Here is a 56,119-nt window from a genome sequence, read left to right as displayed (position 1 = left end):
GACCCCGCGTCGAGCTCCTCGCCCATCGCCTCGCGCTCCGCGGGCAGCTTGCGCGCGTCGACGGGCGACTCGGCGCGCGGCAGCCCGAGCTTGGCGGCGACCGCGCCGACGGACACCGCGTTGTCGCCGGAGATGACCTTCGCGGCGACCTTCTGCTCGTCGAAGTAGCGCAGGGTGTCGGCCGCGTCGGGCCGCAGCCGCTGTTCGAGGACGACGAGCGCCGTCGGACTGACGTCCTCGGCGACGCGCGGGTCGTCCAGGCCGCGGTCGCGGGCGGCCCGGGCGAGCAGCAGGACGCGCAGGCCCTGGGAGTTGAGCTCCTCGACCTCGTCGAGCGCCCGGTCGCCCTCCCGGAGGAGCACGTCGGGCGCGCCGAGCAGCCAGGTGCCGGAATCGCCGTCGGGGGAGCGGAGTTCGGCGCCGCTGTACTTGCGGGCCGAGGAGAAGGGCAGCGCCTCGGCGCAGCGCCAGCCCTCGCCGTCGGGGTAGGCGTCGACGATCGCCTGGAGGCTGGCGTTGGGGCGCGGGTCGGACTCGCCGAGGGCGCCGAGCACCTGCCGGACGTACGCCTCCTCGGCTCCCCCGGAGGGGGTGCCCCCAGAGAGGAGCCGCAGGTCGGAGACGTCCATGCCGCCCTCGGTGAGGGTGCCGGTCTTGTCGAGGCAGACGACGTCCACGCGGGCCAGGCCCTCGATCGCGGGCAGCTCCTGGACCAGGCACTGCTTGTTGCCGAGCCGGATGACGCCGATCGCGAAGGCGACGGACGTCAGCAGCACCAGCCCCTCGGGCACCATGGGCACGATCCCGGCGATCATCCGCCGGACCGCCTCCCGCCAGTCGTGGTCCTGCACCACGAGCTGGCTGATGACCAGGCCGACGGCGGTGGGGACCATCATCCACGTCACGTACTTGAGGATCCGGCTGATGCCGGTACGGAGCTCGGAGTGGACGAGGGTGAAGCGGGACGCCTCCTCGGCCAACTGCGCCGCGTACGCCTCACGGCCCACCTTGGTGGCGGCGAACGCGCCGCCGCCCGCGACCACGAACGAACCCGACATGATCGCGTCCCCGGGTTTCTTCAGCACCGGGTCGGCCTCGCCGGTCAGCAGCGACTCGTCGATCTCCAGGCCGTCGCTCTCCAGCACCTCGCCGTCCACGACGCACTTGTCGCCGGACCCGAGCTCGATCACGTCGCCGAGGACGATCTCACCCGTGGCGAGGGCGACGGGAGAGCCGTCGCGGCGGACGGTGGGCTTGGACTCGCCGATGACGGCGAGCGAGTCGAGGGTCTTCTTGGCGCGCAGCTCCTGGAGGATGCCGATCGCGGTGTTGGCGACGATGACGAAGCCGAAGAGGCCGTCCTGGACCGGGCCGACGGCCAGGATGATCAGGAAGAGCACGCCGATGATGGCGTTGAACCGGGTGAAGACGTTGGCGCGGACGATCTCCCCCACGGAGCGGGAGGAACGCACCGGGACGTCGTTGACCTCGCCCCGGGAGACGCGCTCGGCGACTTCCGCGGCGGTCAGGCCCGGGTGCCGGGGCTCGGAGTGCCGGGACTCGGCCTGCTGGGACTCGGCCTGCCGGGGCTCAGGGCGCCGGGGCGACGACCGGGCCGCGTCCCGCGGTGTGTCCGCGGCCCGCGTCCCGTCCGCGGGCTGCGTACCGTCCGCGGCCTGCGCTTCACCCGAGGTCTGCGCCGGATCGCTCATGCATCCGACGGTACGGGCGTTCAGCCCGTTTCACCTTCCGAAGGAACGCTTTCGGCCGTCTTGTGCTCGTTCTCCTTCGCCGCCGCGTGTCGCTTGATCGCGGCGTCCCGCCTGCGCACATACCAGACGCCGACGAGGCCGAGCCCGGCGCCCGCCAGGCAGGTCCAGAGCCACCACAGGTGGCCGCCGTCGGAGAGCCGGCCGTAGAAGGGCAACTGGACGAGGAAGAGGACGAACCAGACGATCGTGCCGCCGGTGATGGTGGCGACGACATTGCCCTCCAGGGGCTCCGGCGCCTCGTGCCTGGGTGTCCACTTCGTCATGGCGGCCAGCCTAGTCCGTCGAGGGGCGACGATCTTGGCCGGATCCCTGTCCCTATAGGGGTCTACGCGCGGAGATAGCAATTCGAGGCTTGTTTATTCATACTGAAACGAGTCGGATCTGATCGGTTCCGTTTGTATGAACATCCATTGCGTATCCGATCCGGCCCCCTTCCCACCAGCCGCCCCGTGGGCCTCGGCCCCGGTCCCGTACGTCTGAGGTCCCGCATGTCCTCCTCGGCCACCGCACCGGTCGACGCCCGGCAACCGTCCCCGACGCCGTCCGGCGGTCCGCTCGACCGCTGGTTCCGGATCAGCGAACGGGGTTCGTCCGTCGCCCGCGAACTGCGCGGCGGTCTCGCCACGTTCTTCGCGATGGCGTACATCATCATCCTGAACCCGATCATCCTCGGGGCCGGCCAGGACAAGTTCGGGCACCAGCTCGACAACGCCCAACTGGTCACGGCCACCGCCCTGATGGCCGGACTCAGCACCGTCCTCATGGGTGCCATCGGCAACGTCCCCATCGCCTGCGCCGCCGGTCTCGGCATCAACGCCGTGGTCTCGCTCCAGCTCGCCCCCAAGATGAGCTGGCCGGACGCGATGGGCATGGTGGTGCTCGCGGGACTGGTGCTGATGCTGCTGGTCGCCTCCGGCCTGCGGCAGCGGGTCATGGACGCCATCCCCAACGGCCTCCGGCGGGCCATCGCCATCGGCATCGGCCTGTTCATCTCGCTGATCGGCCTCGTCGACTCCGGCTTCGTCACCCGCAACCCGGACGCCGCCCACACCACCGTCCCGATGGGCCTCGGCCAGGGCGGCCAACTGCACGGCTGGCCGGTGCTGGTCTTCGCCGCGGGGCTGGCGCTCACCTTCATCCTGGTCGTCCGCAAGGCGCCCGGGGCGATCCTGATCGGCATCGTCGTGATGACCTTCGTGGCGATCCTGATCAACGAACTGGCCGTGATCCCGGACGTCAACTGGGGCCTCAGCGTCCCCCGCATCCCCGACAGCGTCGTCGCCACCCCCGACTTCGGCCTCGTCGGCAACATCAGCCTCTTCGGCGGCTTCCACGAGGTGGGCCTGCTCACCGGCTGCCTGTTCGTCTTCACCGTGCTGCTGTCCGGGTTCTTCGACGCGATGGGCACGATCATCGGCGTCGGCGAGGAGGCCGGGCTCACCGACGAGAACGGTCAGCTCCCCAACATGGGCAGGATCCTGATGGTGGACGGCGTCGCCGTCGCCGCCGGCGGCCTCGGTTCCGCCTCCGCCAACACCTGCTTCGTCGAGTCCACCGCCGGCGTCGGCGAGGGCGCCCGCACCGGCCTCGCCAACCTCATGACGGGCGGCCTCTTCCTGCTGGCCCTGATCTTCACCCCTCTGGCGACCGTCGTCCCCTCCCAGGCCGCCACGCCCGCCCTGCTCGTCGTCGGCTTCCTGATCATGGCGGCCAACGTCAAGGAGATCGACTGGAGCGACTTCACGATCGCGATCCCCGCGTTCCTGACGATCGTCTCCATGCCGTTCACCTACTCCATCACCAACGGCATCGGCATCGGCGTCCTCGCCTTCATCCTCCTCCGCGTCGCCGACCGCCGCGCCCGCGAGATCCCCTGGCTCCTCAACGTGGTGGGCGCCTGCTTCCTCGTCTACTTCATGCTCGACCCGATCGAGCGGGCGCTCGGCGTGAAGTAATCGCCCGCCCCCAGCACGGCCACGACGGCCGGGACAGCCGGACACCGGCCGTCCCGGCCGTCGCGCCGTCCGGGGCGGACCGTTGCCAGGGCGCGTGCCCCGCGCCGTGCTCCCCCCTCCGGGTCGTCCCTGGGCCCCCGCTGCTCCCGTGCGCCCGTCCGTGCACACTTTCCTTAGGTGAAATAATGAGTTAATCTAATGAACATGCCGGACCTGTCCCGCACCTCTTCCCCTGAGGTCCCCGATCCCGCGAGAACCCCCTCGGACACCGCTGCCGCCAGTACCGGCACCGACCCCGACACGGACGCCGTCAACGCGTTGCGTTCGGGCGTCATGCGGCTGTCCCGGAGGCTCAAGCACCAGCGGGTCGACGAATCGCTGAGCCCGGCCGAGATGTCCGTCCTGGGCACCCTGGCCCGGTGCGGTTCGGCCACCCCGGGGGAGCTGGCCCGCAAGGAGCACGTCCAGCCGCCGTCGATGACCCGCATCGTCGCGCTGCTGGAGAGCAAGGAACTGGTCAGGCTGGAACCGCACCCCGAAGACCGCCGGCAGAAGGTGGTCACACAGACCGAACGGGCCGAGGCCATGCTCGAAGAGAGCCGGCGCAAGCGCAACGCCTGGCTGGCCGAGCTGGCCGGGCGACTGGACGAGGACGAGTGGGCGACGCTGCGCGCCGCCGCACCGGTACTGGAGAAACTCGCGCACTTGTAGCCCGAGCAAAGGAGGCGAACCCACTTTGAGTACGGGACCCGGAGCAGACTCCGCACCCGCACCGAACCGCCACGACGACGCACGCACCACCCCCCTGACCCGCAAGGGGGGCATGTTCAGCTCACTCAGGATCCGCAACTACCGGCTCTTCGCCGCCGGCCAGGTCGTGTCGAACACCGGCACCTGGATGCAGCGAATAGCCCAGGACTGGCTGGTCCTCGGCCTCACGGGTTCCTCCGCCGCGGTGGGCATCACCACCGCCCTGCAGTTCCTGCCGATGCTGTTCCTCGGCCTGTACGGCGGCGTCATCGCCGACCGGTGCCCCAAGCGCCTCCTGCTCCTCGTCACCCAGGCGGCGAGCGGACTGACGGGCCTCGCGCTCGCGGTCCTCACCCTCTCCGGCCACGTCCAGGTGTGGCACGTGTACCTGACCGCCCTGGCCCTCGGTCTCGTCACCGTCGTCGACAACCCCGCCCGGCAGGCGTTCGTCCACGAGATGGTCGGCCCCGCCGACCTCGGCAACGCCGTCAGTCTCAACTCGGCCAACTTCCAGACCGCGCGGCTCGTCGGCCCCGCCGTGGCCGGTGTGCTGATCACCGCCGTCGGCAGCGGCGCCGCCTTCCTCTTCAACGGGCTCTCCTACGTGGCCCCCATCGCGAGCCTGCTGCTGATGCGCACCGGGGAGCTGCACAAGGCCGAGACCGCCCCGCGCGGCAAGGGCCAGCTCCGGGAGGGGCTGCGGCACGTCCGGGAGCAGCCCGACCTGCTCTGGCCGATCATCCTCATCGGCTTCGTCGGCACCTTCGGCTACAACTTCCCCATCTGGCTCACGGCGTTCGTCAACGACGTCCACCACGCCGGCGCCGGCACCTACGGCCTGCTCAACACCCTGATGGCGGCCGGCTCGCTGGCCGGCGCCCTGCTCTCGGCCCGGCGCGGCAGCTCGCGGCGGCGGGTCATGGTCGGCGCGGCCCTCGTCTTCGGGCTGCTGGAGGTCGCCGCCGCGCTGTCGCCCACGTTCTGGCTGTTCGCCGTGCTCCTGGTGCCCATCGGGATGTTCGGCCTGACGATCAACGTCACCGCCAACTCCAGCGTGCAGCTCGCCGTGGCCCCGGCCATGCGCGGCCGGGTCCTCAGCCTCTACATGATGGTGTTCATGGGCGGCACCCCGATCGGCGCGCCCCTCGTCGGCTGGATCACCGACGCCTACGGCGCCCGCGTCGGCTTCGCCGCCGGCGGTGTCATCTCCGTCCTCGCCGCGGCCGGCATCGGCCTCGGCCTGGCGCGCGCCGCCGGACTGCGGCTCCAGGTCGACCTGCGGCAGGGCCGGCGGCCGGTGCGCTTCGTACCGCGCCGGCCGGCGGAGCAGCGGCAGGAGGCGAAAGCCCTCACGACGGCGGCCTGAGGCGGGGCGACGGGGTTCCCGGGGGCTCGCCCCCGGAGCCCCTCGCCCTCACCCCACCCGTCGCTCCAGCACCTGCCCCGGCCAGTCCCCGACGGTGAACGTCTCCGTCGGTACGAACCCCTGGCCGCGGTAGTAAGCGACCAGCGCCCCGTCGCCGCCCGCGTAACAGTCCACCCGGAGCAGGTCCACGCCCTGCCGCCGGGTCTCGCGCACCGCGTGCGCGAGCAGCGCCGCGCCGACGCCCCGGACCGCGTGCCGGCGGTCGGTGACGAGCAGGCGGACGAAGACCTCCGGCTCCCCGGCCGGCTCGATGTACGGGGAGGGGCGCGGCGCCAGGGTCAGCGTGCCGACGGGTATCCCCTCGTACTCGGCGATCCAGGCCGCGGACGACGCCAGGTTCTCCCGGACCTTGTCGACGGACGCCGGCTGCGTCGAGAACGGTTCGGTGCCCCACTGGCCCGTACGGCCGTGGTCCGTCAGCCACTCGACGGCGCTGTCGAGCATCGCGAGGACCACGGCGAGGTCCTCGACCCCGCCCTTCCTGATGACGAGCCGGTCGGCTTCCCGCTGCGTGATCTCCATCCGCGCGACACTAATCGGCATGCGCCTCTTTGTCGCCGTCATTCCTCCGCCGCCCGCGCTGGACGAACTCGGCCGCGCGGTGGCGGAGTTGCACACCCTCCCCGACAGCGCACGGCTGCGCTGGTCCGCCCCCGTGAGCTGGCACTTCACCCTCGCCTTCCTGGGCGAGACGGACGAGGCGGTGCTGCCGGACCTCACCGAGCGCCTGGGCCGGGCGGCCCACCGCCACCCCGCGCACGAGCTCCGGCTCGCGGGCGGCGGCCGGTTCGGCGACCGCGTCCTGTGGGCCGGCGCGGAAGGCGACGTCGCGACCCTCCGCGCGCTCGCCCGCTCCGCCGGCGCGGCGGCCCGCCGCGCGGGCGTGTCCGTGGACGAGTCCCGCCCGTTCCACGCCCACCTCACGCTGGCGCGGGCCCCCGGGCGTGTCGCCCTCAGGCCGTACACGGAGGCGCTCGCCGGCTTCCGGGGCTCGCCCTGGCGCGCCGAGCGGCTGGAGCTCGTCCGCAGCCGGCTGCCCGGCTCGGGGGTGCCGGGGGAGCGGCCGCGGTACGAGACGGTGCGGTCCTGGGGGCTGGGGTGAGGAGGGGTCGCTTACGGGGTTCGTTACCCTTCCAAGGTGGACCCGAAGACCAGGAACCGGATCATGACCGGGGCGCTTGCCCTGGTGCTCGTCATTGTGGCCGTGGTGGCGGCCGTGCGCTGAATCCCCGCACCCCCGAAACCGCGCTTCGCGCGGTTGTCCTCAAGCGCCGGACGGGCTGATTTCAGCCCGTCCGGCGCTTGAGGACATGGGGGTCTGGGGCGCAGCCCCAGGAAACGGTGAATGGGGGTGCCCCCTCTGGGGGAGGGACCGGGGCAACGCCCGCCGTAGGCGCCCCTGCCTACCAGGCGAACGCCTCCGGCGCCGCCCCCGGCCCGGGAAAGATCTCGTCGAGCGAGACCAGGAGCTCGTCCGGCAGCTCCGACTCCACAGCCTTCAGGGCGGAGCCCAACTGCTCCACCGTCCGCGGCCCGACGATCGGCCCGGTCACCCCCGGCCGGCTCAGCAGCCACGCGAGGGCCACCTCGCCGGGAACGAGCCCGTGCGCGTCCACGACGTCCTCGTACGCCTGGATCCGCTCCCGCACCGCCGTGTTCGCGAGCGCCTCCGCCGACCGGCCCGTCTCGGCCGCGCGGCGGATCGCGCCGCCCAGCAGCCCGCCGCCCAGGGGTGACCAGGGGATGACGCCCAGCCCGTAGGCCCGGGCGGCCGGGATGACCTCCATCTCGGCCCGCCGCTCGACCAGGTTGTACAGGCACTGCTCGCTGACCAGCCCGTACGAGCCGATCCTGCGCGCGGTCTCGTTGGCCTGGGCGATGTGCCAGCCGGCGTGGTTGGACGAACCGGCGTAGAGGATCTTGCCCTGGTGGACGAGGACGTCGACCGCCTGCCAGATCTCCTCCCAGGGCGTCTCCCGGTCCACGTGGTGGAACTGGTAGAGGTCGATGTGGTCGGTGCGGAGCCGCCGGAGGCTCGCCTCCACCGACCGCCGGATGTTCAGCGCCGACAGTCGGGACCGGTTGGGCCACTCGCCCTCCGCCCCCGGTTCGGTCGCGCCGTACCCCTTGGTGGCCAGCACCACCTTGTCCCGCCGGCCACCGCCCTTGGCGAACCAGTCGCCGATGATGATCTCCGTCCGGCCCCGGTCCTCGCGGGAGCCGTAGGTGTTGGCCGTGTCGAAGAAGTTGACGCCCGCGGTGAGGGCGGCGTCCATGATCGCGTGACTGTCGGCCTCGTCGGTCCGCGGTCCGAAGTTCATCGTGCCGAGAACGATCCGGCTGACACTGAGTCCCGTGCGCCCGAGCTGCGTGTACTCCATGCGCCCAGCCAACGCCTTGCGGCGGCCCGGAATCAAGGGTGACCCTTTCGAGGGCGCGGCGGTCCCCCGTGGCGGCACGGGAGGGGTGCGCGCCATGGCGTCCGCGTCTCAGGGGGGGGCCGACGCCGGGGAAACGGACGCTTCGGCGTCCGCCGAACCGTGCTCGCGCGATGATGACGGTATGTCACCCCTCGCCGAGACCGCCGCGCTGCTCGCCGACCGCACCCGGGCCGCGTTCTGCCAGGCCCTGCTCGACGGCCGCGCGTGGACGGCGGGCGAACTCGCCCGCCACGCGGGAGTGCGGCCCTCCACCGCCAGCGAACAGCTCTCCCGCCTCGTCGAGGGCGGCCTGCTCGCTGAGGAGCGACAGGGACGGCACCGCTACGTCCGGCTCGCGGGCCCGGAGGCGGCCGGGCTGATCGAGGTCCTCGCCTCGTACGCTCCCGGCCCGCCCCGCCCGGAGAACCTGCGCGCGTCCGTACGGCTCGGCGCCGAGGCCCGGGCCCGTACCTGCTACGACCACCTCGCGGGACGGCTCGGCGTGACCCTGGCCGACGCGATGACCGCCCGGGGCCTGGTGGCCGCCGACGCCGGACTGGCCGTCACCCCGGCGGGCCGCGCCTGGCTCGCCGACGCCCTCGGCTTCGCGCCCGCGCCGGGCACCCGTCGCCCGCTGGTCAGGAGCTGTCTCGACTGGACGGAACGCCGCCCCCACCTGGCCGGTGCGCTGGGCGCCGCCCTCTGCGCCACGGCGCTCGACCGCGCCTGGGTGCGTCGCGTCGGGTCCGGGCGCGCGGTGAAGGTGACGCCGGACGGGACGGAGGCGTTCCGGGAACTGCTGGGGGTGGAGCTCGGGACGGAGGCGGGGGCGTAGGCGACGAGAGGAGCTCGGGCGTCCGCGTCTTCACGCCGGCGTGGCCGCCTGTACGTCCGACCGCGCCGCCCGTACGCCGGCCTGCCCCCTCGTCGGCCTGGCTACTCCCGTTCCTCCCGCGGCCGGCCGTCCCAGCGCCACCGCGTGAGCCGGTCCCGGCCCGGCAGTTCGCCGCGGCCGGTGGCCCACAGCAGGGTGGCCCAGGGGTCGGTGTCCGTCGGCGCGTCCGGGAACAGCCGGGTGCGGACGCGGGCGCAGACATCGGCGGGCGGATCCCAGACCAGGCCCAGGCCGGCCGCGAGGTCGTGGGTGTGGAGGAGCGCCTCGACGGTGCCCATGGCGGCGAAGCCGGCCGGGTCGGAGGCGCCGAACACGTGGTGTGCCCGCACGTCGGGCGGGGCCGTCCTGGCCATGGCGACGAGCAGGGCGCCGCACGCCTCCAGCACTTGGAGGAGCCCGTCGGGGCCCGCGGTACGGTCCGCGTGCACGACGTTCGCGGGGCCGCCCGGACGCCGGCTCGTCCATACGAACGGGACATCGCCGGCCTGAGGGGGCCGCCGGGGGCCCAACTGGGCGGCGTAGGCGAAGAAGTCGTCGCTCAGGTGCTCGACGGTTTCCCAGCAGGACCAGGCCAGGTCGCCCGCGGGGCGGTCCCAGGCGGCGGGGTCGGCCTGCCGGAGGGTGTCCGAGGAGAGGCGTACGACGAGGGCCAGGTCGTCCGCGGCCGAGGTTCCCGTCGGTGTGGGCGGTGCCGTCGAGGACGCGTCCGAGGACGTTCCGGACGAGGTCTTCGCGGACGGGGTGCTCGCGGACTGGGTGTTCGCGGACTGGGCGTTCGCGGACGAGGCCGGTGCTGCGGTCGGGTGGAGGTCGGGTGTGCGCGCCATGCGGTGAACGTACTTGGCCGTGGGGCCTCTCCGACAGAGGTTCGAGCGGGAGTGGGGGTGAGACGGGAGTGAGAGAGGTCCCGCGGGGCACCCGAGGAAGCGGAGGGCGCCGTCCCGCCCCCACGCGGGACGGTGCCCTTCCGTTCGTCCGGGCGTGCCCCCCGGCGAGCCCTGTCGTCCCCCCTCGGAAACGTCGACAGGACCGCCCGGACCGCGCCGCGATGGCGGCGTGCGGGCCGATGTGGAGGCGGCCCGCCCGGGGAGTGTGAGGCAACCGGAACCGCGCCCGCAAAGCCGTTCGGCCCTGGCCGAATACCCGGCCGGCCGGGGGTCGGGGCGCGCTTACCATAAGTGGGACAACGAGCCCCTTCGCCCGGTACGCACCCATGCGTTCCGCTATGGGGTGTGCCCATGCCCGTGTTACCCGCGCGGCGACCGGAGGGAGGTCGGCCGGCCATGACCCTGCGTCTGCACTTCGAGGCGGAGGACCTCGCCCGGGTCCGCGTCACACCCGTACCCGATCCGCTCGCCGAGGCCACGTTCAGCCTGCCGCTGCTACAGAGCCCCGGCCTGGGCGCGACCGCCTTCGACGGCTGGCGGGAACGGTCCCTGCGACACCTGACCCCCGCCGTCCGGCCCCTGCTGGAACTGGCGCCCGCCGGGCTCGACGAGTATGTGCCCGAGGCGTTCATCCGGGTCCGGGGATCGGCCTCACTGGACGACAGCCTGCGGGCCACCTGGAGCATGCCGCGCCGGATCTGGACGGCCGACCTGTCCGTCACCGAGGAATGGCGCCCCACCGTCCCCCGCTGGATCGGCGACCTGCACACCGGCGACCGCGAGGCCGCCCGGCTCGTCGACCACGGGTTCCGCGCCTACTACGCCGCCGCCGTCGCCCCCTACTGGTCCCAGCTCGCCGCCGCCGTCCACGCCGACCGAACACACCGCGCCCGGCTCCTCGCCGACCACGGCGTCGAACGGTTGCTCGCCGGCCTGCACCCCACCCTGCGCTGGGAGTCCCCGGTCCTGCACGCGCCCTGCACCCTCGACATCGACCTCCGCCTCGGCGGCCGGGGCGTGCTGCTCACCCCCACCTTCTTCCTCACGGCACCCGTACTCCGCCTGGACAGCGCCGACCCCGACGCGCCCCTGGAGATCCGCTACCCGGTCGCCCGCGAACCGGCCGACCACCTCGCCGTCCTCACACCGACCACCGGCCCGCGGCGCCACGGCGAACTCGCCCACCTGGAAGCCCTCATGGGCCGCACCCGCGCCCGCGTCCTCGCCGCCGCCGCGACCGGCGCCAGCACCGCCGACCTCGCCCACGCCGCCGGCGTCTCCCCGCCCTCCGCCAGCGAACACGCCACCGTCCTCCGCACAGCCGGCCTCCTCACCACCCGCCGCACGGGCCCGTCGGTGCACCACACACTGACCCCACTGGGCCGCGCCCTCCTGGAGAACGGGCCGGGCTGACTCGTCAAGGCGACGCCGAGGACGTGATGGACACTCAGGAGCGCTCAGCCGCGACGGCGATGCGGCGCGTTTCCTCCGCGTCGCAGGTACGGACCCACAGAATGATCCTGGCGCCGCCTGCCGCCGTCGTGCGGCACGCCACGAAGCGCTCGTTCAATACGGCTCGCTTGACCGTCTCTTGCGGGTTCTCGTCGACCGGCTCTCCCTCGAGGTCGCCCACGGAGACGACGCGCTCGATGCCGGACAGCCTTTTTCGGATGTCGGCGGTCGAGTGTTCGACTCCGCGCAGCGTGTGACTCTCCTCCGGAGTTTTCTTGAGCGCGACGTCATCGAGTCCGGAATATCGACCGGGCTTGTGCAGCAGCCAGTCGCGACGGCGTGACGGCATGAAGAGGACGGCGTCACCGGGGAGCGTGAACCGGCTGACGGCGCCGGACACCGCCATGGCGTCGTCCTTGCGGGCTCCGGGCGTGCGCATTCCCGCGGACCACGGTGCCAGAAACGCCGCGAGTCCTGCGGCGGCAGTGAGAAGAGCGGTCAGTTTACGGGCGCGGTACCGGCCCGGGTGGCCGACACTGCGAGGGCCGAGAACCCGCTCGAGAGCACTTCCGATCAACAGGGCGAGCCCGGACAGGCAATAGACGACGTAGCGGTCGACGTAATAGGGCTTGATCATGGAGGTGATCAGCAGCAGCGCGGGCGGGGCCGTGAGCAACGGGAAAGCCAGGTGGGACAGTTTGAACGGGCCACGGGACGAAGGGCCGGCAATGACCATCAGCAGGCAACCGGCGGTCGCCACCAGGAGAAACCGACTCCATTCCGAGAGCCCAGGCTCGGAGAGCCATGCGAGCTGGCCGTCCGCTTGCCCCGAGGCCGTCAGCGCGAGAGGAGCGATCCCGGCCGCCACGGCCGCGCATGAGAGGAAAAACGAGCGGAACGCGGGTCGAGGCGCCTTGGCCGCGAGGAGTGTCAACCCGTGGGCGAGCAGCGCGAGAACGGCCATCAAGTTGAACCAGCAGCCCAGTGTGATGACACAGGTGTACCGAATCCACGACGTGGCGGTTCGCTGTTCGGCCGCGCGAATGAGAAACCACGTGGCCCATACAACACATGCCGATACGAGTGCGTACGACCGCCCTTCCTGTGCGTAATGCTGCACCGCGGGGATCACGGCGTAAGCCGTCCCGGCGAAAATGCCCGCGCGAGGGGATACGAGATGGCGTCCGATGGCCGCGACGCCCGCAGCGGCAAGCGATGTCGCGAGTGCGGACGGCAGTCGGAGGGCGGTCAGCCCGCCGTCCCACAGACTGAACCACCCATGCATGAGAAGGTAATAGACCGCATGGACGGCATCGATATTCCGGCTCAGGTCCCATATCTGTGACCAGGGCCGACCCGCTACCGCCACGGTGACGGCTTCGTCCCGCCACAAGGAGCCCTCGCGCTCTATGCCCCAGACTCCGAGCAGCAAGGCGGTCGAAGCGGAAATCAACGGACCAAAAGAACGCCTCCTGGGCGTGCGGTGCGGGGTTCTTCCGTGATGGGACTCATGTTTGGTCGAGGGGCTGACGTAGCGCCCGTCTGTTGTAGGGATGACAGCTCCCGCCCGTGACTTATGGGACGCGTGGAGAGTATGGCGAAATGCGACAACCGAGCCTGGGATACGTATGGTTCGAGACGGGGCCGCCCGCGCAGGGAGCTACCCCGATCGCATGGTTGGGCGGAATTTGTGCTCTTGACGTAGGGGCACGGGATTTTGCCGGTAGCGGCAGCGATGCCGCCACCTGCGCGGTCAGGGACGCTCGGCCCGACGTCGGAGATCAAACATGGTGGCCGGGGAATGGCTGAAGTGAGTGGCTCCATCCGGTGCCAATGACGGCGGTACCGGCCGGTGGCGTTGCCGGGGGCGTCCACATCAGGACAGTTGGGAACGTGTGGCGTGGTGTCCGTGATGTCGGGCCCGCCCCGCCGCCCCTCCCCCCGGAGCGGTTGCCGTGGAGGGAGTGAGCGGAGGACAGCCGGGCTCGTCCGGCGTTTCATGCCTTCCGGGCCGGCAGCCGATCGGCGACGCACACCGGGTGGGGCGCGGCCGGGGCGGCGGGGACGGTCAGGCGCCGCGGCCCGGGCGGGTGCCGATGACGACCGTGGCGTCGCGCTCGTCGCAGGTCGCCAGGCGCGGCACGAGGCCGCCCGCGGCGAAGTGGGCCATGGAGCGCGTCGCCTGGCGCCGGCTCGTCTCCGTCAGCAGCCGGCCGCCCGGGGCCAGCCAGTGGGCGGCCTCGGCGACCACGCGGCGCTGTACGTCGAGCCCGTCGGACCCGCCGTCGAGCGTGACCAGGGGCTCGTGGTCGCGCGCTTCCGGCGGCAGCAGGGGGATTTCGTCGGTGGGGACGTACGGGACGTTGGCCACCAGGATGTCCACCCGGCCCCGGAGGTGGGCGGGGAGTGGGGTGTAGAGGTCGCCCTCGTACACCCGCGCCGCCGGGCCCAGGTTGCGCCGGGCGTAGCGGACGGCGGCCGGTTCGACGTCGGCGGCGTGCAGTTCGAGGGTGCCCAGGGCCGCCGTCAGCGCCGCGCCCACCGCGCCGGAGCCGCAGCACAGGTCGAGGACGACCGCGCCGGGGCGGGCCGCCGTGACGGCCAGTTCGACCAGGAACTCGGTGCGGCGGCGGGGGACGAACACCCCCGGGCCGACGGCGACGCGAAGGCCGGCGAACTCGGCCCAGCCGACGACGTGTTCCAGGGGAACGCCGGAAACGCGCTGGTCCACCAGGGCGTCGAGGGCGGCCGGGCCGTCCGCCGCGGAGTGCAGCAACTCGGCCTCCTCCTCGGCGAAGACGCAGCCCGCGGCACGCAACCGGGAAACGACGGAGGCGAGAGGTGCGGAGGAGAGAGAAGGGGAAAGAGAGGATGTCGCTGACATGAGGGCCTTCCGGGGAATCAGAAGGGCACTCTCCGACGGCGCGACGCCTACGCGGCGTCCGCGGTCCTCCGAGGGGAGAGCACCCGAAAACCTGCCACTGCGGTGATCGGTCCCACCTCCTCGGGTCGTGCGCGGTCCTTGCCAGCGTCACTGTACCCGACGGACCGTCCGGCGGCCGGACGGAGCGGAGTGCCTTCCCCCGCCGCCGGAACGCCGTCGTCCGGCGGTCGGGTCAGGGCAGATCGCGGCGTACGAGCGCCCGCGCGAAGGGCTCCCCCGACCGGCGGGCGTACGTCATGTGCTCGCGGACCTCGAAGAGCGTCCGGGGCCGGTAACCGGGGCCCTCGTCGCAGCAGTCCGTATGGAAGCGGACGCCCGCGTTCAGGAGGACGGAGAGCGTGCGCCAGCCCGCCGCGTCCCTGCGGCGCGGCGGCTGGAACGCGGCCCCCGCCTCGATCAGCGGCTCACCGCAGCGCGGACAGCGCCGTTCCTGTTCGCCCGGCCCGAGCCGCGACTGCTTGTAGGAGGCCCGGCAGGGGAGGCAGACGTGCGAGGTCTTCGCGGGAGGCATGGGGGAGAGGTTAGGCGCGCCACCGGCCCGGCGGCGAACGGTTTCGCGGGGCCGGGGCCGGGGCCGGGGGCGGGCGGCGGCCGGGCCGGGGTGTTCCGGGTGTGGGCGGCGGCCGGGCCGGGGAGTTCCGGGTGTGGGCGGTGGGGCCAGGGTGCTCCGGGGGGAGGGCGGCAGGTCCGGGGCGCTCCGGGAGTGGGGGGTCAGGCCAGGGTGCTCCGCAGGGCCTCCACCGTCGCGCCCGCGCCGCTGTCGCTCTCGGCCGCCTCCTCCAGCGCGGCGGTGAGGGTGGCCTCGTACGTCGCCGTGGCCTCGGCGTGCCGTTCGCGGCCCGCGTCCGTCAGGACGGTGTAGACGCCACGCTTGTCGTCGGCGCAGACGTCGCGGTAGGTGAGGCCGGCCGCGTGCAGTCGGCCGACCAGGCGGGTCACGGAGCTCTGGTTGAGGCCCAGCCGGTCGGCCAGCTCCTGCATCCGCAGCTCGCTCCGGGGCGCGGCGGCCAGGAAGCCCAGCGCCCGGTACTCGGAGAGGCCGAGACCGTGCCGGCGCTGGAGCGCGGTGCTCAACCGGTGCTCGACGTGGGCGTGGAGGGCGAGGAAGCGGTGCCACATCCGGACGTCCGCCGACGTGGTCGGGGCATCGGACGGCGTGGAGGGGGGCGACGGCCGGGCCGGCCTGACGGCGGGTGCGGGCATGGGTGGCTCCGGATGGGTCGTGGGACGGCGTTGACACCAGATTACTTGCATGTGCATGCTTCTGCCTGCCGCAAGAAGCATGCACGTACATGCAAATAATTACCCAGTGCTCGGAGGAGCCGGAACCATGGCCTGGATCTACCTGCTCGTCGCGTCCGTCTTCGAGGTCGTCTTCGCCCTCGCCACCAACGCCACCGACGGATTCACCCGGTTGGGGCCCTCCCTCCTCACCGCCGGGGCCGCCGCGGGCGGCATCTTCTTCCTCAGTCTGGCGCTCAGGACGCTGGACGTCGGCGTCGGTTACACCGTCTGGACGGGCATCGGATCCGTCGGCACGGTCGTCTTCGGCTCGGTGATCTTCGACGAGCCGGTCGGCGCCTGGAAGGTGCTCGCCTTCGTCCTGATCATCGGCGGGGTGCTCGGCCTCAAGGTCGCCGACGGGTTCGGCGGGCGCGACGGCGCGGACGAGGACGAGGCCGGCGGAGAGGACGCGCCCACCGGCCGGCGACGGGCACCGGCCTCCGCCTGACCCGCCCGTCCGCCGCTCGCCTTCTCTCCTCACCGCAGCACCACTTCCCCAAGGAGCACCGTCATGGCCTGGGTCTTCCTCGCCGTCGCCATCGTCTTCGAGATCGCCTTCGCGCTGGGCACCAATGCCACCAAGGGCTTCACACGGCTCTGGCCGTCCGTCTTCACCCTCCTCGCCGCCGCCGGGGGGATCTTCACCCTCAGTCAGGCGCTCAAGACGCTCGACGTGGGCGTCGGTTACACGATCTGGACGGGGATCGGCTCCATCGGCACCGTCGTTCTCGGGGCCGTCCTCTACAAGGAGAAGATCACGCTGCCCAAGCTGCTCTCCTTCGCGGCGATCGTCGCCGGAGCCGTCACGCTCAAGCTGGCGGCCGGCGCCTGAGCCCCGGCGTACGGGGTGTGACCTGCGCCCCTGTGCTGTATGAAGATCTCGGAAACACTTGTCGATGGCCGAAAAGCGTCCCTAGGGTCGCGGAACCGAGCTCCGTGCCGAAGAGCGGCACGGCTCACCGGCACGGATCGAGAAGGGTTCTGTTGCATGCAGCCACCGACGACGGGCGGGACGACGCCCACCGAGCCCGTGGACGCCCGCCCCGGCCGAGGGAGCGCCGGAGGGACCGGGGCGGCCGGAACGGACGGCCCGGCCGGGCCAGGCGGAGGGGCGGCCGCTGCGGGGAGTGTCACCGCTGAGGGTGCCACCGCGGAGGGCTACAAGCGCGGGCTCGGCACCCGGCAGATCCAGATGATCGCCATCGGCGGCACCATCGGCACGGGCCTGTTCCTGGGCGCCGGAACGGCCATATCCCAGGCCGGGCCGAGCCTGATCATCTGGTACGCGGTCGCCGGCGCCGTCCTCTTCCTGGTGATGCGCGCCCTGGGCGAACTGCTCACCCACCGCCCGGTGTCCGGCAGCTTCGCCGAGTACGCGCGGGAGTTCCTCGGCCCCTTCTGGGGGTACGCCACCGCCTGGACCTACTGGATCATGTGGGTCACCACCGGCATGGCCGAGATCACCGCGGCGGGGCAGTACGTGAAGTTCTGGTTCCCCGGGGTGGCCCAGTGGCAGACGGCGCTGGTGTCGCTGGTGGTGCTGCTGGCCGTGAACATGATCTCGGTGAAGGCCTTCGGCGAGCTGGAGTTCTGGTTCGCGCTCGTCAAGGTGGTGGCCATCGTCGCGATGATCCTCGTCGGTCTCGCGGTCCTGGTGGTCGGCTTCGGCGACGTCGGTGACACCGCCTCGGTGAGCCACCTCTGGAAGGACGGCGGGATCGCGCCGCACGGCGTGCACGACTCGCTGATGACGCTCCAGATCGTCCTCTTCGCCTACCTGGGCGTCGAACTCGTCGGCGTCACCGCCGGAGAGGCGGAGGACCCGCAGAAGAACATCCCCCGGGCCATCAACAGCCTCCCGGTGCGCTTCGGCCTCTTCTACATCGGCACCCTGATCGTCATCCTGTCGGTGGTCAGTTGGGCGGAGTTCAGCCCGGGCGTCAGCCCCTTCGTCGCCGCCTTCGCGAAGATCGGCATCCCGGCCGCGGCGGGCGTCGTCAACTTCATCGTGCTCACCTCCGCGCTGTCCTCCTGCAACGCGGGCGGCCTCTACTCGACGGCCCGCATGCTGCGCACCGCCTCCGTCAACGGCCATGCCCCCAAGGCCCTCTCCCGGCTCACCGGGCGCGGTGTCCCCGCCCCCGCGCTGTGGGTGTCGGCGGTCGTCATGGGACTCGGCGTCCTCATCAACGCCCTGGACCCGGAGCACGCGTTCGCGTACATCACCTCGGTGTCCACGGGCGGCGCGATCCTCGTCTGGAGCGTCATCCTCGTCACCCACCTCCGCTACCGCCGTGCGGTCGCGCGGGGCGCCGCGGAAGCCTCCCCGTACCGCCTCCCGGGCGCGCCGTACACCAACCTGCTGGCGCTCGGCTTCTTCGCGTTCGTGACGGTCCTCATCGCCTGGAGCGCGGACACCCGGATCGCCCTGTACGTGATGGGCGTCTGGGTGGTCCTGCTGCTTCTGGGCTGGGCGTTCCTCCGGCGCGGGAGCGCGTCCCGGGCCTGACCGGGGGCGGTGTGCCCCCTGCGGGCCGGTGGTGTCCGTACGAGACGTCGGTGTCTGTACGGGCCGGCGGTGTGCGTATGAGACAACAGTGTCTTTATGAGGCAACGGTCGTCGTACGAGGCAATGGTCGCTGTACGAGGCGATGGTCGTCGTACGAGACGACGGTTGTCGTACGGCGAGGCCGCGGCGGCCGCGGGCGGCCGGGGGCGGGTGCGCCGTCGGTGGGCGTCAGCGGTCCGGGGGCGTGCCCCGCACGGCGCTCCGGTACACGCCCGGCGTGATCCCGTAGGCGCGCTTGAACCAGCGGCCGAAATGCGCCTGGTCCGAGAAACCGGCGGACTCGGCCGCGTCCGCCGCCGGTACGCCGTGGGCCAGCAGGTTCCGGGCCCGGCGGAGCCGCAGGAGGCGTTGGTAGTCACTGGGCGACATGCCGAACTCCGCGCGGAAGGCCCGGTACACGGCGTAGCGGCTGCAACCGGCCGCCTCGGCCAGGTCGCCGGCCGACAGCGGTTCGCTGAACGCCTCGTCCAGCAGCGCCCGGGCCCGGCGTGCCGCGTGACGCCGGCCGCCGTCCGAGAGGGTGCGGCCGCGGGGCGCCCGGGTGGCGCCGCGGGCGGCCATGGCCAGGACCGTCGAGGCCAGCAGCTCCTCCCGGGCCAGCCCGTCGGCCGGGCCGAACAGGGAGGCGTGCAGGCGGGTGAGCGCGCCGGTGAGCACGGGGTCGGTCAGGACCGGGCGGACGAAGAACGGCATCACCGGGCGCCCGTCGGCGGCGTCGGCGAGCACGTCGTGGACGACGGACGCACCGATGTGGACGATGCGGTACCGGTAGCCGGCCGCCGCGGCGGCGCTGCCGTCGTGCACCTCGTCGGGATTGAAGGCCATCACCATGCCGGCACCGCTGGTGTGGTGCGCCCCGCGGCAGCGGAACCGCTGGGCGCCCAGGTCGGTGATGCCGAAGGAATAGGCGTCGTGGGCGTGCGGGGCGTAGACGTGGTCGAAGAAGTGCGCGTGCATGGCCTCGAGCGGACGGGCGGGATCCGGGTCCCGCCAGTACCGCGCCCAGTTGTCTCCGGTGCCCATGGCGCCATTCTGACCGGCGCACCAGCGTTCAAGACAGGCGGACCGCCCGCCTGCCAGTGTCCGGTCCATGGCGACGAAGAGAGGGCCGAGCAACCCGTACCTGCTCCTGATGGTGACCATGACCCTGTGGGGGAGCGCTTTCTCCAGCTCCAAAGCGGTGGTCGGCGAAGTGCCGCATTCCGTCGCGGCGTTCCTGCGCTTCGGCGGTGCCGCCGTCGCCCTGCTGGCCGCCTCGGCGCTCCTCCGCGCGCGTGGGACACGCGCGGCGGGTACGGAGGAAGGCGGGGCACGCGGGGACGGCACGCGTGCGGGCGGCTCCCCCGCAAGCGGCGTTCCTGCGGATGACACCCCCGCGGACGGCGCTCCCGCAGTCGGAGCCCCTGCGGACGGTGCCCGTGCGGACGGTGCCCGCGCGGGCGGGCGTTTCGGCCGCGGGTCCCTGCGCGCCGCCGGGCTCGCGGCCGGGGCCGGCGTCCTGGGCGTCTTCGCCTACAACGGCTTCTTTTTCTGGGGTCTTTCCCTGGCCCCCTCTCTGGACGCGGGCATCCTCATACCGGTCATGAGCCCGGTGTTCACCAGCACATTCCTTCTCCTCACCGGCAAGGAGAAGGCGACCCGGGCGCGGTGGGCGGGGCTCGGCCTGGGGCTCACCGGCGCGGCGGTCTTCCTCGCCGGCGCCGCCGGCGGGGGCGCGTCCCGGCTGCCGGGCGACGGCCTCTACCTCCTCAGCGCGGTGTGCTGGGCCGCCTACACCCTGATCGGACCGCGCGTCCTGGCCGGCATCGAACCGCTCCGCGCCACCACGTACGCGACCTGCGCGGGCGCGATCCTGCTCGGCGCGCTCGCCGCGCCCGACCTGCCCGACGTGCGCTGGGACGAACTCCCGCCCGGCGTCTGGCTGAACGCCGCCTACCTGGCCGTCGGCGCGGCGGCCGTCGCCAACCTCCTCTACTACCGCGGGGTGCGCGCGGTGGGACCCGCGCGGGCGTCACTCATGATGTTCACCGTCCCGGTCGTCAACATCCTGTGTGCCACCGCCTTCCTCGGGGAGTCCGTCGGGCCGCTCCAGGGCGCCGGTGCGGTGGTCCTGCTGCTCGGGGCTGTGATCGCTCTGACGGCGGGGCGGGGCGCCCGGCGTACGCCTGAGCCCCGGCCTGGGCCCGGCCCTGAGCCCGCACCTGCGGCCGGAAACGAACGCGACGTCGCCCAACGGACGGTCGGCTATCGGACGGTCGGCTAACGGGCAGTCGCCCATCGAACGGTCACTCAACCGCCCGCCGGGCTGGGACCGGTTGCACAGCGTGTCGCCGAGTTCCATCCCACCGGGCACCGGACTGCCGAGCCCCCGTACCTCGCATCCCGTGCTCCCCGCCCGGTGACCCTAAAACCCCGTGACCCCGTCCACCGCCTCCCGCAGCAGGTCCGCGTGCCCGTTGTGCCGCGCGTACTCCTCTATGAGATGCATGAGGATCCAGCGCAGGGACACCACCTCCGAGCCCATCCCCTTCGCTTCCTCCGGCGACAGCCGGCCCACGTCGTCCAGCGACGCGTCCGCGATCAGCTCCCGGCCGAGCGCGATTTCGGCCCGCCAGGCGGCGAGGGCGTCGTCCAGCCTGTCTCCGGGGGCGAGGTCGAAACCGGCGTTCGGCGGGATCTCCGGCACCGTCCGGCCTGCGAACACCCGCTGGAACCAGTTGCGTTCGACTATCGCCATGTGCCGGACCAAGCCGAGCAGGGACATCGTGGAAGGGGATACGGAGGTGCGGCGCACCTGCTCGTCGCCGAGCCCCGCGCATTTCGTCTCGAGCGTGGCGCGGTGGAAGTCGAGCCAGCTCTCCAGTGCCTCCCGCTCACCGGCGAGCGGGGGCGGGATGGTGCGGCCGTCCGGTGTCTTCGTCATGGCGCCACCTTCCCACGCACCACTGACAGTCGCCCCCGGCCGAAAGCACGGCCGGGGGCGGATGGGGCGGGCGGGACGGGTAGAGGCCGGCAGGTGAGCTCAGGTCTCCTGCCGGCAACCCGCGAAGTCGGCCGTGGGGTACGCCGTTACATCCGCTCCACCACGTAGTCGACGCATGCCGTCAGCGCCTCGACGTCCGCCGGGTCGATCGCCGGGAACATGGCCACGCGCAGTTGGTTGCGGCCGAGCTTCCGGTACGGCTCGGTGTCGACGATGCCGTTGGCGCGGAGCACCTTCGCCACGGCGGCGGCGTCGACGTCGTCCGAGAAGTCGATGGTGCCGATGACCTGCGACCGCTTGGCCGGGTCGGTGACGAACGGGGTGGCGTGCTTGGACGCTTCGGCCCAGCCGTAGAGGGCGCGGGCGGAGGTGGCGGTCCGGCGGACGGCGAAGTCCAGGCCGCCCTGCCCGTTGAGCCACTTGAGCTGCTCGTCGAGGAGGAACAGGGTGGCGAGTGCCGGGGTGTTGTACGTCTGGTTCTTCAGCGAGTTGTCGATCGCGGTGGGCAGCGAGAAGAACTCGGGGACGTGCCGGCCGGAGGCGTGCACCCGGGCGGCGCGGTCCAGCGCGGCGGGGGAGAAGACGCCGATCCACAGCCCGCCGTCGGAGGCGAAGGACTTCTGGGGCGCGAAGTAGTAGACGTCCGTCTCGGCGATGTCCACGGGCAGGCCGCCGGCGCCGGAGGTGGCGTCCACCAGCACGAGCGCCCCTTCGTCCGCGCCCGCCACCCGTCGGATCGGCATGGCGACGCCGGTGGACGTCTCGTTGTGGGTGAGCGCGTAGACGTCGGTGCCCGCCTCGGCGTGCGCCTCCGGGTGGGTGCCGGGGTCGGCGGTGACGACGGTGGGGTCCGCGAGCCAGGGGGCGAGCTTGGCGGCCTTGGCGAACTTCGAGGAGAACTCGCCGAACGACAGGTGCTGCGACTTCGCCTCGATCAGCCCGTGCGTGGCGACGTCCCAGAACGCGGTGGACCCGCCATTGCCGAGGATCACCTCGTAACCGTCGGGGAGCGAGAAGAGGGCGCGGATGCCGTCGCGGACCGATCCGACCAGGTTCTTCACCGGCGCCTGCCGGTGGGACGTCCCGAGCAGCGAGGATCCGGTGGCCGCCAGGGCGGCGAGCGCCTCCGGGCGCACCTTGGACGGGCCGGCGCCGAAACGGCCGTCGGCGGGCTTGATGTCGGCGGGGATCTGGATATCAGCCTGGATGTCAGCCACGGAGGCAGCCTAATCCGTCGGACGGCCGCCGGTGGAGCGATGTCCAGCCGCTGAGACGTGCGTTCGGCCGCCGCGCGGGACGCGAGCGGAGAGCGGGGAGGGCGGCCGTCACCGCTCGTGACGTACTCCGGAAAGCGATCTATTCTGGTTCTCGTCATAGCCGGAACCCAACGGCCGGCCGACGACGAGACGAGGGGTTCCCTTGGCCGATCCCCGGGCGGCGTGGACGCGCGCGGTGCTGCACCTGTGCCTGCTGGGCCTCCTGGACGGCGAGGGGTCGAGCTACGGCTACGCGCTGCTCGGCCGGCTGCACGCGGCCGGCCTGGACGCGGTGAAGCCGGCCACCCTCTACCCCGCGCTCGCCCAATTGGCGGAGGAGGGCGCCGTCGAGGTGCGGTGGGCGGCGGGGGAGCAGGGCCCCGGCCGCAAGTACTACAGCCTCACCGACGCGGGGCGGCGGCGCCTCGGCGAACAGCGCGCGGCGTGGGCGGCCTTCCACGGCACGGTGACGGAACTGGCGGGAGGAGACGGGACATGACGACGACCGAGCGCATCCGGTGGGAGCGGAAGGCCGACGCCGAGTGGGCCGCCGCCTTCGAGTTCCGGCTGGTGATGCGGTACCTCCCGCCGCGCGAGGTGACCGAGCGGGCCCTGGCCGAGGTCCACGAGGCGGTCGCCGCGTCCGGCGGTACGGCCCGGGACCTGTTCGGCGACCCGGACGAGTACGCGGACGCCGTCGCGGCCGAGTCGGCGGAGGCGGCCGATCAGGCCGGGCCGGCCGGCGTGCCGCGGTCGGCCAGGGCCGGCCTGGGCGGCGCCACCGCGGGCGAACGGTTCGCCCACACCCTCCTCGTGGGCGCCCTCCTCGGCGGTGGCCTCGCCGGGGCGCACTGGATCCGGGAGGGGCTGTGGCTCGGCTTCTCCGGGGTGTCGCTGACGGCCGCCGGCACGGTCGTCACCGCCGTCCTGCTGGTCTGCGGTGCGGTCGCGTTCCGCACGGCGGGCCGCCTACGGGCCGTGTGGGCGTGCCTCTGCGCGGCCGCGGCGGTCGTCGCGGGCGGGTCGTTCGCGATGTCCGTCCTTCCCGGGGAGCGGCTGTTCACGGTGCCGGCGCCGGCGCTCGTGGCGGCCTGTGCCGCCCTGGCGGCGGGGGTCCACCGCCTGTCCGCCGACCGGGTCGACGCCTGGTTCGCCGCGCCCCGGCCGCGCACCGCCGACGCGTGGCTGCGCCGCTTGGAGGGGCTGCTGCGCGGGCGTCACGGCATGTCCCGCGAGGAGGCGCGCGGACATGTGGCCGAGGCCCGGTCCCACCTGCGCGAGGTGGCGGGACGGCTGGAGGGTTTCGGGGACGTCGAGACGTACGCGGCGGCGCTCGCCCGGGGCCCCCGCCGCCCCCACCGAGCCGCCCGCCGCAAGGCCCTGGGCGCCTGTGGCTTCGCCCTGGCCGTCGGCGTCGCGGGCTTCGACACCCTGCGGGCCGGCGACCTGACGTCGTTCTGGTTCTGGATCACCGTGGCGGCGGTCGCCTACGCGGTCGCGGAGGTCGCGGGATCGTTGCGGCGGACGGCCCGGGAGGCGGCCGGGCAGGGTGAGGAGCGGGCTTTCTCGGGCCGGTGAGGCCCGCCCGCCGTCCTTTCCGCCCGCTCTGCCCACCACCGGCCGGCGGGGAGCGGCTGTGGCCGCCGGCCGCGCCCTGCGGGGAGCGGCCGTCAGTGAGCTCGGGACGTGTCGCCACCTGCGCGTTCGCCGTCTCGCGGGCGTCGTCGCGACTGCGCGCGAACTGCCGCTGGCCGTGCCGGCGTTGTGCGTCGGAATGCCACTCAGGCGGCTGCGCCGGCCCTCGCCCGGATGTGGCCGGAAACCGGGCAAGCATGCTTGCTTGTTTCGCGGTCCGCTGTCACGCTCCCCGACGTGCTGAGGATCGGGAACGCCTCCGGCTTCTACGGTGACCGTTTCGACGCGATGGAGGAGATGCTCACCGGCGGCCCCCTGGACGTGCTCACCGGGGACTACCTCGCCGAACTGACCATGCTCGTGCTCGGCCGCGACCGGCTGAAGGACCCGGAACGGGGTTACGCCCGTACGTTCCTCCGCCAGTTGGAGACCTGCCTGGGGACCGCCGCCGACCGCCGTGTACGGATCGTCGCCAACGCGGGTGGTCTCCATCCGGCGGGACTGGCCCGACGGGTCCGGGAGTTGGCGGAACGTCTCGGCATCCCCGCCCGCGTCGCCTACGTCACCGGCGACGACCTGTTGCCCACCCGCGACTGGGGGCCCGGCGTCCTCACCGCCAACGCGTACCTCGGCGGTGCGGGCATCGCCGCCTGTCTGCGGGCCGGTGCGGACGTCGTCGTCACCGGCCGGGTGACCGACGCGGCGCTGGTCGGCGGTGCCGCGGTGGCGCACTTCGGCTGGGAGCCGGGGGAGTACGACGCCCTCGCGGGCGCCGTCGTCGCCGGACACGTGCTGGAGTGCGGGGCGCAGGCGACCGGCGGCAACTACGCCTTCTTCACCGGGCATGACGTCCACCACCCCGGCTTCCCGATCGCCGAACTTCGCGCGGACGGCGGCTCGGTGATCACCAAGCATCCGGGCACGGGCGGCGCGGTGACCGTCGGGACCGTCACCGCGCAGCTTCTCTACGAGACGCAGGGCGCCCGCTACCCGGGCCCGGACGTCACGGCCCGGCTCGACACCGTCCGGCTCACCCAGGACGGCCCCGACCGGGTGCGGGTCGACGGCGTCCGGGGGGAGCCGCCGCCGGCCACGCTCAAGGCGGGGCTGACCAGGCTGGGCGGGTGGCGCAACGAGGTCGTGTTCGTCCTCACCGGCCTCGACATCGAGGCCAAGGCGCGGCTGGTGCGCGCGCAGACGGAGGACGCCCTCGCCCGCCGCAGGCCCGCCTCCGTCCGCTGGACCCTGGCCCGTACGGACCACCCCGACGCGGACGTGCAGGAGGAGGCGAGCGCCCTGCTGCGGCTGGTGGTGCACGACCCCGACCCGGACACCGTCGGCCGGGCGGTCGGCGCTGCGGCCGTCGAACTGGCCCTCGCGAGCGTCCCCGGCCTGCACCTCACCGCACCGCCGGGACCGGGCTCCCCCTACGGGACGTTCGAGGCGGTGGCGGTGGACCCCGAGACCGTCCGGCACGTCGCCGTCCTGCCCGACGGGACGCGCGTCCCGGTGCTTCCGCCGCCCGTACGGACCGACGCCGCACCGCCTCTCCCCGAGCCCGCGCTGCCCGCACCGCTGCCCGCCGGGCCGGTGCGCCGCGCGCCCCTCGGGCGCGTCGTGGGCGCCCGCAGCGGTGACAAGGGCGGCAGCGTCAACGTCGGCGTCTGGGCGCGGGACGAGGAGGGGTGGCGGTGGCTGGCCCACGCGCTCACGGTCGACGCCCTCCGCCGGCTCCTGCCCGAGGCGGCGGGATTGCCCGTCACCCGCCACGTCCTCCCCGACCTCCGCGCCGTGAACTTCGTCATCGACGGCCTCCTGGGGCGCGGTGTCGCGGAGAACGTCCGGTTCGACCCGCAGGGCAAGGGCGTCGGCGAGTGGCTGCGCGCCCGGTACGTGGAGATACCGGAGGTACTGCTGTGACCGTCCTGGCCACCCGGCTCGACACGGCCGGGCCCGAGTACGCGGCCAACCGGGCCGCCATGCTCGACCGGCTGGCCGAGATCGAGGCCGCGCACGCGCAGGCCGTCGCGGGCGGCGGCGAGAAGTACGCGGCCCGGCACCGGGCCCGGGACAAGCTGCTGCCACGCGAACGGATCGAGCTGCTGCTCGACCCGGACACACCGTTCCTGGAACTGTCCCCGCTGGCCGCCTGGGGCACCGAGTACGCGGTGGGCGCCTCGCTCGTCACCGGCATCGGCACGGTCTCCGGCGTCACCTGCCTGATCAGCGCCAACGACCCGACCGTACGCGGCGGCGCGAGCAATCCGTGGACGCTGCGGAAGGCGCTCCGCGCCCACGAGATCGCCCGGGCCGACCGGCTGCCGGTGATCAGCCTGGTGGAGTCCGGCGGCGCGGACCTCACCGGGCAGAAGGACATCTTCGTCCCGGGCGGCGCCCTGTTCCGCGACCTCACACGGCTCTCCGCGGCCGGCATCCCCACCGTCTCCGTGGTCTTCGGCAACTCCACGGCCGGCGGCGCGTACGTCCCGGGCATGTCGGACCACGTCGTCATGGTCAAGGAACGCGCCAAGGTGTTCCTGGGCGGGCCGCCGCTGGTGCGGATGGCCACCGGGGAGGAGGCGGACGACGAGTCGCTGGGCGGCGCGGACCTGCACGCGCGCGTCTCCGGCCTCGCCGACCACTTCGCCGTCGACGAGTACGACGCCCTCCGGCAGGCCCGCCGCGTCGTCGCCCGGCTGAACCACCCGGCCGCGCCCGCCGCCCCCCGGCCGGCCGAGCCGCCCCGGTACGACCCCGAGGAGCTGCTCGGCATCGTCCCCGGCGACCTGCGGGCGCCCTTCGACCCGCGCGAGGTGATCGCCCGGGTGGTCGACGGCTCGGACTTCGACGAGTTCAAACCGCTGTACGGCGCCGGGCTGACGGTCGGCTGGGCCCGACTGTACGGACGGCCGGTCGGGATCCTCGCCAACGCGCAGGGCGTTCTGTTCAGCGCCGAGTCGCAGAAGGCCGCCCAGTTCATCCAGCTCGCCAACCAGCGGGACATCCCGCTCCTCTTCCTGCACAACACCACCGGCTACATGGTCGGCCGCGCCTACGAACGCGGTGGCATCATCAAGCACGGCGCCATGATGATCAACGCGGTGTCCAACTCCCGGGTGCCGCACCTGTCCGTGCTCGTCGGCGCCTCCTACGGGGCCGGCCACTACGGGATGTGCGGGCGCGCGTACGACCCCCGGTTCCTCTTCACCTGGCCGAGCGCCCGCGCCGCCGTCATGGGCCCCAAGCAGCTCGCCGGCGTCCTGTCGATCGTCGCCCGCGCGTCGGCGGCCGAGAAGGGCCTGCCCTACGACGAGGAGGCCGACGCCGGGCTGCGGGAGGCGGTGGAACGGCAGGTGGAGGCCGAGTCGCTGCCGATGTTCCTCTCCGGGCGGCTGTACGACGACGGGGTCATCGACCCCCGCGACACCCGGACCGTGCTCGGCCTGTGCCTCGAAGCGGTGTACGGCGCGCCGGTGCGAGGGGTCCGGGGCGGCTTCGGCGTCTTCCGGATATGACCGTTCGCAGGGTATTCGCAGGGTAGGGGTGACCGTGATCGAGACCGTGCTCGTCGCCAACCGGGGCGAGATCGCCTGCCGGATCGTCCGCACCTGCCGCGCCCTCGGCGTCGCGACGGTCGCCGTCCACTCGGACGCGGACGCCGGGGCCCGGCACGTCCGGGCGGCCGACACGGCCGTCCGCCTGCCGGGCGACGCGCCCGCCGACACGTACCTGCGGGCCGACCTGCTCGTCCGGGCCGCCCTCGCGGCCGGGGCGGACGCGGTGCATCCCGGATACGGATTCCTCTCCGAAAGCGCGGAGTTCGCGCGCGCGGTGAAGGCGGCGGGACTGGTGTGGATCGGGCCGCCGCCCGAGGCCATGGAGGCCATGGCGTCGAAGACGCGCGCCAAGGAGATCGCGGCCGGTGCCGGTGTCCCGGTGCTCGCGCCCCTCGACCCGGCCGCCGTCGGCCCCGCCGACCTGCCCGTGCTCGTCAAGGCGGCGGCGGGCGGCGGCGGGCGGGGCATGCGGGTGGTACGCGAACGGCAGGGGCTGGACGCGGCGTTGACGGCGGCGCGGGCGGAGGCGTCGGCCGCGTTCGGCGACGGCGCGGTGTTCGTCGAGCCGTACGTGGTCGGCGGGCGCCACGTCGAGGTGCAGGTCCTGGCCGACGCCCACGGCACGGTGTGGACACTGGGCACCCGCGACTGCTCCCTCCAGCGCCGCCACCAGAAGATCGTCGAGGAGGCGCCGGCGCCCGGGCTGCCCGCCGGACTGGACGACACCCTGTGCGCGTACGCGGCGGCCCTCGCCCGCGCGGTCGGGTACGAGGGGGTGGGGACGGTGGAGTTCCTGGTCGACGCCGACGGACGGCCGTGGTTCCTGGAGATGAACACCCGCTTGCAGGTCGAACACCCCGTGACGGAGGCCGTGTACGGCGTGGACCTCGTCGCCCTGCAACTGCGCGTCGCCGAGGGCAGCCCGCTGGAGGGCGCGCCTCCGGCGCCGCGCGGGCACGCGGTCGAGGCACGGCTGTACGCGGAGGACCCGGCACGGGAGTGGCGACCGTGGACGGGGGTGGTGCGGGAGGTGGCGTTCGGGGGGGACGAGCGCGGAGGGGGTGGCGGGCCGCGGGTGGGCGCGGGTGCGGGCTGCGGCAGTGGTGATGAGCTGCGGGTGGACGCGGGTGGGGGGCACGGCATCGGCGGCGGGCTGCGCGTGGACCTCGGCGTCGGTCCCGGTGACGTCGTCAGCCCGTACTACGACGGGCTGCTCGCCAAGGTGATCGCCCACGGCGCCGACCGCCCGTCGGCCCTCCGGCTGCTCGCCCGCGCTCTCGAACGCGCCCGCGTCCACGGCCCGGTCACCAACCGGGGACTGCTCGTCCGCACGCTCCGGCACCCGGAGTTCACCGCAGGGGGCGCGGCGACCGACTTCTACGACCGCCGCCTCGCGGAACTCACCGGTGCGTGCGGTGCCTTGGGCGAAGCCGACACCCGCCTCGCGGCCCTCGCCGCGGCGCTCGGCGACACGTGGGGGCGGTCGCCGTTCGGCGGCTGGCGCAACGTTCCGTCCGGGCCGCAGGTGAAACGATTCCGCTCCGAGCCGGACGGCGTGGAGTACGAGGTCCGCTACCGGGTCGGCCGGGACGGCGGGCTGGTGGAACCGTCCGGGGCGGAGGCTCCGCGACTGTGCGCGGTGGACGGGGCCGGGGCCGGCATCGGGGCGGCCCGGCCGGGGGCCGACGGACCGCGCGGCGCCCGCGTGGTCCTGGAGACGCCCGACGGCGTCCGGCGGCCGTACACCGTCGCGTTCCACGACGGCTCGGCGTACGTGGACGGCCCGGCGGGCGCATGGTCGTTCACCGTTCTGCCCCGCTTCCCCGACCCGGCACCGGCCGAGGAGCCCGGATCGCTGCACGCGCCGATGCCGGGCACGGTCGTGCGCGTGGCCGACGGCGTCGCGCCCGGGCGGGAGGTGGCGGCCGGGCAACCGCTGCTCTGGCTGGAGGCCATGAAAATGGAACACCGTGTCACGGCCCCCGCCGCCGGGACGCTCACCGCACTGCACGCGACCCCGGGCCGGCAGGTGGCCACCGGCGACCTGCTGGCCGTCGTCACACCTGCGCCGCCCCCGCCCCCTGCCACACCTACGCCACCCCCGTCCCCCGCCACACCGGAGCACCGGCCGGCCCCGGACAAGCGGCCGGCCGCACCGGACCACCACACCGGTCGGGACAGGCACGTGCCCGCAGCGCAGCCCACCACCACCCCGGGCGCTCCGGCTTCTCCGGCCCCCCAGGTCACAGGGGGCACCCGGACCGTGCCGGCGGCCCCCGCCGCACCGGACAACCAGCCACCCCCGCCGGGCGGCCGTGCCGCGCCGGACAATCCGTCCGCGCCGAACCGCCCAGCCACGCCGGATAACCCGTCGGCAGCCCCGGCCGTACCTCCCGCGGCGACGGCCCCTGCCGTAGCGGGCAACCAGCCGCCTCGGCCGGACGGCCGTGCCGCGCCGGAGAATCCGTCCGTGCCGAACCGCCCAGCCGCGCCGGATGACCCGTCGGCGGCCTCAGCCATACCTCCTGCGGCGGCAGCCCCGGCCGTACCTCCCGCGGCGACAGCCCCCGCCGTACCGGACAACCACCCACCCCAGCCAGACGACCGCGCCGTGCCGGACAACTTCCCGCCCGCATGAGCCCCATTGGCCACACCTGGCCGCCCGGCCGAACCGGGCCGCCGCCCGGCCGAACCGGGCCGCCGCCCGGCCGAACCGGGCCGCCGCCCGGCCGAACCGAGCCGCAGCCCGGCCACACCCGGCCGGCCCGCACCCGTACCGGACAAGTGCCCGGCCATGCCGGACAACCTCCCACCGTCACCGTCACCCTCACCGCCATCGGCACCCTCACCCCTCCCCGACGAGGAGGCACAGCCATGAGCACCGCATCGCAGGGCACCACCGCACCGCTCGGCACCGCCGAGCAGCAAGCCCTCCGCACGGCCGTCGCCGCGCTGGGTGCCCGCCCGCTCTCGCCGGACGAGCTTTGGGCGGAGGCCGGCAAGCTCGGCTACCTCGGGGTCAACCTGCCCGAGGAGTACGGGGGCGGCGGTGCCGGCATCGTCGAACTCGCTATCGTGCTGGAGGAGCTGGCGGCAGCGGGCAATCCGCTTCTCCTCATGGTGGTGTCCCCGGCCATCTGCGGCACGGTCATCACCCGTTTCGGCACCGGGGAGCAGAAACGGCGGTGGCTCCCGGGCCTGGCGTCCGGGGCGACGCGCATGGCCTTCGGCATCACCGAGCCCGACGCCGGTTCCAACTCCCACCGCATCACGACCACCGCCCGTCGCGACGGCGGCGACTGGGTGCTCACGGGACGCAAGGTCTTCGTCTCCGGCGTGGACATCGCCGACGCCACCCTGATCGTGGGGCGCACGGAGGACGCCAGGACCGGCCGGCTGAAGCCCTGCCTCTTCGTCGTCGACCGCGACGCGCCCGGCTTCCGGCGCACCGCCATCCCCATGGAACTCTCGGGTGACATCCGTCAGTTCGAGCTCGTCCTGGACGACGTGCGGCTGCCGGCCGACGCGCTGGTCGGCGACGAGGACGCGGGGCTGCTCCAGCTCTTCGCCGGGCTCAACCCGGAGCGGGTGATGACTGCCGCGTTCGCGCTGGGCCTGGCCCGGTACGCGCTGCGCCGTGCCGTCGAGTACGCCAGGGTGCGGCAGGTGTGGGACCGGCCGATCGGCGCCCACCAGGCCGTCGCCCACCCGCTCGCCGACGCCCACATCGGCATCGAACTGGCCCGGCTGATGACGGACCGGGCCGCCCGGCTCTACGACGCGGGCGACGACGAAGCCGCGGGCGAGGCCGCGAACATGGCCAAGTACGCGGCGGCCGAGGTCGCCGTCCACACGGTGGACCGGGCCGTGCACACCCTCGGCGGCAACGGTCTCACCAAGGAATTCGGCCTCGCGGCACTCCTCACCGCGGTGCGGGTGGCGCGGGTGGCCCCGGTGAGCCGGGAGATGATCCTCAACTACGTGTCCCACCGGACGCTGGGGCTGCCCAAGTCGTACTGACACCCGTACCGTTACCGTTCGTCCGGAAGCCCCGGGGCCGTACCGGGAGACTGGAGAGGCCATGCCCGTACACCTCGGAACCGCCGCCGGTGTCACCACCCTGACCCTCGACTTCCCCGCCCACCGCAACGCCCTCTCCGCCACCCTGATCGGGGAGCTGCGCGCCGGACTCGCCCGCGCGGCCGGTGACCCGGACGTCCGGGCCGTCGTCCTGACGCACACCGGCGGCACCTTCTGCGCGGGCGCCGACCTGGCGGAACCCCCGGGAGCGGCCGAACTCGCCGCCCTGCTGCGAGAGATCGTCGAGCTGCCGAAGCCGGTGGTCGCGCGGGTCGGCGGGCATGTCCGGGCCGGTGGGCTGGGCATCGTCGGCGCCTGTGACATCGCGGTGGCGGGGGAGGGCGAGGGGGTGTCGTTCGCCTTCACGGAGGCCCGGCTCGGTCTGGCGCCGGCCGTGATCTCGCTGCCGCTGCTGCCCCGGCTCGACCCGCGCGCGGCCGGCCGCTACTGGCTCACCGGCGAGACGTTCGACGCCCGCGAGGCGGTCCGCGCCGGCCTGGTCACGGTGGCGGTGCCGGACGTCGACGCGGCCCTGGCGACCGTCCTCGACGGGCTGCGCGCGGCGTCCCCGCAGGGCGTCGCGGAGTCGAAGCGGCTGGTCACGGCGGACGTCCGGGCCGCGTTCGCACGCGATACGGAACGGCTCGTGGCACTGTCCGAGCGACTGTTCGGGACCGACGAGGCCCGCGAGGGCATCGCCGCGTTCCTGGAGCGGAGGCGGCCGGCGTGGCGGCCGTGACCACCGACACCGGGCAGGGCCGCGGCCGGGTCACCCGCCGGAAAGTGCTGAACGCCGCCGTCGACTGCCTGGCGGAGTACGGCTGGGCCGGCTCGACGGTCACCGTGGTGGCCGAACGGGCGGGCGTCTCGCGCGGCGCCCTTCAGCACCACTTCCCGACCCGGGAGGACCTGTTCACCTCGGCCGTCGAGCACGTGGCGGAGCAGCAGTCGGCAGCCCTCCGCGCGCTCGTCGACGGCGCGGCGCCCGTCGTCGGCCCCGCCCGCAGGTACCTCGCCGTCACCGAACTCGTGGACCTCTACACCGGCCCGCTGTTCCGCGCCGCGCTGCACCTCTGGGTGGCCGCCGCGACCGAGGAACGGCTGCGCCCGCGCGTCGTCGAACTGGAGGCGCGCATCGGCCGCGAGGCACACCGCATGGCCGTCGGACTGCTGGGCGCGAACGAGAAGGAACCGGGCGTCCGGGAGACCGCCCAGGGCCTGCTCGACATGGCCCGCGGCCTGGGCCTCGCCTCGCTCCTCACGGACGACGCGGCGCGGCGGGGCCGGGTCGTGGAGCACTGGACGGCGATCCTCGGCGACGTGCTGTGAGGGCGGGGACGTGCGGTGGGGGATGGGCGCGTGCGGTGAGGCGGGGGACTGCGGTGGGGGATGGAGGCGTGCGGTGAGGCGGGGGGACTGTGGTGGGGCATGGGGCCGGGGGCGTGCGGTGAAGTGGGGGCGGCGTGCCGCCCCCACCGGCGTCAGCGCTCCTGGAATCCCGGGATTGCGCGCGGGTCGCGCGGGCCGGGGCCCACGTACCTGGCCGACGGCCGCACCAGGCGCCCGGTGCGCTTCTGCTCCAGGATGTGCGCGCTCCACCCGGCCGTCCGGGCGCAGGTGAACATCGAGGTGAACATGTGCGCCGGCACCTCGGCGAAGTCCAGCACGATCGCCGCCCAGAACTCGACGTTCGTGGCGAGCACCCGGTCGGGACGGCGGTTGTGCAGCTCCTCCAGGGCCGCCTTCTCCAGCGCCTCGGCGACCTCGAAGCGGGGCGCGCCCAGCTCCTTGGCGGTCCGCCGCAGCACCCGCGCGCGGGGGTCCTCGGCGCGGTAGACGCGGTGGCCGAAGCCCATCAGGCGCTCGCCCTTGTCCAGGGCCTGCTTGACGTAGGCGGTGGCGTCGCCGGTGCGCTCGATCTCCTCGATCATGCCGAGGACGCGGGACGGCGCGCCGCCGTGCAGCGGGCCCGACATGGCGCCGACCGCTCCGGAGAGCGCCGCGGCGACGTCCGCGCCGGTGGAGGCGATGACGCGGGCGGTGAACGTGGAGGCGTTCATGCCGTGTTCGGCGGCCGAGGTCCAGTACGCGTCGACGGCGGCGACGTGCTTGGGGTCGGGCTCGCCGCGCCAGCGCTTCATGAACCGCTCGACGACGGTCTCCGCCTTGTCGATCTCCCGCTGCGGCACCATCGGCAGGCCCTGGCCGCGCGCCGACTGGGCCACATAGGAGAGGGCCATGACGGCGGCGCGGGCGAGGTTGTCGCGCGCGGTGGCCTCGTCGATGTCGAGGAGCGGCTTCAGGCCCCACACGGGGGCGAGCATGGCGAGCGCGGACTGGACGTCGACGCGGATGTCACCGGAGTGGACGGGGATCGGGAACGGCTCGGCGGGCGGCAGGCCGGGGTTGAACGAGCCGTCGACCAGCAGGCCCCAGACGTTCCCGAAGGAGACGTGGCCGACGAGGTCCTCGATGTCGACGCCTCGGTAGCGGAGGGCGCCGCCTTCCTTGTCGGGTTCGGCGATCTCCGTCTCGAACGCGACGACTCCTTCGAGTCCGGGTACGAAGTCGGACATCAGGCGGCTCCTCGTGATGTGTTCGACAAGCGGCTGCTGACCGCGCCGGTGTCCCCGGCCGGTGGTCAGCGGAAGGTCTGGTGCGTGCGGTGACTGCTGGTGCTGCTGCGGCTGTCGCTCGGTGCTGCTGCGGCTGTCGCTGCCCCGGGCCCGCCCCCGTCGGTGGTGGGGCGGGTGCCGGCCGGATGCGCGGCCGTGGCTCGCGCTCCGTGGTGTCTCTCGGGTCGTTCTCGGCTCGGTCTCACCGGTCATGCCCCGCGCGGGAGCACTTCACCCGGCACTTCACCCGTCTCCTCGGAGAGCCGGGTCAGGCCGGAAACGATAGCCGGTGCTGTGGGGGGTCCACAGCCGTCCACCTGGCGATTTTGGTGGGTTCGCCACATGCAGGGAAGGGTGATGTCCGGCACACCGTGCATTTCACCACGGGAAGGGTTGAGGGGGGTGCTGACGGGGCAGAGGTAGAGGTTTCTTCGTCGCGGAGTGCCCCGGCGGACGGCCACGGCCACGGTGACGGCCAAGGTGACAGTGACGATGACGGCGGTGACGGCGTTGGCGGTGGCCGCGAAGGCGGCGGTGGTGACGGATGTGGTGACGGAGGTGGCGGCGACGTCGTCCGGTGCGGTCCCGGCCGCCCGGGACCCGGCCGCCTCGCCGCCGACCGCCTCGCCGCCGGCCGCCTCGCCGCCGGCCGCCTCGCCGCCGGCCGTACGGGCGGCCGGTTCACGGTCGCGGGGTACTGCGGACGTCCCCGCGCGTGCTGCAAGATGAGCGCATGTCCCACGTCTCCCCCCTCTCACCGGCCGAGGACCCCGGCAGCGCCCCCGATCCCGCCGCCATGCGCGCCCAGTACCGCACGTCCGGCCTGCTGGAACGGGACCTGGCGGACGACCCGTTCCGGCAGTTCGCCCGGTGGTTCGCCGAGGCGACGGCGAGCGGGCTGGAGGAGCCCAACGCCATGGTCGTCTCCACGGTGGACGCGGCCGGGCGGCCGAGCTCGCGGACGGTGCTGCTGAAGGCGTACGACGAGCGCGGCTTCGTCTTCTTCACCAACTACGGCTCGCGCAAGGGCCGGGAGATCGCGGCCAATCCGTACGTCTCGCTGCTGTTCCCGTGGCACCCGATGGCCCGTCAGGTCAGGGTCGGCGGCCGGGCGGAACGCGTGGCTCCGGAGGAGACGGCGGCTTACTTCCACTCCCGCCCGCACGGTTCGCAGGTCGGCGCCCTGGCGAGCGCCCAGTCGACGGTGGTCGGTTCCCGTGAGGAGATCGACGCCGCGTACGCCCAACTGGCGGCGCGCTACCCGGAGGGCACGGAGGTGCCGGTCCCCACGGAGTGGGGCGGGCTACGGGTGGTGCCGGAGAGCGTGGAGTTCTGGCAGGGACGGGAGAACCGACTGCATGACCGGCTGCGGTTCGTACGGGTGACCGAGCCGGAGCGGGAGCGAGACCCGGAACGGATGTGGCGGGTTGAGCGGCTGAGTCCGTAGCGGTGCGGCGGATGTGGCGGGTGGAGCGGCTGAGCCCGTAGCGGTGTGGCGGACGTGGCGGGTGGAGCGGCTGAGCCCGTAACCGTGCGACGGATGCGACGAACGCGGCGGTCGAGCCCGTAGGGAGTGCGGTCGCCAGCGGGTCGTGTGGCGGTCGTGCCCGCGAGGGTGCGGTGGATGTGGCGCGCGTCTGGCGGTGGACCCCGTAGCGGTGCGGCGGACGTGACGCGCGGGGCGGTCGAGCCCGTGGGGGTGCAACGTATGCGGCGAGTGGGGCGGCTGAGTCCGCAGGAATGCCGGACGGAACCACCCCGGCAACACACAAAACCACCCCGGCAACACGCAGACGATCCGTGGGCCGCTGACCGTCGCGCCGGAGGGCGCGGCGGTGCCGAGCGGACGACTCGGCGGCCCACGGATCGGGTGACTGCTGGGAATTGAGCCGGCTGTCCCGGGGCCCGTGAGGACCCGGAAGACCCGGCGCTGCGCTGTGCGCGACGACGGGCGCTAGCCCGCAGTCACCTCACGCGTCCGGACTGAAACCATCTGTCCGATCACCTCCCTTCTCGTGTGCCCCACACACTAGGCAGCCCCCGGGAGGGCCACAACCGAATTTCCGCGAGCACCGATTTCGCCGAAGACGGTGTGGTGCCCGGCGGGGTCGAGTTGAATGGCCCGTCGTGCAGGACATGCAGACGCGTCCAGCAGGGGGTATCTCGTGACCGCTCCACACCACTCCGGTCCCGCCCGCCACGAGGCCCGGCCGGCGGCGGGGGACGACACCGACGCCGTCGGTCCCGGGTCCGTCCCCGGTGCCGGTCGCGACGCCGACGGCCGCGGCTCTCCCCCCGAGGGCGACGATCACGACCTCCTCGCCGCCCTCCTCGACGGCATGGACGCCGCGCTCTGCGCGTTCGACGCCGAAGGCACCGTGACCCACTGGAACCGCGAGGCCGAACGCATCCTCGGCTGGACGGCGGAAGAGGCGGTGGGCCGGCAGGGCCTCGCCGGGTGGGCGGTGCGCGAGGCGGACGCGGCGGCGCTCGCCGCCCGGCTGGCGGACGCGATGAGCGGCAACGGGCGGCAGGTGGACGAGTTCGCGCTGCTCACCAAGGACGGCGGCCGGGTCCTGGTCCGCACCCAGACCTCGGCCGTGCCGGGCCCCGACGGCAAGCCGGCCGGCGTGTACTGCGCGTTCAGCGAGGTGCACACCCAGATCGACCTGGAGCGCTCGGTGGCGCTCAGCGAGGCCCTGTTCGGGGACGCGTCCTGGGGCGTCCTGCTGATCGACGCGGACCTGCGGCCCGCCCTGGCCAACGCGCACGCGGCGCGGGCCCTGCGGTGCAGCCGCTCCGGGCTGCTCGGCCGCCCGCTGGGCGACCTGCTCGACCAGGGTCTCGAGGACGTGGAGAGCGCGCTCCAGCACGTCCTGGCGAACGGCGCGCCGCCCGCCCCGACCGAGCTGTGGGTCACCGTCCGGAGCGGCGCCGACGCCGGCGCGGACGGCCGCTCGGCGGGCGCGCCCGAACGGCGCTGCTGGCGGAGCGGTTTCCTCCGGCTGGCCACGCCGCTGGCCGAGGAGCCGGTGCCGCTGGGCGTGGCCTGGCTCTTCCTCGACGTCACCAAGGCCCGGCTGGCCGAGCAGGAGAGCGCCCGGCTGCGGTTCCGCGGCAGCCAGTTGCACCGGGCGGGCCGGGCGGTCGCCGAGTGCGAGGACCCCATGGAGGCCGCCGCCCTCTACATGGACTTCGCCCTGGCCGGCTTCGCCGACCACGCCCTGATCGACGTCCTCCCCGAACCGGAGCCCGACCCCGAGCACCCGATCCGGCTGCTCCGCGCCGCCGCCACCCCGGCCGGGGCGACGGGCGGCAGCGGTACCGCCTCCGTCCGCGGCTGCCTCCCGGTGCCGTACGGGGACGGCCACCCCGCCCTCCAGGCGGTCGAACGCTGCGGCTCCGTCCGGGCCGTCTCCGACCGCACCCGCGACTGGGCCACAGCCCGCAAGTGGCCCGCCGGCACCCAGCACGCCCTCTCCACGGCGCTGCGCAGCCGCGGGCGCACGGTGGGTGTGGTCACTTTCCTGCGCGGCCCGTCCCGCCGGCCGTTCGACCGGGCGGACGCGACGTACGCGGAGGACATCGCCACGCGGGTGGCGGCGGCGGTGGATTTGGCGACGGTCACGGCGGGGTAGGGGCCGGGGGCGAGGGGCCGCCGGACCCTTATCCCGTCGGCCCGGTCTAGTGCCGGAAGAAGATCCGGTCCCGGTACTCGGCGAGCACCCGGCCGTTCCACTCGTGGCCGCCGTCCACGTTCCCGGACCGCAGCATCGGCGGTTCGATCCCGCGCGCGGCGAGCTCCCCGGCGGCCGAGGCGATCACCGCTTGCATCAGGGCGCTGGTGACGACGGTGGAGGCGGGGGCGAAGGGGGCGGCGATGCCGTCGGCGGTCAGCTCCGCGTCCCCGATGCCGATCTTGCTGTCGATGACGACGTCGCAGTGGTCCTTCAGGAACGTGCCGGACGCATGCCGGGACCTGGTGTGCTCGGCGTAGGCGAGCGAGGTGACGCCGACGACCCGGACGCCGAGGGCGCGGGCGTTCATCGCCATCTCCACGGGCAGCGAGTTGCGGCCGGAGAGGGAGATCACGACGAGGACGTCGCCCGCCCGCACGGGGCTGGTGTCGAGCACCGCGCCCGCCAGCCCGTCCACCCGCTCCAGCGCGCTGCCGAGGGTGGCGGGAGTGACGTCGACGCCGACGGTCCCGGGGACGGCGAGCAGGTTGACCAGGGCCAGGCCGCCGGCGCGGTAGACGACGTCCTGGGCGGCGATGGACGAGTGGCCCGCACCGAAGACGAAGATCCGCCCGCCGTCCGCGACCGTGCCGGCGATCAGGTCCGCCGCCGCGGCGATGTGCTCCGCCTCCTCGTCGCGGGCGCGCCGGAGCAGCTCGATCGCGGCGTCGAAGAACTGGCCGGCCAGCTTGTTCCCGCTCATCGCCATGGGCTCCTCGGCATCTCTGTCGGCGTCGTCGGCGTCAGGTCAGGTCGCGCCCGCACGGCGGCGGGGCGTCGGCGTCGTGCCGGCGCCCGGGGGCCGTCGTGATGGCGCGGCTCACGTTGCGGCTTTGACCTGGGCCCTGTCAATACGGCGGCCGCGGGCCGGACGGTACACGCCCGGCTTGTCGGTGGTATGCGTCAGAATTGGGTCCAGGGCCAGCGCACGACTTATCGAGGGGCACGCATGTCCGGACTGATCGACACCACGGAGATGTATCTCCGCACCATCCTGGAGCTGGAAGAGGAAGGTGTGGTCCCGATGCGTGCGCGCATTGCGGAGCGGCTGGACCAGAGCGGCCCGACGGTGAGCCAGACGGTGGCGCGGATGGAGCGCGACGGCCTGGTCACGGTCGCCGGCGACCGCCACCTGGAGCTCACCGAGGAAGGCCGCCGGCTGGCGACGCGCGTCATGCGCAAGCACCGGCTCGCCGAGTGCCTGCTCGTCGACGTGATCGGCCTGGAGTGGGAGCAGGTCCACGAGGAGGCCTGCCGCTGGGAGCACGTGATGAGCGAGGCGGTCGAGCGCCGCGTGCTGGAGCTGCTGCGCCACCCGACCGAGTCGCCGTACGGCAACCCCATCCCCGGCCTGGAGGAGCTGGGCGAGAAGGCGGAGGCCGACCCCTACCTGAACGAGGACATGGTCAGCCTGCTGGACCTGACCCCCGGGACCGAGGGCAAGACCGTCGTCGTCCGCCGCATCGGCGAGCCCATCCAGAGCGACGCGCAGCTCATGCACACCCTGCGGCGCGTGGGAGTGCAGCCGGGTGCCGTGGTCAGCGTGACGGAGTCGCCCGGTGGGGTGATGGTCGGCAGCAGTGGCGAGTCCGCCGAGCTGGCCTCGGAGATCGCCTCGCACGTCTTCGTCGCCAAGCGCTGACCCCGCTCCCCTCCCCCGGGTGACCGGCGCTGACCGGTGGATTCCCTCCGCCACCGGCCGTGCGCCGCCCGCCGGCGCGGCCCGCGCACGCCGTGCCCGCGCCGCCGCGCGGCCCCACGCGCCGCTCCCCACGGGGTGTCGGCGGGCTCGCCGGTGTGGTCAACTACCCATTCCCCGGCCGGAGTCGGCGGAAGTCGACGGATCGCGTACAGACGCCCCCGGGGCGTGTCACGCTGGCGTAGTGGCATATGCGCTCGCGCCGCCGACCAGGGAGGGGGCCCGATGAGGCACGGGGTGCTCCGCGCGCTGCCCGGGTCTCCGGGGGCGCCTGTGCCACGTGAGGCCGGCGCAGGGGCGCCGCCGGGTGCGACTGCCGACGCGCCATCCGCCGCGGCCACGGCCCGCGCCGCCGCTGCGGCTGCCGCTCGTGCCGCCGGTGCGGTGCCGGCCGCGGTCGTTGTCCGCGCGGCCGACGTGGCGTCGGCACCGGTCACCACCCGCACCGGTGACGGGACCGCCATCTGGACCGTCACCCTCCGGCCTGCTGCTCTTCGGCCTGCTGCTGCCCGGCCTGCCGGTGCCCGGCCTGCCGCTGTGCGGCTCTCAGGGGCTCGACTCGCTGCCGTCGGGTCTGCTGCTGTCCGGCCCTCAGGGGCTCGACCCTCCGGCATCGGGTCTGCCGCTGTCCGGCCTGTCGCTGTCCGACCCTCAGCGGTACGGCCCGCCGTAGTCCGGCCCGCTGCCGTCGGGTCTGCCGCTGCCCGACGCTCAACGGCTCGGCCCGCCGCTGTCCGGCCCTCAGCGGCGCGGCCCGCTGCCGTCCGGCCCGTCGTGGCGCGGAGGCCCTGGGGCCCGCGCCCGGACGCCACGGTGTTCGTTCCCGTGTGCGGAGCACGTGCGCCGTACGGGTTACCGTCGCTGGCCGGGAAGCAGGCCTGTCCGGCGGGAGCGTCGGGCGCGGTCGTCCCCGCCCGTTCGGCGTGTGCGTCGTACGACGTGGCGGCGTCAGCCGGCGGGTCGGGCATAGGCGGGTCGGCCGGTCCGGCCGGTGGGCCGGGTGGGGTCGTCTTTGGGTGTCCGGCACGGGTGCCGCACGGGGTCCAGGCGTCCGTCGGCGCGCCGGTCACGGGCCGGCTGGGGCGCGCCGCAGGCGCGTCCGGCGTGACCGCCTTCGTGCGTCCGGCGCACGCGGGCGGGTCGGGCATAGGCGGGTCGGCCGGTCCGGCCGGTGGGCCGGGTGGGGTCGTCTTCGGGCGTCCGGCACGGGTGCCGCACGGGGTCCAGGCGCCCGCCGGCGCGCCGGTCACGGGCCGGCCGGGGCGCCCCGCAGGCGCGTCCGGCGCGACCGCCCTCGTGCGTCCGGCGCACGCGCCGTGCGCCCCGCAGGCGCGGATCCGGGTGGGGCGCGCGACCGAGTCGGTGCGCCCGGAAGGGATGCCGCGCCACGTGACCGAGTCCCCGCGCGCCGCAGGGGCGCCAAGCGTGACAAGGGCCCCGGCGCCCTCGCGGGCGGCCGGGGCCCCGCCTCCCCGTATTTCCCCTCTGGCGACCCGGGGCCCCGAGCTCCCAGGGTGCGCCTCGCGGACCTGTTTCCCCGAGCGGTCCGCGCCCGAGTCGATTTCTCCCCTTGGCGACGACGGTCAACCCTCGGCCCCGGTCACTCGAACGAGGGGTGTTGGGCGCGAGAACCGTCTCGTTCGAAAGGGGGTTCCATAAGGTGGAGCTGTCCGGGGGTGAAGTGGGGATGCCTGGAGTGATGGCGCGGCGTATCGATGTCAGTGGAAGTGGTGGGGTGCGGCTCGCCGCCTGGGAGTTCGCCGACCGGACGCACGCGGTCGACGCGCTCGGCCGGGCGCCGGTGGGCGCCGCGCCGGCCATGCTCCAGAGGCCGGAGCACCGTCCGCTGGGCGCCGCCGGGGAGCCCGGCGCGGGCGGGGTGCTGCTGTTGCACGGTCTGATGGGCCGCGCGGCGCACTGGGCGGAGACGGCCCGCTGGCTCTCCGGCCGGTACCGCGTGGTGGCCCTCGACCAGCGGGGGCACGGGCGCAGCGAGAAGCCCGTCGGCGGGCCGTACGTGCTGGACGCCTACGTGTCCGACGCCGAGGCGGTCGTGGAGCGTCTGGGGCTGGCCCCGGTCACCCTGATCGGGCATGCGATGGGCGCTCTCACGGCCTGGCGGCTGGCGGCCCGTCGGCCGGACCTCGTCCGGGCCCTGGTGATCTGCGACATGCGCGCCTCCGCGTTGGGCGCCGCCACCCAGCGCCGCTGGGGCGAGTGGTTCAAGTCCTGGCCGGTGCCCTTCGCGACGCTGGCGGACGTCCGCCGCTGGTTCGGTCAGGAGGACCCGACCCTGGACCGCCCGGCCCCGGCCCGCGGTGACTTCTACGCCGAGGTGATGGCCGAGCGCGCGGACGGCTGGCGCCCGCTCTTCTTCCGCCGGCAGATGCTCCTGGCCCGCGAGGCCTACGCCCACGACGCCCACTGGGAGGAGCTGGCCCTCGTCGAGTGTCCCGCCCTCGTCGTGCGCGGGCTGGACGGCGAGCTGGGCCGGGCCGAAGCCCAGGAGATGGTCCGCGTCCTTCCGCAGGGGCGCTACGCCGAGGTCGCCGACGCCGGTCACTTCCTCCACTACGACCAGCCCGCCGCCTGGCGCCGCGCGGCCGAGCCCTTCCTCCGGGCGGCGGTCCCCGTCTAGGGAGCGCACGGAAGCGTGGGCAGGCCGGGCCGCACTCCCGTCGCGGCCCGGCCCGCCGCGGCTGCCCATGCGCCGTCCGCCGTGAGGTTCCCCGAACTCCCAAAACTCCACGAACTCCCCGGCTCCGCGAACTTTGTGAACCTTTTGAACTGCCGAAACGCCCGCCGAGACGAGCCCCGGCACCCGTCGCTCCCTTTAATTCAACACCTGTTGACATAATGTGCGACCCGGGTGTGCACTGGAAGGGTCAGGCCATCGGAACCGGCCGAAGGAGGCCGTCATGTCCGCTCCCACCGCCATGCCCGTCACGCCCGCGCGTACCGAGCCGACGGCGGACGCCGTCGTCGTCGGCGCCGGGCCCACCGGCCTCCTGCTGGCCGGGGATCTCGCCGCCTCCGGTGTCCGCGTCGTGCTGCTGGAGCGTCGGAGCACGGAGTCCAACCTCACCCGGGCCTTCGCCGTGCACGCCCGGACCCTGGAGGCGTTCGACGCGCGGGGGCTCGCCGAAGCGCTGATCGCCACGGGGCACCTGGTGGGCGGGGTGCGCCTGTTCGGGCGGACCGCCATCGACCTCGGGCGGCTGGACACCCGCTTCCCGGGCGTCCTGATGACCCCGCAGTACCACGTCGAACGCCTCCTCGAGGAGCGCGCCGTGGCGGCGGGTGCCGACATCCGGCGCGGGGTGCGCTGCACCGGGCTGCGGCAGGACCCCGAGGGGGTGGAGCTGGATGTCGAGGAGCCCGACGGCAGCGCGCGCACGCTGCGGGCGCGTTACGCGGTCGGCACCGACGGCGTGCACAGCACCGTGCGGCAGGCCATCGGGATGCCGTTCCCGGGCCGGGCCGTGCTCGACTCCGTGATGCTCGCCGACGTACGGCTCGACGCCGCGCCCCGCGAGCTGCCCGCGTTCCGGGGCGGCGCCGAGGGGTTCTCGTTCGTCGTCCCGTTCGGCGACGGCTGGTTCCGGGTCATCGCCTGGCGGCGCGGCACCCGACTGCCCACCGACGCCCCCGTCGACCTCGACGAGCTGAAGGACGTCACCCAGGCCCTCTTCGGCACCGACTTCGGGTTCAGCGAAGCCCGCTGGACCTCGCGCTTCCACAGCGACGAACGCCAGGTGCCCCGGTACCGCGACGGCCGGGTGTTCCTGGCCGGGGACGCCGCGCACGTCCACTCGCCGGCCGGCGGCCTGGGCATGAACGCGGGCCTCCAGGACGCCGCCAACCTGGGCTGGAAGCTCGCGGCCGTGCTCCACGGCCGGGCCGGGGACGCCCTGCTGGACAGCTACCACGACGAACGGCACCCCGTCGGGCAACAGGTGCTGCGCGTCAGCGGCGCCATCGTCCGCTCCGTGCTGCTCGACTCCCCGGTGGTCCGGGGGGTCCGCGACACGGTGGCCCGCGCCCTGCCCTTCGCCCCGTTCGTCGGACACCACTTCGCCCGTACGGTCTCCGGCCTCGCGGTCGCCTATCCGGCGCCTCCCGGCGCCCATCCGCTCACCGGCCGGCGCGCGCCCGACCTGCCGCTCGCCGAGACCGGCGACGGTCCCACCCGCCTCTACGAGGCGCTGCGCGCCGGCACCCACATCCGGGTCCTGCCCCGCGACACGGGCCCGGACGTTCCGCCGGCCCCGCCGCACGCCCGCACCGTCACCCGCGCCGACGCCGCCAGCACGACCCTGCTCGTCCGCCCCGACGGCTACGTGGAGTCGGCGGCGGAGCTACCGGCGAGCTGGACCTTGCCGGGCTCACGGAAGGACGCGGAGGCGGAGAGGGACATGAAGCCGGGGACGGAACGGGAGGCGCGGCCCGCCGCGGAGGGGGACCGCGGCACCACCGCCGCGTGACCGGCCCCCGGACCGAACGGGCGGCACCCCCACCGCCCGGCACCTCACCGCCCGTCACCCCGTCGCGCCGGCACCACGCGTCCGCCTCAACTCCGTCCGCCTCAGCCCCCCAATCCCGTCCGCCTTAGCCCCCGTCCGTGTTGGCCGCCTCCGCCTCCGTGTTGGCCACTTGCCTCCGCGTTAGCCGCCTCCGCCTCCGTGTTGGCCACCTGCCTCCGCATCACCCCCCCCGCCTCCGCATCACCCCCCCGCCTCCGCATCACCCCCCGGCCTCCGCGTCAGCCCCCATGTCCGCGTCGGCGTACTCCCAGGCCCCCGGGTGGTCCCCACCGTCAACGCCTCACGAAATGAAGCCGACCACCCCGAGCCCGGGCTTCCGCCCCGCGGCCCGCATCCAGCCCACGCATTCCTCGATCACCTCCAGCGTCGCCGGGTCCACGGCCTGCCGCTGCTCCTCCGTGGTGGCCTCCCACTGCGCCAGGCCCCTGGCGCACTCGTCCGCCGTCCACTCGCCGTAGCCGGGCAGGTCGGTGTACGGCAGCGGGTCGGGGAGGGAGTAGGTGAGGTCGGAGACGGAGACGGCGGTGATGCCCAGCGCGGCCATCGCCTTGTCCAGTTCGGGCAGCCATGAGGCCCGTATCGGGCAGAAGTTGTCGTTGGACAGGCGGTATCCGGTGAGTTCGCAGAGCCTCTTGTACGCGTAGCCGTACTGGAAGCCGTATTCCTCGTCGAACGGGCCGCCGGCGATCACCGCCTCCAGGGCCTGGTACGCCGTGGGGGCGCCGCGGCCTATCGCGTCGGCGAACCAGGAGTCCGCGGCGGCCAGGTCGGCGCCGAAGTTGTCGCGGACGGCGTGCAGCAGGCCCTCGTCACGGCAGCCGATGAAGGCGCGCGTGGCGGCGAGGTCGAGCAGGGAGAAGGACATCGCTGAACTCATGGAACCACCGTAGACCCGGGCACTGACAACGTCCCGGGCCCACGGTGGCACGCCCCGCGCGGGACCGCTCCCGCCCGCGCTTACGCCTTGCTCACCGCCTCCAGGATCTCCGGCAGCCGACGCGGCATCCGCGTCGCGGCGAACCGCAGCCCCGCCCAGGCGGCCAGCGGCCCGTAGACGACTCCGAGCGGCAGCACCGTCCACAGCAGGCTGTGAGCGTCCGCCCGGTGCAGGCCGATCGTCAGCCCGATCAGGGGCGCGCACGCCGCCATGCCGGCCAGCGACCAGAGGGTGCCGAGCCAGGCGATGCCCGTCTGGCCGGGGGCGACGTTCTTGAAGGCGTGGTCCTGCGGGACGGAGTAGGGGTACCGCACCGAGGCGATGGCGCCCGTGCCGAGGAACCCGCCCAGCACCGCGAGGGACAGGCCCAGCACCTCCGGGCACTGGTCCCAGCGGCCGGTGGCCGCCGCCATCCCCAGGACGAGCAGGACGAGGTAGGGGACGGTGATCAGGGCCAGGGCCAGGGCGCGGCCGCACAGTTCGTCGAGCGCGTCGCGCGGCGAGCCGATGGTCTGGAGGACCATCCAGAAGGCCTGGCCGTCCTGCCCGAGCTGGTTGTACATCAGGCCGGTCAGCATGACGACCGCGACGGCCACGATGTACAGGCTGTGCCCGCCCTGCACGATGTTGACGAGGGGGACGGCGACGCCGATGCCGAGCATCGTCCCCCAGGAGGTCTTGGTCTTGGGATCGCGCCAGGCGTAGCGCAACTGGCGCTCGGCCACCGTGCCCGTCCGGCCGGCGGGCAGCAGTCGGGCCGGTCCCGCGCCGGCTGCGCGCTCCTTCTCCGGCTTCGTCGCGGCGACGAGGGTGGAGGAGTCCGGCGAGGTCATGACCTGGGTGAGGGTGCGCTGCCACCAGAGCATCAGGGCGGCCAGTACGACGGCTGTCAGGGCGAGTTCGGCGGCGGCGAGGCCGTACTCGCCGTCGCTCGTGGCCCGGACGGCGTCCAGCGCCGAGCCCGGCGGGATCCAGCGCGTCACGTCCGCCACCGGTTCCAGTCGGGCCAGCCCGGCCTCGGTCAGCTTCCGCAGCGCCAGGTTGACGAGTTGCGCGCCGACGCCGACGATCACGCCGCTGAGCAGGGCGAGGTCGCGTCCCTTGCGGCTGGACAGCAGCCGGACGTTGGCGGTGGCGACGGCCCGGGTGAGGGCCACGCAGACCAGCAGCGCCAGCAGCGCCGCGGGCACGGCGACCGCGAACGCGGCGGCCCCGTGTGCCGTAGCGATCACCGAGCCCACCAAAATCAGCACGGTGAACGCCGGCCCGACGCCGATCAGCGAGCTGACCAGCAGCGCGGCGATCAGCGGCGCGGGCCGCAGCGGCAGCATCGCCAGCCGGGTGGGGTCCAGCGTCTCGTCGCCACCGGGGAAGAACAGCGGCACCACCGCCCAGCCGAGGGCGAGGAGCACCGCCAGCGGCACGGTGAGCGCCGCCGCGTGCTCGGTGCCGCGCAGTGTCGCCAGGCCGAGCAACTGGAGCGCGCCGAGCAGGGCGGTGAGCACGACGGACGCGATGAAGACGGCCTTGCGCTTGTTCGACTGGCGCAGGCCGTTGCGCAGCAGCGTCACCTTGAGACGGGCGAACAGCGGGGTCAGCGAGAGGAGAGGGGCGGACGTGGCGGGAGCGGCGGAGGCGGGTGTGGCGGTCGTGGCGGTCATCGCGCGCCGCCCAGCCAGTCGAGCTCCTGGCCCTCGGCCGCCCGCCGGGCGCCCACGAGGTCGAGGAACGCCGCCTGCAGCGTGGGCGACTCGCCCCGGACCTCCTCAAGGGTGCCGTGCGCGCGGATGCGGCCCGCGGCGAGGACGGCGACCCAGGAGCACAGCGACTCCACCAGTTCCATGACGTGACTGGAGAAGACGACCGTGGCGCCGGAGGCGGTGTAACGTTCCAGCACCCGGCGGATGGTCTGCGCGGAGACCGGGTCGACCCCTTCGAACGGCTCGTCCAGGAACAGGACTTCGGGGTTGTGGAGCAGCGCCGCCGCCAGCCCGATCTTCTTGCGCATGCCGGTCGAGTAGTCCACGACGAGCTTGTGCTGCGCGCCCGCGAGATCGAGCACGTCGAGGAGCTGGGTGGCCCGCTGGTCCACCTCGTCACCCGGCAGGCCGCGCAAACGCCCGGTGTAGGCCAGGAGTTCGCGCCCGGACAGCCGCTCGAACATCCGCAGCCCCTCGGGCAGCACCCCGATCGCCGACTTCGCGGCGGCCGGGTCGGCCCAGACGTCGCGGCCGGCGATCTCCACCCGTCCCGAGTCGGGCCGCAGCAGGCCGGTGACCATCGACAGCGTCGTGGTCTTGCCCGCTCCGTTCGGTCCGACGAGCCCGACGAACCGGCCGGCGGGTATCTCCAGGTCGATGCCGGCGACCGCCACCTGTTCGCCGAACCGCTTCCAGAGTCCCTCGACGCGTACGGCCGCGGATGTCACTTCCTGTCCCACTGCCATCCCTCGCTCCTGGTGGTGCCCGGGGGCGGCAGGCCCCGCCCCCGTCCTCAGCCTAGGGCGGGCCGGAGGCGGAAACAGATGACAAACGTCAGCGACTTCCGAAGGGCTGCCGTCCCGGTCCGGGGCGGGGGCGACGTGTCGTCGGGAGGGCTGTCGTCACCGGCCCCGCACCTCCGCCGACTGCCCGCCGCAGGCGTAGGCGAGCGCGCTCACCAGCTCCTCCGCGTCCGGCAGCCAGCGGTTGGCGGCCGTGGGCTGGCGCGCCCACTGCACGGCACCGCGGTTGCCCACCCGGCTCGGCGGCGCCACCACGTAGTCGCCCTCGCCCCGTGCCACCAGGTCCAGCGAGGAGGGGCGCCAGCCCAGCTTGCGCGCCGCGTCCGCGACCTTGAGCGCCCCGCCCGGCAGGACGAAGAAGAGCATCCGGCGGAACGGGGTGCTGGTGATCGGCCCCAGCTCGATGCCCATCCGCTCCATCCGGGCCAGCGCCAGGCAGCCCGCGGACTCCGAGACGTCCAGCGCGTCGAACGTCCGGCCCGTCGGCAGCAGGACCGCGGCCCCGGGGTGTTTCGCCCACATCCGGCGCGCGCCCACCGCGCTGCCGGTGGCCTGCGTGGCCCAGTCCGGCCGGGCCGGGTGGACGCCGGGGGCCGGGCAGTCGAGGTCGCCGCAGGAGCAGCGTTCCCGGCCGTCCACGGCCTCCAGCCAGGTGCCGGCGAAAACGTCCCAGTGCCGCTCTTCCGCGTACCGCACCGCGGCGTCGAGGACGCGCTCGCCACGTTGTTGGGGGATGCGCGGGGTCCCTACTCCGATCGTCTCTTCCACGTTCATCACAACTCCCCTTGTCACCAGGGGTTACGGGCCGCCCCGGGGGTGCATGGGGGCAGCGGGGATCAGCACACGGGGCGCACGGATGCATGTGCGGGGGCGCAGAGGCGGCTTCGCCCCGGGAGGGGGGTAGCCACCTGCGAGGCGAGAAGCCGGCACAGCCGACGCATTCATCAACGCTCTGGCATCAATACGGGAAAGTCCGGCATTCTCAGGACATTGGGGGGAAAGATCGCAGAGGAAGGTGCTCTCAGCCGTCTCAGCTTCTCCGCATGTCGCGAAGGGCTCCGTGAACGACTTCGCGAACACATAGCAGTCTCAGGGGGTACAGATGGCCGCACGGCCACTCGTCGCGCGGCAGCCGAACGAACGGCTGCAGGCGCTCATCCAGGAAGCCGGCTGCTCCAACGCCGGCCTGGCACGCCGCGTCAACATGTGCGGTGCCGAGCACGGTCTTGATCTCCGTTACGACAAGACGTCCGTCGCCCGCTGGCTGCGCGGCCAACAGCCCCGAGGGCGCGCTCCGGCCGTCATCGCCGAGGCGCTCGGCCGCAAGCTCGGCCGCACCGTCACCATCGACGAGATCGGGATGGCCAACGGCAAGAACCTCGCCTCGGGCGTGGGCCTGCAGTTCTCCCCGACCGTCATGGGAGCGATCGAGCAGGTCTGCGAGCTCTGGCGGAGCGACGTCGGCCGCCGGGACTTCCTCAGCGGCACCTCGGTCGCCTCGTCCGCGCTGGTCGAGCCCAGCCGCGACTGGCTGATCACCGGCGCCGATCCGCAGGTCGCGCGGAGCGCGGGCGCCCGGGTGGGGGTGTCGGACGTCGAGGCGGTCCGCGCCACGACGGACGCGCTCGTCGAACTCGACCACCGGTACGGGAGCGGGCACGTCCGCCCGGTCGTGGTCCACTACCTGAACAGCGTGGTGTCCGGGCTGCTCGCCGGCTCGTACCGGGAGGCGGTCGGCCGCGACCTCTTCGCGGCCGTCGCACGGCTGACCGAACTGGCGGGCTACATGGCCGTCGACACCGGGCAGCCCGGGCTCGCCCAGCGCTACTACATCCAGGCCCTGCGGCTCGCGCAGGCCGCGGGCGACCGTGGCTACGGCGGCTACGTGCTCGCCGCCAGCATGAGCCACCTCGCCGCGTCGCTCGGCAACCCCCGGGAGATCGCCCAGCTCGCGAAGGCGGCGCAGGAGGGCGCCCGGGGGCAGGTCACGCCGCGGGTCGAGGCCATGTTCTACGCGGCGGAGGCGCGCGGGCACGCGCTCCTCGGCGACGCCCGGTCCTGCCAGACCGTCGCGGCCAAGGCCGTCACCAAGCTCGAACAGGCCGACGGAGGCACCGACTCCGGCGACGACCCGTCGTGGATCCGGCACTTCGACCGTGCGTACCTCTCGGACGAACTGGCCCACTGCCACCGCGACCTGGGCCAGTCCGAGCCGGCCCGCAGGCACGCGGAGGACGCCCTGGCCAACCACCCGGAGGGCCGCGTGCGCCGCCGGGCCATCGGCCTCCTGCTGCTCGCCACGGCACACGTGCAGCAACGTGAGGTGGAGGAGGCCTGTGTGACGGGCACCCGGGCGCTGGAACTCCTCGGCACCCTGCGGTCGAACCGCGGCGCGGAGTACCTGGAGGACTTCCGGCAGCGCCTCCAGCCGTACCGGGACGAGCCGACGGTGCGGGACTTCGGGGCGCGGATGGAGATGCAGGCGGCGTAGAGGGGAGGGGGGAGAGCCCACCGCTTCTCGCGGGAAGGTCCTTGAGGGACGGTCCTCACGGGAACGTTCTCGCGGGAAGGCGGGCCCCTGCCCCCGCCCCCGGGCGCCGGGCGGGCCGGCTTCGGCCCGTCCGGCGCCCGAAGGCGACCGCGCGCAGGGCGGTTTCAGGGGGGCCGGGAGCGCGGCCCCCGGGAACCGGCGAAGGGGAGGGGCCGGGGCACCCCCTCCGGCCTGCGACGTGGCCCGCCGCCAAGTCACCGGGTAGCGTGAGCCGCCGTTCCGTACCCGTACAGCATGAGGAGCCCCGGTGACGCAGAGCGGACAGGGAAACGAGCCGCAGCTTCCCGCGGCCCCGCCGGCCGGACACCGGACGCCGCTGCCACCCGAGATGCCTCCGCCCGGCGCCGGCACGCCGCCCCGAATACCCGGCGCGCCCGTCCCCCCGCAGGGGCTGGGCCCGGCGGCGCGCCCCCTCGACCCCGTACCGCCCCTGCCGGGCCGCGCCCCGGCGCCCGAGTACCTGCCGCCCGTGGCGGGCGGCGGCGAGGGCGAGCCGGCCACGCAGTACTTCCCGCCCTTCCGGGAGCCGTGGGCCCCCGCTGCGAACGGTGACGGCGAGGCGACGCGCTACCTGCCGCCCGTCACTCCCGGCACATCCGCCCCCGGCGCGGCGTCGGACTCCTCCGCCACGCAGTACCTCCCGCCGATCCCGGGCGGCCCGCCGGCCGGCCCGCCGTCCGACGCGGCGGCCACGCAGTACCTGCCGCCGGTCCCCGGGACGCCGGGCACCGGTTCGCCTGCCGGTCCGCCCGCCGGTTCGCCGGCCGGAGAAGCGGCGACGCAGTACCTCCCGCCCGTGCCGGGCGGCCTCGCCGGTCCCGGTGCCGGTGCCGGTCACGACGCGGCGTCGGCCGCCACGCGGTACCTGCCGCCCGTTCAGGGGACGACGGGGAACACCGCGGGTCAGTCCGACGCGGCGGCCACGCAGTACCTCCCGCCGGTAGGGGGCGCGCCGGGAGCTCCCGGAACCCCGGGCGCCGCCGGAGCGGCGGGAGCCCCCGACCCCTTCGGCGCCCCGGACGCCTCCGCGGCCACCCAATACCTCCCGCCGGTACCCGGCGGGCCGGGCGCCCCCGCCCCGGCCGCCGACGACCGCAGCGCCCCGCCGGCCGAGTTCGACACCCTCTTCCGGCAGTCGGCCGCCGCGTTCCGCGAGGCGCCCGCCCGGCCGGGCCCGGCGGGCGCCGGTGTGGCGGGGCCGCCGCCCGGCCCCCGCACACCCCCGGCCGGCCCCGCCGGCCCGCGCGTCCCCGGCCCGCCGCCCGGCGCCGCCGCTCCGGCCGGCTACGCGCCGCCCCCGCCCGCCCCGGCGCGGTCGGGCCGCTCGGGCCGGGGCAGGAGCCTCGCCGTGATCGGCGGTGTCGTGGCGGGCTGTGCCGTCGCGGGACTCGCCGCGGGCGCGTTCTTCTGGGGCGGGAGCGACGACGGGGACAAGAAGCAGGAGCCCGGGCCCCAGAAGGCCGCCTCCGCCACGACGGAACCGAGCGCCTCCGCCACCCCCGGCGGCACCGAGAGCAAGAAGCCCAAACCCGCCGACCCGGGGGCGAGCCAGGCCAAGGCCCTGGACGCGCTGCTCCAGGACAGCGGCAGCAGCCGGGACACGGTCATCCGGGCCGTGGACGCCACCCGGAGCTGCAAGGACCTCGGCAAGTCGGCCGGTGACCTCCGGGACGCCGCCAAGGACCGGAACGGCCTGGTCGACCGGTTGCGGAAGACGCCGGTGGACAAGCTCCCGGGCCACGGTGACCTGACCGCGCAGTTGATCAAGGCGTGGCAGTCGTCCGCCTCCGCCGACAGCCACTACGCGGCCTGGGCCGACCAGGTCGGCGGCAAACACGGCTGCCACAAGGGCCACGCCCGTCCCAGCAAGGAGGCCCTCGCCGGCGACCGCGCCAGCGGGGAGGCGACGGCCGCCAAGAAACGGGCGGCCGACCTGTGGAAGCCGATCGCGAAGAAGTACGGGCTTCCGCAGCATCCGTGGACCCAGCTCTGACGCCGTCCGGCACCCCTGGACGGAACCGTCCGGCACCCCTGGACGGAACTCCGGAGCGGGAACGTACGATCGATCGCTGTGCAAGGTTCGGAGAAGTCTTCCCGTCGCGGCCGTCGCTCGACCACCATGGACGGCATGCCGCTCAATGACATGCCATGGTGGCGCTGGCGGGCGAACGTCCGCTCGGCGCTGCACATGCTCTCGGACCCGGCCTTCCAGCAGGAGTGCTGGCTGACCGGGCGTGAAGGGTACGGAGACGTGACCGACGCCGTCTACCGCCTGGTCGAGGACACCTGGCTGGACAACTGGTCGGCGGAGAAGTACGTCGGGACGGTGTTCCGCGACTCGGGCGAGGCCGCCCTGGTGGACGTGGCGGTGCTCCGCGTCCTGCGGATCATGCACCAGGTCGGAGCCGACGCGCCGGTCTCGGCCTATCTGGAGCACCACGGCTGGCCCGAGGCCGTGCGGGCGGCGCGTGAGGCGCACGTCCGGCTGGCGGCGGGGGACGGGGACGACCCGGACGTCCCGCCGCGCTCCCTGCCCGTCCTGGCCGTGCTGACGAAGGTCTGACCCGGGCCGCGCCGGAGGTCGATCCGGGATCTGAGTGGGACCTGAGGGGGCCTCCCCGGGCATGAGGAGGGGCCTCCCCGGATGCGCCGGAGGCCCTCCCCGGACCGCGCGACCTGCCGAGGCCGCGCGGACCGGGCGCGACCGTACGCGCCGGGGCCCCGCGCCCCGGCCCCGCTCCCCGTCCTCCCGCGGAACCGGTTGGTCCGGTGGAGCCCCGCGGATATGCGACGCTATTGGGCTATGAACGCCTCGCAGCCGGCGCCGCCCGCGCGGACCGCACAGCCCGACCAGTACGTCCTCACCCTCTCCTGCCCGGACAAGCAGGGCATCGTCCACGCGGTGTCCAGCTACCTCTTCATGACCGGCTGCAACATCGAGGACAGCCAGCAGTTCGGCGACCACGACACCGGGCTGTTCTTCATGCGGGTGCACTTCGGTGCCGAGGCCCCGGTGACGCTGGAGAAGCTGCGGGCCAGCTTCGCCGCCATCGGCGACGCGTTCCACATGGACTGGCAGATCCACCGCGCCGACGAGAAGATGCGCATCGTCCTGATGGTGTCCAAGTTCGGGCACTGCCTCAACGACCTGCTCTTCCGCTCCCGGATCGGCGCCCTGCCGGTGGAGATCGCGGCGGTCGTCTCCAACCACACCGACTTCGCCGAGCTCGTCGGCTCCTACGGCATCCCCTTCCACCACATCCCGGTGACGAAGGACACGAAGGCGGAGGCGGAGGCGCGTCTGCTGGACCTCGTCCGCGACGAGAAGGTCGAACTCGTCGTCCTCGCCCGCTACATGCAGGTGCTCTCCGACAACCTCTGCAAGGAGCTGTCGGGCCGGATCATCAACATCCACCACTCCTTCCTGCCGAGCTTCAAGGGCGCCAAGCCGTACCACCAGGCGCACGCCCGCGGTGTGAAGCTGATCGGTGCCACCGCGCACTACGTCACCGCCGACCTCGACGAGGGCCCGATCATCGAGCAGGAGGTCGAGCGGGTCGGCCACGAGGTGACCCCCGAGCAGTTGGTCGCCATCGGCCGGGACGTCGAGTGCCAGGCCCTGGCCCGCGCGGTGAAGTGGCACAGCGAACACCGCGTGCTGCTGAACGGCCGCCGCACGGTCGTCTTCGCGTAAGCGACGCCCGCAGGCCCGCAGGCCCGCGGGACGGTGCTGCCGGCCGCCCCGCCGGGCCCCGCCGCCCCGCCGGGCGCCATCCACGGGGGTCGGCAGGGGCTTCCTCCCGGCCCCGCCCGTTACAGCCGCGACAGCGACGCCGTGGCGAAGAGCACGTCCCGGATCGCCTCGGGATCCCCGTCCTGCCCGGCCGCGGCCTCCCGCGGCTCGACGCGTCCGGCGGCCAGCCGGCAGAACTCCAGCCCGTCGAGCGCCACATGGGCCACTTCGGTCTCCGGGGAGGCGCGGGCGGCGGGGGAGTCCAGGGCGATGTACCAGTGGCCGCCGCCGCTTCCCTCCACCTCCAGATGCAGTGCCCGGCCGGGGGCGCCGACGGAGGTGAGCACGTGGGGCGGCGGGGCGAGACCGGCGCGGCGGCGGCCGGCTATCGCGGCCGGGAGCATCCGGGCCGCCAGGTCGATCATGCGGTGGAGGTGGGACGGCGCCGGCGGCTCGTAGGGGTACGCGACGGCGTCGGCCACGTCCTCCGCGTGCACCCAGCACTCGAAGGCGCGGTCGAGGAAGGCGTCGTGCAGGGGGAGGCTGAACGGGCCGTACTCGACGCTCGTCGCCGCCGTGTCCTCGGCGGCCTCGGCGGCGAAGGACGCACTCCTTATGAGGGCGCGGCTCTGCTCGCGCCAGGCCGCGTGGGCGCTGTCGGACGACTGGCCGTCCCCGGCCGTCCACAGGGCCTCGGTGCGGCCGGCGGGCGACAACGGCCGACGGCCCGCCGCGACCTCCGCCGCTCCCCCTTCCGGCGCCGCTCCGCCGCCGAACGCCGTCCGGCTCCCGCACGCCGCCCCGCCGTCGGACGTCATGACGCCACCGGGCGCCGCCCTGTCACCGAACGCCGTCCCGCCACCGGAGGAGATACTGCTTCCGCCACCGGATGACATCCCGCCGCCGGGCGGTCTCCCGCCACCGGACAGGACGGGCAGGGCGGCGGCCGGGGCCGGCACCGGGTCGGGCAGGCCCAGGGAACCGGCGACCAGGCCGTCCACCGCCGTGAGATGGCTGATCACGGCGGCCACGCTGACCTCCCGTTCGGCGGGCCGCCGTCCGTCGAACCAGGCGAGCCGCACCGGCGCCCGCCAGTCCTGCTCGTCGATGTCCCGCAGCAGGGCGTCGAGGCGGGCCGTCTCCGCCTCGTAGGGTGCCGCCCAGCCCGGCACCGGGATCCGGGGCGGGCGCCGGTCGAGGCAGTGCGAGAGCACCCGTGAGCGGAGGGACGGGTCGAGGTCGAGGCTGTCCTCGGGGTGGAGCAGCGCGACCGCGTCCCGCAGCCGGACGGCCTCCTCCGCGCAGGAGGCGCAGTCCGTCAGGTGCTCCTCGACGGCCGCCGTCTCGTCCGGCGAGCAGGCGGCCAGGGCCCAGGCGCCGAGCAGCGACGTGAGCACGGGGTGCGGCCGGGGCGGGCGTCCGGTCATCGCGGGTCTCCGCCGGCGGAGGGCGGCAGCGGACCCGGCGCGTGGGAGGCGGCGCGGCGCGGACCGTGGGCGGTGGAGAGCAACTGGAGCCCCAGGCGCAGCCGACGGCGCGCCTCGTCCTCCGTGACGCCCAGTCCGGCGGCGGCCCGCCGGTAGTCGAGGCGGCGGGTGTAGGCGAGGTCCAGGGCCTCGCGCAGGGGTGCGGGCATGGAGCCGACGATGTAGTCGGCGCGGGCGGCGGCGGAGGCCGCGCGGACGCGTTCGTCGATCTCCTCGGGGGTGGCCGGCCCGCCGGGGCCGTCGCGCTCCGACTGCCGCAGTCGGGCGACGGCCCGCCGGTGGGTGAGGTCGGCGATCCAGGAGCGCAGCGGGCCCTGCCGGGGGTCCCATTCGCCGGGGTGCTCCCAGACGTGGCCGAAGACGTCGCGGGTGACCCGGTCGGCACCGGCCTCGTCGCCGAGGACGCGGTGGGCGAGGCCGTGCACGAGGGAGGCGAAGCGGTCGTACA

General features: G+C 74.0%; 47 protein-coding genes and 1 pseudogene (1 of these 48 cut by a window edge). 28 read left to right on the top strand and 20 right to left on the bottom strand.

Going from position 1 to position 56,119, the window contains the following annotated elements; all coding sequences use genetic code 11:
* Positions 1-1,712: the 5' portion of an HAD-IC family P-type ATPase gene (locus ACZ6X9_RS04835; protein ID WP_469776449.1), read on the bottom strand. The gene continues 823 nt to the left of window position 1, outside the view; the window shows 1,712 of its 2,535 coding nt (coding positions 1-1,712); the start codon lies at positions 1,710-1,712; the stop codon falls past the left edge of the window.
* Between the two features lie 20 nt (positions 1,713-1,732).
* On the bottom strand, positions 1,733-2,035 hold the full coding sequence (locus tag ACZ6X9_RS04830) for a DUF2530 domain-containing protein (protein ID WP_469776448.1): 303 nt from the start codon (positions 2,033-2,035) through the stop codon (positions 1,733-1,735).
* 225 nt (positions 2,036-2,260) lie between these two features.
* Here ACZ6X9_RS04830 and ACZ6X9_RS04825 point away from each other — a divergent pair, with 225 nt between their 5' ends.
* The 3 genes from ACZ6X9_RS04825 (at position 2,261) to ACZ6X9_RS04815 (ending at position 5,843) form a co-directional block, all read left to right on the top strand.
* Complete coding sequence (locus tag ACZ6X9_RS04825) at positions 2,261-3,727, top strand: NCS2 family permease (protein ID WP_469776447.1); 1,467 nt, start codon at positions 2,261-2,263, stop codon at positions 3,725-3,727.
* A gap of 204 nt (positions 3,728-3,931) precedes the next feature.
* A complete protein-coding gene (locus tag ACZ6X9_RS04820; RefSeq protein ID WP_469776446.1) occupies positions 3,932-4,438 on the top strand; it encodes a MarR family winged helix-turn-helix transcriptional regulator in 507 nt (168 codons plus the stop codon).
* Positions 4,439-4,463: 25 nt separating this feature from the next.
* Positions 4,464-5,843, top strand: coding sequence for an MFS transporter (locus ACZ6X9_RS04815; protein WP_469776445.1), 1,380 nt, complete (start codon positions 4,464-4,466; stop codon positions 5,841-5,843).
* 48 nt (positions 5,844-5,891) lie between these two features.
* Here ACZ6X9_RS04815 and ACZ6X9_RS04810 read toward each other — a convergent pair whose 3' ends face one another.
* Positions 5,892-6,425 carry a GNAT family N-acetyltransferase gene (locus ACZ6X9_RS04810; RefSeq protein WP_469776444.1) on the bottom strand — a complete coding sequence of 178 codons (534 nt, stop codon included), beginning with the start codon at positions 6,423-6,425 and terminating at the stop codon, positions 5,892-5,894.
* Between the two features lie 19 nt (positions 6,426-6,444).
* Here ACZ6X9_RS04810 and thpR point away from each other — a divergent pair, with 19 nt between their 5' ends.
* Positions 6,445-7,005 (top strand): RNA 2',3'-cyclic phosphodiesterase, encoded by a 561-nt coding sequence (gene thpR, locus ACZ6X9_RS04805; protein WP_469776443.1) that lies wholly within the window; start codon positions 6,445-6,447, stop codon positions 7,003-7,005.
* Positions 7,006-7,306: 301 nt separating this feature from the next.
* On the opposite strand, the gene ACZ6X9_RS04800 is transcribed toward thpR, so the two are convergent.
* Positions 7,307-8,284: an aldo/keto reductase gene (locus ACZ6X9_RS04800; protein WP_469776442.1), complete on the bottom strand. Its 978-nt coding sequence runs from the start codon at positions 8,282-8,284 to the stop codon at positions 7,307-7,309.
* A gap of 181 nt (positions 8,285-8,465) precedes the next feature.
* Here ACZ6X9_RS04800 and ACZ6X9_RS04795 point away from each other — a divergent pair, with 181 nt between their 5' ends.
* Positions 8,466-9,158, top strand: a complete 693-nt coding sequence (locus ACZ6X9_RS04795; RefSeq protein ID WP_469776441.1) for an ArsR/SmtB family transcription factor — start codon at positions 8,466-8,468, stop codon at positions 9,156-9,158.
* A 101-nt stretch (positions 9,159-9,259) separates the two neighbouring features.
* On the opposite strand, the gene ACZ6X9_RS04790 is transcribed toward ACZ6X9_RS04795, so the two are convergent.
* Positions 9,260-10,045 carry a hypothetical protein gene (locus ACZ6X9_RS04790; protein WP_469776440.1) on the bottom strand — a complete coding sequence of 262 codons (786 nt, stop codon included), beginning with the start codon at positions 10,043-10,045 and terminating at the stop codon, positions 9,260-9,262.
* 456 nt (positions 10,046-10,501) lie between these two features.
* Here ACZ6X9_RS04790 and ACZ6X9_RS04785 point away from each other — a divergent pair, with 456 nt between their 5' ends.
* Positions 10,502-11,518 (top strand): helix-turn-helix domain-containing protein, encoded by a 1,017-nt coding sequence (locus ACZ6X9_RS04785; protein WP_469776439.1) that lies wholly within the window; start codon positions 10,502-10,504, stop codon positions 11,516-11,518.
* A gap of 34 nt (positions 11,519-11,552) precedes the next feature.
* Here the strand turns inward: ACZ6X9_RS04785 and ACZ6X9_RS04780 are convergent, their stop codons facing one another.
* From ACZ6X9_RS04780 to ACZ6X9_RS04765, 4 genes are all read right to left on the bottom strand, one after another.
* Positions 11,553-13,010 carry a glycosyltransferase family 39 protein gene (locus ACZ6X9_RS04780; RefSeq protein WP_469776438.1) on the bottom strand — a complete coding sequence of 486 codons (1,458 nt, stop codon included), beginning with the start codon at positions 13,008-13,010 and terminating at the stop codon, positions 11,553-11,555.
* A gap of 615 nt (positions 13,011-13,625) precedes the next feature.
* Complete coding sequence (locus ACZ6X9_RS04775) at positions 13,626-14,441, bottom strand: putative protein N(5)-glutamine methyltransferase (RefSeq protein ID WP_469776437.1); 816 nt, start codon at positions 14,439-14,441, stop codon at positions 13,626-13,628.
* Positions 14,442-14,673: 232 nt separating this feature from the next.
* The gene (locus ACZ6X9_RS04770; protein ID WP_469776436.1) at positions 14,674-15,012 is read right to left on the bottom strand and encodes a deoxyxylulose-5-phosphate synthase; all 339 of its coding nucleotides are present in this window, start codon (positions 15,010-15,012) and stop codon (positions 14,674-14,676) included.
* 200 nt (positions 15,013-15,212) lie between these two features.
* A complete protein-coding gene (locus tag ACZ6X9_RS04765) occupies positions 15,213-15,704 on the bottom strand; it encodes a MarR family winged helix-turn-helix transcriptional regulator (protein ID WP_469776435.1) in 492 nt (163 codons plus the stop codon).
* 127 nt (positions 15,705-15,831) lie between these two features.
* Here ACZ6X9_RS04765 and ACZ6X9_RS04760 point away from each other — a divergent pair, with 127 nt between their 5' ends.
* The 3 genes from ACZ6X9_RS04760 to ACZ6X9_RS04750 all read left to right on the top strand — a co-directional run bounded on the left by ACZ6X9_RS04760 (position 15,832) and on the right by ACZ6X9_RS04750 (position 18,294).
* Positions 15,832-16,233, top strand: coding sequence for a DMT family transporter (locus ACZ6X9_RS04760; RefSeq protein WP_469776434.1), 402 nt, complete (start codon positions 15,832-15,834; stop codon positions 16,231-16,233).
* A gap of 63 nt (positions 16,234-16,296) precedes the next feature.
* Positions 16,297-16,617: a DMT family transporter gene (locus ACZ6X9_RS04755; RefSeq protein WP_469776433.1), complete on the top strand. Its 321-nt coding sequence runs from the start codon at positions 16,297-16,299 to the stop codon at positions 16,615-16,617.
* Between the two features lie 156 nt (positions 16,618-16,773).
* Positions 16,774-18,294, top strand: coding sequence for an amino acid permease (locus ACZ6X9_RS04750; RefSeq protein ID WP_469776432.1), 1,521 nt, complete (start codon positions 16,774-16,776; stop codon positions 18,292-18,294).
* Between the two features lie 228 nt (positions 18,295-18,522).
* On the opposite strand, the gene ACZ6X9_RS04745 is transcribed toward ACZ6X9_RS04750, so the two are convergent.
* Positions 18,523-19,377: an AraC family transcriptional regulator gene (locus tag ACZ6X9_RS04745; protein ID WP_469776431.1), complete on the bottom strand. Its 855-nt coding sequence runs from the start codon at positions 19,375-19,377 to the stop codon at positions 18,523-18,525.
* Positions 19,378-19,444: 67 nt separating this feature from the next.
* On the opposite strand from ACZ6X9_RS04745, the gene ACZ6X9_RS04740 reads away from it, so the two are divergent.
* On the top strand, positions 19,445-20,617 hold the full coding sequence (locus ACZ6X9_RS04740) for a DMT family transporter (protein ID WP_469776430.1): 1,173 nt from the start codon (positions 19,445-19,447) through the stop codon (positions 20,615-20,617).
* 141 nt (positions 20,618-20,758) lie between these two features.
* On the opposite strand, the gene ACZ6X9_RS04735 is transcribed toward ACZ6X9_RS04740, so the two are convergent.
* Together ACZ6X9_RS04735 and serC are read right to left on the bottom strand one after the other, a co-directional pair.
* Positions 20,759-21,277, bottom strand: coding sequence for a DinB family protein (locus tag ACZ6X9_RS04735; RefSeq protein ID WP_469776429.1), 519 nt, complete (start codon positions 21,275-21,277; stop codon positions 20,759-20,761).
* Positions 21,278-21,423: 146 nt separating this feature from the next.
* Entirely contained in the window at positions 21,424-22,545 is a 1,122-nt protein-coding gene (serC, locus tag ACZ6X9_RS04730) for a phosphoserine transaminase (protein WP_469776658.1), read from the bottom strand.
* Between the two features lie 211 nt (positions 22,546-22,756).
* Between serC and ACZ6X9_RS04725 the strand changes: the two genes are divergently transcribed.
* The 8 genes and pseudogenes from ACZ6X9_RS04725 (at position 22,757) to ACZ6X9_RS04690 (ending at position 33,194) form a co-directional block, all read left to right on the top strand.
* Positions 22,757-23,092 carry a PadR family transcriptional regulator gene (locus ACZ6X9_RS04725; RefSeq protein ID WP_469776428.1) on the top strand — a complete coding sequence of 112 codons (336 nt, stop codon included), beginning with the start codon at positions 22,757-22,759 and terminating at the stop codon, positions 23,090-23,092.
* Complete coding sequence (locus tag ACZ6X9_RS04720; RefSeq protein ID WP_469776427.1) at positions 23,089-24,171, top strand: hypothetical protein; 1,083 nt, start codon at positions 23,089-23,091, stop codon at positions 24,169-24,171. The genes ACZ6X9_RS04725 and ACZ6X9_RS04720 overlap by 4 nt, the downstream gene beginning before the upstream one ends.
* A gap of 231 nt (positions 24,172-24,402) precedes the next feature.
* Entirely contained in the window at positions 24,403-26,148 is a 1,746-nt protein-coding gene (locus ACZ6X9_RS04715; protein WP_469776426.1) for an acyclic terpene utilization AtuA family protein, read from the top strand.
* On the top strand, positions 26,145-27,743 hold the full coding sequence (locus ACZ6X9_RS04710) for an acyl-CoA carboxylase subunit beta (protein ID WP_469776425.1): 1,599 nt from the start codon (positions 26,145-26,147) through the stop codon (positions 27,741-27,743). Before ACZ6X9_RS04715 ends, ACZ6X9_RS04710 begins: the two co-directional genes overlap by 4 nt.
* A gap of 34 nt (positions 27,744-27,777) precedes the next feature.
* Positions 27,778-29,895: pseudogene (locus ACZ6X9_RS04705) on the top strand (acetyl/propionyl/methylcrotonyl-CoA carboxylase subunit alpha); the annotation flags it as partial.
* A gap of 764 nt (positions 29,896-30,659) precedes the next feature.
* On the top strand, positions 30,660-31,805 hold the full coding sequence (locus tag ACZ6X9_RS04700; protein ID WP_469776424.1) for an acyl-CoA dehydrogenase family protein: 1,146 nt from the start codon (positions 30,660-30,662) through the stop codon (positions 31,803-31,805).
* A 61-nt stretch (positions 31,806-31,866) separates the two neighbouring features.
* On the top strand, positions 31,867-32,604 hold the full coding sequence (locus ACZ6X9_RS04695; protein ID WP_469776423.1) for an enoyl-CoA hydratase family protein: 738 nt from the start codon (positions 31,867-31,869) through the stop codon (positions 32,602-32,604).
* Positions 32,601-33,194: a TetR/AcrR family transcriptional regulator gene (locus ACZ6X9_RS04690; RefSeq protein ID WP_469776657.1), complete on the top strand. Its 594-nt coding sequence runs from the start codon at positions 32,601-32,603 to the stop codon at positions 33,192-33,194. Before ACZ6X9_RS04695 ends, ACZ6X9_RS04690 begins: the two co-directional genes overlap by 4 nt.
* A gap of 152 nt (positions 33,195-33,346) precedes the next feature.
* On the opposite strand, the gene ACZ6X9_RS04685 is transcribed toward ACZ6X9_RS04690, so the two are convergent.
* On the bottom strand, positions 33,347-34,441 hold the full coding sequence (locus ACZ6X9_RS04685) for a citrate synthase 2 (protein WP_469776422.1): 1,095 nt from the start codon (positions 34,439-34,441) through the stop codon (positions 33,347-33,349).
* Between the two features lie 772 nt (positions 34,442-35,213).
* On the opposite strand from ACZ6X9_RS04685, the gene pdxH reads away from it, so the two are divergent.
* Both pdxH and ACZ6X9_RS04675 read left to right on the top strand, forming a co-directional pair.
* Positions 35,214-35,927 carry a pyridoxamine 5'-phosphate oxidase gene (gene pdxH, locus ACZ6X9_RS04680; RefSeq protein WP_469776421.1) on the top strand — a complete coding sequence of 238 codons (714 nt, stop codon included), beginning with the start codon at positions 35,214-35,216 and terminating at the stop codon, positions 35,925-35,927.
* A 718-nt stretch (positions 35,928-36,645) separates the two neighbouring features.
* Positions 36,646-38,118 carry a PAS domain-containing protein gene (locus ACZ6X9_RS04675; protein WP_469776420.1) on the top strand — a complete coding sequence of 491 codons (1,473 nt, stop codon included), beginning with the start codon at positions 36,646-36,648 and terminating at the stop codon, positions 38,116-38,118.
* A gap of 46 nt (positions 38,119-38,164) precedes the next feature.
* Here ACZ6X9_RS04675 and ACZ6X9_RS04670 read toward each other — a convergent pair whose 3' ends face one another.
* Entirely contained in the window at positions 38,165-38,920 is a 756-nt protein-coding gene (locus ACZ6X9_RS04670; protein ID WP_469776419.1) for an SIS domain-containing protein, read from the bottom strand.
* Positions 38,921-39,166: 246 nt separating this feature from the next.
* On the opposite strand from ACZ6X9_RS04670, the gene ACZ6X9_RS04665 reads away from it, so the two are divergent.
* The 4 genes from ACZ6X9_RS04665 (at position 39,167) to ACZ6X9_RS04650 (ending at position 44,400) form a co-directional block, all read left to right on the top strand.
* Complete coding sequence (locus ACZ6X9_RS04665) at positions 39,167-39,859, top strand: metal-dependent transcriptional regulator (RefSeq protein ID WP_185941432.1); 693 nt, start codon at positions 39,167-39,169, stop codon at positions 39,857-39,859.
* Between the two features lie 505 nt (positions 39,860-40,364).
* Positions 40,365-40,589 carry a hypothetical protein gene (locus ACZ6X9_RS04660; RefSeq protein ID WP_469776418.1) on the top strand — a complete coding sequence of 75 codons (225 nt, stop codon included), beginning with the start codon at positions 40,365-40,367 and terminating at the stop codon, positions 40,587-40,589.
* A 1,026-nt stretch (positions 40,590-41,615) separates the two neighbouring features.
* Positions 41,616-42,554, top strand: coding sequence for an alpha/beta fold hydrolase (locus ACZ6X9_RS04655; protein WP_469776417.1), 939 nt, complete (start codon positions 41,616-41,618; stop codon positions 42,552-42,554).
* A gap of 280 nt (positions 42,555-42,834) precedes the next feature.
* The gene (locus ACZ6X9_RS04650) at positions 42,835-44,400 is read left to right on the top strand and encodes an FAD-dependent monooxygenase (RefSeq protein ID WP_469776416.1); all 1,566 of its coding nucleotides are present in this window, start codon (positions 42,835-42,837) and stop codon (positions 44,398-44,400) included.
* A gap of 340 nt (positions 44,401-44,740) precedes the next feature.
* Here the strand turns inward: ACZ6X9_RS04650 and ACZ6X9_RS04645 are convergent, their stop codons facing one another.
* The 4 genes from ACZ6X9_RS04645 to ACZ6X9_RS04630 all read right to left on the bottom strand — a co-directional run bounded on the left by ACZ6X9_RS04645 (position 44,741) and on the right by ACZ6X9_RS04630 (position 48,674).
* Positions 44,741-45,337, bottom strand: a complete 597-nt coding sequence (locus ACZ6X9_RS04645) for a DUF7691 family protein (protein WP_469776415.1) — start codon at positions 45,335-45,337, stop codon at positions 44,741-44,743.
* 80 nt (positions 45,338-45,417) lie between these two features.
* Positions 45,418-47,058 carry a transporter gene (locus ACZ6X9_RS04640; protein ID WP_469776414.1) on the bottom strand — a complete coding sequence of 547 codons (1,641 nt, stop codon included), beginning with the start codon at positions 47,056-47,058 and terminating at the stop codon, positions 45,418-45,420.
* Positions 47,055-47,843, bottom strand: coding sequence for an ABC transporter ATP-binding protein (locus ACZ6X9_RS04635; protein ID WP_469776413.1), 789 nt, complete (start codon positions 47,841-47,843; stop codon positions 47,055-47,057). The genes ACZ6X9_RS04640 and ACZ6X9_RS04635 overlap by 4 nt, the downstream gene beginning before the upstream one ends.
* Before the next feature lie 156 nt (positions 47,844-47,999).
* A complete protein-coding gene (locus ACZ6X9_RS04630; protein ID WP_152262118.1) occupies positions 48,000-48,674 on the bottom strand; it encodes a bifunctional DNA primase/polymerase in 675 nt (224 codons plus the stop codon).
* Positions 48,675-49,002: 328 nt separating this feature from the next.
* Between ACZ6X9_RS04630 and ACZ6X9_RS04625 the strand changes: the two genes are divergently transcribed.
* From ACZ6X9_RS04625 to purU, 4 genes are all read left to right on the top strand, one after another.
* Entirely contained in the window at positions 49,003-50,391 is a 1,389-nt protein-coding gene (locus ACZ6X9_RS04625; RefSeq protein WP_469776412.1) for a transcriptional regulator, read from the top strand.
* Positions 50,392-50,698: 307 nt separating this feature from the next.
* Entirely contained in the window at positions 50,699-52,444 is a 1,746-nt protein-coding gene (locus ACZ6X9_RS04620) for a hypothetical protein (protein ID WP_469776411.1), read from the top strand.
* 126 nt (positions 52,445-52,570) lie between these two features.
* Positions 52,571-53,014 (top strand): SCO4402 family protein, encoded by a 444-nt coding sequence (locus tag ACZ6X9_RS04615; protein WP_040890138.1) that lies wholly within the window; start codon positions 52,571-52,573, stop codon positions 53,012-53,014.
* Positions 53,015-53,254: 240 nt separating this feature from the next.
* Positions 53,255-54,145, top strand: a complete 891-nt coding sequence (gene purU, locus ACZ6X9_RS04610) for a formyltetrahydrofolate deformylase (RefSeq protein ID WP_469776410.1) — start codon at positions 53,255-53,257, stop codon at positions 54,143-54,145.
* Positions 54,146-54,264: 119 nt separating this feature from the next.
* Here the strand turns inward: purU and ACZ6X9_RS04605 are convergent, their stop codons facing one another.
* Positions 54,265-55,611, bottom strand: coding sequence for an anti-sigma factor family protein (locus ACZ6X9_RS04605; protein ID WP_469776409.1), 1,347 nt, complete (start codon positions 55,609-55,611; stop codon positions 54,265-54,267).
* The coding region (locus ACZ6X9_RS04600) for a sigma factor (protein WP_469776408.1) at positions 55,608-56,119 on the bottom strand (512 nt) is incomplete at its 5' end. The genes ACZ6X9_RS04600 and ACZ6X9_RS04605, both read right to left, overlap by 4 nt.

It is taken from the genome of Streptomyces sp. NPDC052910 (genome assembly GCF_055585605.1).
This window is presented reverse-complemented; position numbering and strand designations above follow the sequence as displayed.

What these genes read in the sequence shown, in the direction of transcription:
- ACZ6X9_RS04685 (WP_469776422.1), bottom strand. Translation starts at nt 34,441, where the DNA reads ATGTCCGACTTCGTACCCGGACTCGAAGGAGTCGTCGCGTTCGAGACG.
- ACZ6X9_RS04715 (WP_469776426.1), top strand. Translation starts at nt 24,403, where the DNA reads ATGTGGCCGGAAACCGGGCAAGCATGCTTGCTTGTTTCGCGGTCCGCT.
- ACZ6X9_RS04640 (WP_469776414.1), bottom strand. Translation starts at nt 47,058, where the DNA reads ATGACCGCCACGACCGCCACACCCGCCTCCGCCGCTCCCGCCACGTCC.
- ACZ6X9_RS04655 (WP_469776417.1), top strand. Translation starts at nt 41,616, where the DNA reads ATGGCGCGGCGTATCGATGTCAGTGGAAGTGGTGGGGTGCGGCTCGCC.
- ACZ6X9_RS04650 (WP_469776416.1), top strand. Translation starts at nt 42,835, where the DNA reads ATGTCCGCTCCCACCGCCATGCCCGTCACGCCCGCGCGTACCGAGCCG.
- ACZ6X9_RS04790 (WP_469776440.1), bottom strand. Translation starts at nt 10,045, where the DNA reads ATGGCGCGCACACCCGACCTCCACCCGACCGCAGCACCGGCCTCGTCC.
- ACZ6X9_RS04830 (WP_469776448.1), bottom strand. Translation starts at nt 2,035, where the DNA reads ATGACGAAGTGGACACCCAGGCACGAGGCGCCGGAGCCCCTGGAGGGC.
- ACZ6X9_RS04775 (WP_469776437.1), bottom strand. Translation starts at nt 14,441, where the DNA reads ATGTCAGCGACATCCTCTCTTTCCCCTTCTCTCTCCTCCGCACCTCTC.
- ACZ6X9_RS04825 (WP_469776447.1), top strand. Translation starts at nt 2,261, where the DNA reads ATGTCCTCCTCGGCCACCGCACCGGTCGACGCCCGGCAACCGTCCCCG.
- ACZ6X9_RS04665 (WP_185941432.1), top strand. Translation starts at nt 39,167, where the DNA reads ATGTCCGGACTGATCGACACCACGGAGATGTATCTCCGCACCATCCTG.
- ACZ6X9_RS04625 (WP_469776412.1), top strand. Translation starts at nt 49,003, where the DNA reads ATGGCCGCACGGCCACTCGTCGCGCGGCAGCCGAACGAACGGCTGCAG.
- ACZ6X9_RS04785 (WP_469776439.1), top strand. Translation starts at nt 10,502, where the DNA reads ATGACCCTGCGTCTGCACTTCGAGGCGGAGGACCTCGCCCGGGTCCGC.
- ACZ6X9_RS04605 (WP_469776409.1), bottom strand. Translation starts at nt 55,611, where the DNA reads ATGACCGGACGCCCGCCCCGGCCGCACCCCGTGCTCACGTCGCTGCTC.
- ACZ6X9_RS04630 (WP_152262118.1), bottom strand. Translation starts at nt 48,674, where the DNA reads ATGAACGTGGAAGAGACGATCGGAGTAGGGACCCCGCGCATCCCCCAA.
- ACZ6X9_RS04740 (WP_469776430.1), top strand. Translation starts at nt 19,445, where the DNA reads ATGGCGACGAAGAGAGGGCCGAGCAACCCGTACCTGCTCCTGATGGTG.
- ACZ6X9_RS04800 (WP_469776442.1), bottom strand. Translation starts at nt 8,284, where the DNA reads ATGGAGTACACGCAGCTCGGGCGCACGGGACTCAGTGTCAGCCGGATC.
- purU (WP_469776410.1), top strand. Translation starts at nt 53,255, where the DNA reads ATGAACGCCTCGCAGCCGGCGCCGCCCGCGCGGACCGCACAGCCCGAC.
- ACZ6X9_RS04635 (WP_469776413.1), bottom strand. Translation starts at nt 47,843, where the DNA reads ATGGCAGTGGGACAGGAAGTGACATCCGCGGCCGTACGCGTCGAGGGA.
- thpR (WP_469776443.1), top strand. Translation starts at nt 6,445, where the DNA reads ATGCGCCTCTTTGTCGCCGTCATTCCTCCGCCGCCCGCGCTGGACGAA.
- ACZ6X9_RS04615 (WP_040890138.1), top strand. Translation starts at nt 52,571, where the DNA reads ATGGACGGCATGCCGCTCAATGACATGCCATGGTGGCGCTGGCGGGCG.
- ACZ6X9_RS04760 (WP_469776434.1), top strand. Translation starts at nt 15,832, where the DNA reads ATGGCCTGGATCTACCTGCTCGTCGCGTCCGTCTTCGAGGTCGTCTTC.
- ACZ6X9_RS04810 (WP_469776444.1), bottom strand. Translation starts at nt 6,425, where the DNA reads ATGGAGATCACGCAGCGGGAAGCCGACCGGCTCGTCATCAGGAAGGGC.
- ACZ6X9_RS04745 (WP_469776431.1), bottom strand. Translation starts at nt 19,377, where the DNA reads ATGGGCACCGGAGACAACTGGGCGCGGTACTGGCGGGACCCGGATCCC.
- ACZ6X9_RS04735 (WP_469776429.1), bottom strand. Translation starts at nt 21,277, where the DNA reads ATGACGAAGACACCGGACGGCCGCACCATCCCGCCCCCGCTCGCCGGT.
- ACZ6X9_RS04750 (WP_469776432.1), top strand. Translation starts at nt 16,774, where the DNA reads ATGCAGCCACCGACGACGGGCGGGACGACGCCCACCGAGCCCGTGGAC.
- ACZ6X9_RS04755 (WP_469776433.1), top strand. Translation starts at nt 16,297, where the DNA reads ATGGCCTGGGTCTTCCTCGCCGTCGCCATCGTCTTCGAGATCGCCTTC.
- ACZ6X9_RS04770 (WP_469776436.1), bottom strand. Translation starts at nt 15,012, where the DNA reads ATGCCTCCCGCGAAGACCTCGCACGTCTGCCTCCCCTGCCGGGCCTCC.
- ACZ6X9_RS04820 (WP_469776446.1), top strand. Translation starts at nt 3,932, where the DNA reads ATGCCGGACCTGTCCCGCACCTCTTCCCCTGAGGTCCCCGATCCCGCG.
- ACZ6X9_RS04700 (WP_469776424.1), top strand. Translation starts at nt 30,660, where the DNA reads ATGAGCACCGCATCGCAGGGCACCACCGCACCGCTCGGCACCGCCGAG.
- pdxH (WP_469776421.1), top strand. Translation starts at nt 35,214, where the DNA reads ATGTCCCACGTCTCCCCCCTCTCACCGGCCGAGGACCCCGGCAGCGCC.
- ACZ6X9_RS04645 (WP_469776415.1), bottom strand. Translation starts at nt 45,337, where the DNA reads ATGAGTTCAGCGATGTCCTTCTCCCTGCTCGACCTCGCCGCCACGCGC.
- ACZ6X9_RS04765 (WP_469776435.1), bottom strand. Translation starts at nt 15,704, where the DNA reads ATGCCCGCACCCGCCGTCAGGCCGGCCCGGCCGTCGCCCCCCTCCACG.
- ACZ6X9_RS04695 (WP_469776423.1), top strand. Translation starts at nt 31,867, where the DNA reads ATGCCCGTACACCTCGGAACCGCCGCCGGTGTCACCACCCTGACCCTC.
- ACZ6X9_RS04720 (WP_469776427.1), top strand. Translation starts at nt 23,089, where the DNA reads ATGACGACGACCGAGCGCATCCGGTGGGAGCGGAAGGCCGACGCCGAG.
- ACZ6X9_RS04795 (WP_469776441.1), top strand. Translation starts at nt 8,466, where the DNA reads ATGTCACCCCTCGCCGAGACCGCCGCGCTGCTCGCCGACCGCACCCGG.
- ACZ6X9_RS04670 (WP_469776419.1), bottom strand. Translation starts at nt 38,920, where the DNA reads ATGAGCGGGAACAAGCTGGCCGGCCAGTTCTTCGACGCCGCGATCGAG.